General features: G+C 70.0%; 61 protein-coding genes and 3 tRNA genes (2 of these 64 cut by a window edge). 34 read left to right on the plus strand and 30 right to left on the minus strand.

From position 1 onward, the window contains the following. On the minus strand, positions 1-188 hold the 5' end (the start) of the coding sequence (locus J3P44_RS24790) for a cytochrome P450 (RefSeq protein ID WP_305121858.1). Its footprint begins 928 nt before the window's first position; the window shows 188 of its 1,116 coding nt (coding positions 1-188); the start codon lies at positions 186-188; its stop codon lies off the left edge, out of view. Between the two features lie 214 nt (positions 189-402). Beyond that, on the minus strand, positions 403-804 hold the full coding sequence (locus J3P44_RS00565; RefSeq protein WP_255888284.1) for a response regulator: 402 nt from the start codon (positions 802-804) through the stop codon (positions 403-405). 197 nt (positions 805-1,001) lie between these two features. Between J3P44_RS00565 and J3P44_RS00570 the strand changes: the two genes are divergently transcribed. Together J3P44_RS00570 and J3P44_RS00575 are read left to right on the plus strand one after the other, a co-directional pair. Then, positions 1,002-1,074 (plus strand) — tRNA-Glu (locus J3P44_RS00570). 83 nt (positions 1,075-1,157) lie between these two features. After that, positions 1,158-1,231 (plus strand) — tRNA-Asp (locus J3P44_RS00575). 309 nt (positions 1,232-1,540) lie between these two features. Here the strand turns inward: J3P44_RS00575 and J3P44_RS00580 are convergent. Next, a complete protein-coding gene (locus J3P44_RS00580; protein WP_255888285.1) occupies positions 1,541-2,056 on the minus strand; it encodes a hypothetical protein in 516 nt (171 codons plus the stop codon). Positions 2,057-2,880: 824 nt separating this feature from the next. After that, positions 2,881-3,195, minus strand: a complete 315-nt coding sequence (locus J3P44_RS00585; protein WP_255888286.1) for a hypothetical protein — start codon at positions 3,193-3,195, stop codon at positions 2,881-2,883. 385 nt (positions 3,196-3,580) lie between these two features. Between J3P44_RS00585 and J3P44_RS00590 the strand changes: the two genes are divergently transcribed. Beyond that, positions 3,581-3,934: a metallopeptidase family protein gene (locus tag J3P44_RS00590; protein ID WP_255888287.1), complete on the plus strand. Its 354-nt coding sequence runs from the start codon at positions 3,581-3,583 to the stop codon at positions 3,932-3,934. On the opposite strand, the gene J3P44_RS00595 is transcribed toward J3P44_RS00590, so the two are convergent. From J3P44_RS00595 to J3P44_RS00605, 3 genes are read right to left on the minus strand one after another with little or no spacing between them, the layout of a single operon-like run. Beyond that, positions 3,931-4,260, minus strand: coding sequence for a fluoride efflux transporter FluC (locus J3P44_RS00595; protein WP_255888288.1), 330 nt, complete (start codon positions 4,258-4,260; stop codon positions 3,931-3,933). The genes J3P44_RS00590 and J3P44_RS00595 overlap by 4 nt on opposite strands. 7 nt (positions 4,261-4,267) lie before the next feature. Then, positions 4,268-4,669: a fluoride efflux transporter FluC gene (locus J3P44_RS00600; protein WP_255888289.1), complete on the minus strand. Its 402-nt coding sequence runs from the start codon at positions 4,667-4,669 to the stop codon at positions 4,268-4,270. Continuing rightward, positions 4,666-5,598 carry an ATP-binding protein gene (locus J3P44_RS00605; RefSeq protein WP_255888290.1) on the minus strand — a complete coding sequence of 311 codons (933 nt, stop codon included), beginning with the start codon at positions 5,596-5,598 and terminating at the stop codon, positions 4,666-4,668. The genes J3P44_RS00600 and J3P44_RS00605 overlap by 4 nt, the downstream gene beginning before the upstream one ends. A gap of 217 nt (positions 5,599-5,815) precedes the next feature. On the opposite strand from J3P44_RS00605, the gene J3P44_RS00610 reads away from it, so the two are divergent. From J3P44_RS00610 to J3P44_RS00620, 3 genes are all read left to right on the plus strand, one after another. Beyond that, complete coding sequence (locus J3P44_RS00610) at positions 5,816-7,297, plus strand: NAD(P)/FAD-dependent oxidoreductase (RefSeq protein ID WP_255888291.1); 1,482 nt, start codon at positions 5,816-5,818, stop codon at positions 7,295-7,297. A 118-nt stretch (positions 7,298-7,415) separates the two neighbouring features. After that, a complete protein-coding gene (locus tag J3P44_RS00615; RefSeq protein WP_255888292.1) occupies positions 7,416-8,753 on the plus strand; it encodes a DUF4832 domain-containing protein in 1,338 nt (445 codons plus the stop codon). A gap of 64 nt (positions 8,754-8,817) precedes the next feature. Continuing rightward, positions 8,818-9,381, plus strand: coding sequence for a dihydrofolate reductase family protein (locus J3P44_RS00620; RefSeq protein ID WP_255888293.1), 564 nt, complete (start codon positions 8,818-8,820; stop codon positions 9,379-9,381). Positions 9,382-9,397: 16 nt separating this feature from the next. Here J3P44_RS00620 and J3P44_RS00625 read toward each other — a convergent pair whose 3' ends face one another. Continuing rightward, positions 9,398-9,655: a Cif family virulence factor gene (locus tag J3P44_RS00625; RefSeq protein ID WP_255888294.1), complete on the minus strand. Its 258-nt coding sequence runs from the start codon at positions 9,653-9,655 to the stop codon at positions 9,398-9,400. Positions 9,656-9,670: 15 nt separating this feature from the next. Here J3P44_RS00625 and J3P44_RS00630 point away from each other — a divergent pair, with 15 nt between their 5' ends. Next, the gene (locus tag J3P44_RS00630; RefSeq protein ID WP_255888295.1) at positions 9,671-9,973 is read left to right on the plus strand and encodes an ArsR family transcriptional regulator; all 303 of its coding nucleotides are present in this window, start codon (positions 9,671-9,673) and stop codon (positions 9,971-9,973) included. A 66-nt stretch (positions 9,974-10,039) separates the two neighbouring features. On the opposite strand, the gene J3P44_RS00635 is transcribed toward J3P44_RS00630, so the two are convergent. The 7 genes from J3P44_RS00635 to J3P44_RS00665 all read right to left on the minus strand — a co-directional run bounded on the left by J3P44_RS00635 (position 10,040) and on the right by J3P44_RS00665 (position 16,427). Beyond that, positions 10,040-11,266 carry a glycoside hydrolase family 16 protein gene (locus J3P44_RS00635; RefSeq protein WP_255888296.1) on the minus strand — a complete coding sequence of 409 codons (1,227 nt, stop codon included), beginning with the start codon at positions 11,264-11,266 and terminating at the stop codon, positions 10,040-10,042. A 150-nt stretch (positions 11,267-11,416) separates the two neighbouring features. Continuing rightward, the gene (locus J3P44_RS00640) at positions 11,417-12,022 is read right to left on the minus strand and encodes an energy-coupling factor transporter transmembrane component T family protein (protein WP_255888297.1); all 606 of its coding nucleotides are present in this window, start codon (positions 12,020-12,022) and stop codon (positions 11,417-11,419) included. Next, positions 12,019-12,702: an energy-coupling factor ABC transporter ATP-binding protein gene (locus J3P44_RS00645; RefSeq protein ID WP_308212203.1), complete on the minus strand. Its 684-nt coding sequence runs from the start codon at positions 12,700-12,702 to the stop codon at positions 12,019-12,021. Before J3P44_RS00645 ends, J3P44_RS00640 begins: the two co-directional genes overlap by 4 nt. Further along, positions 12,696-13,832, minus strand: coding sequence for a thiolase family protein (locus tag J3P44_RS00650; protein ID WP_255888298.1), 1,137 nt, complete (start codon positions 13,830-13,832; stop codon positions 12,696-12,698). Before J3P44_RS00650 ends, J3P44_RS00645 begins: the two co-directional genes overlap by 7 nt. Continuing rightward, positions 13,829-14,830, minus strand: coding sequence for an AMP-binding enzyme (locus J3P44_RS00655; protein ID WP_255888299.1), 1,002 nt, complete (start codon positions 14,828-14,830; stop codon positions 13,829-13,831). The genes J3P44_RS00650 and J3P44_RS00655 overlap by 4 nt, the downstream gene beginning before the upstream one ends. Then, positions 14,817-15,425 (minus strand): biotin transporter BioY, encoded by a 609-nt coding sequence (locus tag J3P44_RS00660; protein WP_255888300.1) that lies wholly within the window; start codon positions 15,423-15,425, stop codon positions 14,817-14,819. The genes J3P44_RS00655 and J3P44_RS00660 overlap by 14 nt, the downstream gene beginning before the upstream one ends. Before the next feature lie 150 nt (positions 15,426-15,575). After that, entirely contained in the window at positions 15,576-16,427 is an 852-nt protein-coding gene (locus tag J3P44_RS00665) for an alpha/beta hydrolase family protein (RefSeq protein WP_255888301.1), read from the minus strand. Between the two features lie 51 nt (positions 16,428-16,478). On the opposite strand from J3P44_RS00665, the gene J3P44_RS00670 reads away from it, so the two are divergent. Then, positions 16,479-17,042 (plus strand): TetR/AcrR family transcriptional regulator, encoded by a 564-nt coding sequence (locus J3P44_RS00670; protein ID WP_255888302.1) that lies wholly within the window; start codon positions 16,479-16,481, stop codon positions 17,040-17,042. A gap of 90 nt (positions 17,043-17,132) precedes the next feature. Here the strand turns inward: J3P44_RS00670 and J3P44_RS00675 are convergent. Then, positions 17,133-17,205 (minus strand) — tRNA-Lys (locus J3P44_RS00675). A 66-nt stretch (positions 17,206-17,271) separates the two neighbouring features. Here J3P44_RS00675 and J3P44_RS00680 point away from each other — a divergent pair. The 3 genes from J3P44_RS00680 to J3P44_RS00690 all read left to right on the plus strand — a co-directional run bounded on the left by J3P44_RS00680 (position 17,272) and on the right by J3P44_RS00690 (position 18,833). Beyond that, a complete protein-coding gene (locus J3P44_RS00680; protein WP_255888303.1) occupies positions 17,272-18,021 on the plus strand; it encodes a copper homeostasis protein CutC in 750 nt (249 codons plus the stop codon). Positions 18,022-18,275: 254 nt separating this feature from the next. Continuing rightward, positions 18,276-18,479, plus strand: coding sequence for a cold-shock protein (locus J3P44_RS00685; protein WP_056598399.1), 204 nt, complete (start codon positions 18,276-18,278; stop codon positions 18,477-18,479). 189 nt (positions 18,480-18,668) lie between these two features. Next, entirely contained in the window at positions 18,669-18,833 is a 165-nt protein-coding gene (locus J3P44_RS00690; protein WP_255888304.1) for a hypothetical protein, read from the plus strand. 47 nt (positions 18,834-18,880) lie between these two features. On the opposite strand, the gene J3P44_RS00695 is transcribed toward J3P44_RS00690, so the two are convergent. Continuing rightward, entirely contained in the window at positions 18,881-19,930 is a 1,050-nt protein-coding gene (locus J3P44_RS00695) for a hypothetical protein (RefSeq protein ID WP_255888305.1), read from the minus strand. 44 nt (positions 19,931-19,974) lie between these two features. Here J3P44_RS00695 and J3P44_RS00700 point away from each other — a divergent pair, with 44 nt between their 5' ends. The 6 genes from J3P44_RS00700 to J3P44_RS00725 all read left to right on the plus strand — a co-directional run bounded on the left by J3P44_RS00700 (position 19,975) and on the right by J3P44_RS00725 (position 26,111). Continuing rightward, a complete protein-coding gene (locus tag J3P44_RS00700; RefSeq protein WP_255888306.1) occupies positions 19,975-20,832 on the plus strand; it encodes an NUDIX hydrolase in 858 nt (285 codons plus the stop codon). A 201-nt stretch (positions 20,833-21,033) separates the two neighbouring features. Beyond that, positions 21,034-21,996 carry a PstS family phosphate ABC transporter substrate-binding protein gene (locus tag J3P44_RS00705; protein WP_255888307.1) on the plus strand — a complete coding sequence of 321 codons (963 nt, stop codon included), beginning with the start codon at positions 21,034-21,036 and terminating at the stop codon, positions 21,994-21,996. A 22-nt stretch (positions 21,997-22,018) separates the two neighbouring features. Further along, positions 22,019-22,960, plus strand: coding sequence for a phosphate ABC transporter permease subunit PstC (pstC, locus tag J3P44_RS00710; RefSeq protein WP_255888308.1), 942 nt, complete (start codon positions 22,019-22,021; stop codon positions 22,958-22,960). Then, positions 22,960-23,865 carry a phosphate ABC transporter permease PstA gene (gene pstA / locus J3P44_RS00715; RefSeq protein WP_255888309.1) on the plus strand — a complete coding sequence of 302 codons (906 nt, stop codon included), beginning with the start codon at positions 22,960-22,962 and terminating at the stop codon, positions 23,863-23,865. Before pstC ends, pstA begins: the two co-directional genes overlap by 1 nt. Positions 23,866-23,984: 119 nt before the next feature. After that, a complete protein-coding gene (gene pstB / locus J3P44_RS00720) occupies positions 23,985-24,755 on the plus strand; it encodes a phosphate ABC transporter ATP-binding protein PstB (protein WP_255889146.1) in 771 nt (256 codons plus the stop codon). 597 nt (positions 24,756-25,352) lie between these two features. Then, positions 25,353-26,111, plus strand: a complete 759-nt coding sequence (locus J3P44_RS00725) for a hypothetical protein (RefSeq protein ID WP_255888310.1) — start codon at positions 25,353-25,355, stop codon at positions 26,109-26,111. Positions 26,112-26,243: 132 nt separating this feature from the next. Here the strand turns inward: J3P44_RS00725 and J3P44_RS00730 are convergent, their stop codons facing one another. The 4 genes from J3P44_RS00730 to J3P44_RS00745 all read right to left on the minus strand — a co-directional run bounded on the left by J3P44_RS00730 (position 26,244) and on the right by J3P44_RS00745 (position 30,577). Continuing rightward, complete coding sequence (locus J3P44_RS00730; protein ID WP_255888311.1) at positions 26,244-27,239, minus strand: inorganic phosphate transporter; 996 nt, start codon at positions 27,237-27,239, stop codon at positions 26,244-26,246. A gap of 5 nt (positions 27,240-27,244) precedes the next feature. Next, complete coding sequence (locus J3P44_RS00735; RefSeq protein WP_255888312.1) at positions 27,245-27,862, minus strand: DUF47 domain-containing protein; 618 nt, start codon at positions 27,860-27,862, stop codon at positions 27,245-27,247. Between the two features lie 119 nt (positions 27,863-27,981). After that, complete coding sequence (locus J3P44_RS00740) at positions 27,982-30,159, minus strand: RNA degradosome polyphosphate kinase (protein WP_255888313.1); 2,178 nt, start codon at positions 30,157-30,159, stop codon at positions 27,982-27,984. A gap of 55 nt (positions 30,160-30,214) precedes the next feature. Beyond that, positions 30,215-30,577, minus strand: coding sequence for a DsrE family protein (locus tag J3P44_RS00745; protein ID WP_255888314.1), 363 nt, complete (start codon positions 30,575-30,577; stop codon positions 30,215-30,217). A 22-nt stretch (positions 30,578-30,599) separates the two neighbouring features. Between J3P44_RS00745 and J3P44_RS00750 the strand changes: the two genes are divergently transcribed. The 5 genes from J3P44_RS00750 (at position 30,600) to ygfZ (ending at position 34,532) form a co-directional block, all read left to right on the plus strand. Continuing rightward, positions 30,600-31,094, plus strand: coding sequence for a heme-binding beta-barrel domain-containing protein (locus tag J3P44_RS00750; protein ID WP_255888315.1), 495 nt, complete (start codon positions 30,600-30,602; stop codon positions 31,092-31,094). Positions 31,095-31,112: 18 nt separating this feature from the next. After that, complete coding sequence (locus tag J3P44_RS00755) at positions 31,113-31,565, plus strand: Fur family transcriptional regulator (RefSeq protein ID WP_255888316.1); 453 nt, start codon at positions 31,113-31,115, stop codon at positions 31,563-31,565. Between the two features lie 10 nt (positions 31,566-31,575). Further along, the gene (locus J3P44_RS00760) at positions 31,576-32,145 is read left to right on the plus strand and encodes a winged helix-turn-helix domain-containing protein (protein WP_255888317.1); all 570 of its coding nucleotides are present in this window, start codon (positions 31,576-31,578) and stop codon (positions 32,143-32,145) included. Further along, a complete protein-coding gene (locus tag J3P44_RS00765) occupies positions 32,142-33,410 on the plus strand; it encodes an MFS transporter (protein ID WP_255888318.1) in 1,269 nt (422 codons plus the stop codon). The genes J3P44_RS00760 and J3P44_RS00765 overlap by 4 nt, the downstream gene beginning before the upstream one ends. A gap of 186 nt (positions 33,411-33,596) precedes the next feature. Next, positions 33,597-34,532 (plus strand): CAF17-like 4Fe-4S cluster assembly/insertion protein YgfZ, encoded by a 936-nt coding sequence (gene ygfZ / locus J3P44_RS00770; RefSeq protein ID WP_255888319.1) that lies wholly within the window; start codon positions 33,597-33,599, stop codon positions 34,530-34,532. Positions 34,533-34,540: 8 nt separating this feature from the next. Here ygfZ and mshD read toward each other — a convergent pair whose 3' ends face one another. Both mshD and J3P44_RS00780 read right to left on the minus strand, forming a co-directional pair. After that, positions 34,541-35,350: a mycothiol synthase gene (gene mshD, locus J3P44_RS00775; protein WP_255888320.1), complete on the minus strand. Its 810-nt coding sequence runs from the start codon at positions 35,348-35,350 to the stop codon at positions 34,541-34,543. Positions 35,351-35,438: 88 nt separating this feature from the next. Further along, entirely contained in the window at positions 35,439-36,170 is a 732-nt protein-coding gene (locus J3P44_RS00780) for a response regulator transcription factor (RefSeq protein ID WP_255888321.1), read from the minus strand. A gap of 45 nt (positions 36,171-36,215) precedes the next feature. Here J3P44_RS00780 and J3P44_RS00785 point away from each other — a divergent pair, with 45 nt between their 5' ends. Together J3P44_RS00785 and J3P44_RS00790 are read left to right on the plus strand one after the other, a co-directional pair. Then, on the plus strand, positions 36,216-36,512 hold the full coding sequence (locus J3P44_RS00785) for a MoaD/ThiS family protein (protein WP_255888322.1): 297 nt from the start codon (positions 36,216-36,218) through the stop codon (positions 36,510-36,512). 215 nt (positions 36,513-36,727) lie between these two features. Next, entirely contained in the window at positions 36,728-38,836 is a 2,109-nt protein-coding gene (locus J3P44_RS00790) for a hypothetical protein (RefSeq protein ID WP_255888323.1), read from the plus strand. A gap of 71 nt (positions 38,837-38,907) precedes the next feature. Here J3P44_RS00790 and J3P44_RS00795 read toward each other — a convergent pair whose 3' ends face one another. After that, entirely contained in the window at positions 38,908-39,336 is a 429-nt protein-coding gene (locus tag J3P44_RS00795; protein WP_255888324.1) for an Hsp20/alpha crystallin family protein, read from the minus strand. Between the two features lie 136 nt (positions 39,337-39,472). Between J3P44_RS00795 and J3P44_RS00800 the strand changes: the two genes are divergently transcribed. From J3P44_RS00800 to J3P44_RS00830, 7 genes are all read left to right on the plus strand, one after another. Next, on the plus strand, positions 39,473-39,757 hold the full coding sequence (locus J3P44_RS00800) for a MerR family transcriptional regulator (RefSeq protein ID WP_255888325.1): 285 nt from the start codon (positions 39,473-39,475) through the stop codon (positions 39,755-39,757). Positions 39,758-39,848: 91 nt separating this feature from the next. Further along, positions 39,849-40,310 (plus strand): TlpA family protein disulfide reductase, encoded by a 462-nt coding sequence (locus tag J3P44_RS00805; RefSeq protein ID WP_255888326.1) that lies wholly within the window; start codon positions 39,849-39,851, stop codon positions 40,308-40,310. Between the two features lie 290 nt (positions 40,311-40,600). Continuing rightward, the gene (locus tag J3P44_RS00810; protein ID WP_255888327.1) at positions 40,601-41,089 is read left to right on the plus strand and encodes a DUF4395 domain-containing protein; all 489 of its coding nucleotides are present in this window, start codon (positions 40,601-40,603) and stop codon (positions 41,087-41,089) included. An 83-nt stretch (positions 41,090-41,172) separates the two neighbouring features. Beyond that, entirely contained in the window at positions 41,173-42,036 is an 864-nt protein-coding gene (locus tag J3P44_RS00815) for a sulfurtransferase (RefSeq protein WP_255888328.1), read from the plus strand. 1 nt (position 42,037) lies between these two features. Beyond that, positions 42,038-42,340, plus strand: a complete 303-nt coding sequence (locus J3P44_RS00820; RefSeq protein ID WP_255888329.1) for a DUF1416 domain-containing protein — start codon at positions 42,038-42,040, stop codon at positions 42,338-42,340. 147 nt (positions 42,341-42,487) lie between these two features. Then, positions 42,488-43,969, plus strand: a complete 1,482-nt coding sequence (locus J3P44_RS00825) for a sensor histidine kinase (protein WP_255888330.1) — start codon at positions 42,488-42,490, stop codon at positions 43,967-43,969. Between the two features lie 251 nt (positions 43,970-44,220). Continuing rightward, on the plus strand, positions 44,221-44,343 hold the full coding sequence (locus tag J3P44_RS00830; protein WP_255888331.1) for a hypothetical protein: 123 nt from the start codon (positions 44,221-44,223) through the stop codon (positions 44,341-44,343). 22 nt (positions 44,344-44,365) lie between these two features. Here J3P44_RS00830 and J3P44_RS00835 read toward each other — a convergent pair whose 3' ends face one another. From J3P44_RS00835 to cysD, 3 genes are all read right to left on the minus strand, one after another. Continuing rightward, on the minus strand, positions 44,366-45,724 hold the full coding sequence (locus J3P44_RS00835) for a helix-turn-helix domain-containing protein (RefSeq protein WP_255888332.1): 1,359 nt from the start codon (positions 45,722-45,724) through the stop codon (positions 44,366-44,368). Positions 45,725-45,844: 120 nt separating this feature from the next. Beyond that, the gene (gene cysN / locus J3P44_RS00840; protein WP_255888333.1) at positions 45,845-47,128 is read right to left on the minus strand and encodes a sulfate adenylyltransferase subunit CysN; all 1,284 of its coding nucleotides are present in this window, start codon (positions 47,126-47,128) and stop codon (positions 45,845-45,847) included. Further along, positions 47,128-48,042 (minus strand): sulfate adenylyltransferase subunit CysD, encoded by a 915-nt coding sequence (gene cysD / locus J3P44_RS00845; protein WP_255888334.1) that lies wholly within the window; start codon positions 48,040-48,042, stop codon positions 47,128-47,130. Before cysD ends, cysN begins: the two co-directional genes overlap by 1 nt. Before the next feature lie 102 nt (positions 48,043-48,144). Between cysD and J3P44_RS00850 the strand changes: the two genes are divergently transcribed. Together J3P44_RS00850 and J3P44_RS00855 are read left to right on the plus strand one after the other, a co-directional pair. Continuing rightward, on the plus strand, positions 48,145-49,323 hold the full coding sequence (locus J3P44_RS00850; RefSeq protein ID WP_255888335.1) for a glycoside hydrolase family 16 protein: 1,179 nt from the start codon (positions 48,145-48,147) through the stop codon (positions 49,321-49,323). Between the two features lie 112 nt (positions 49,324-49,435). After that, a complete protein-coding gene (locus J3P44_RS00855) occupies positions 49,436-50,575 on the plus strand; it encodes a glycoside hydrolase family 16 protein (RefSeq protein WP_255888336.1) in 1,140 nt (379 codons plus the stop codon). A gap of 4 nt (positions 50,576-50,579) precedes the next feature. On the opposite strand, the gene dtd is transcribed toward J3P44_RS00855, so the two are convergent. Next, complete coding sequence (gene dtd, locus J3P44_RS00860) at positions 50,580-51,011, minus strand: D-aminoacyl-tRNA deacylase (protein ID WP_255888337.1); 432 nt, start codon at positions 51,009-51,011, stop codon at positions 50,580-50,582. A 17-nt stretch (positions 51,012-51,028) separates the two neighbouring features. On the opposite strand from dtd, the gene J3P44_RS00865 reads away from it, so the two are divergent. Beyond that, positions 51,029-51,865, plus strand: a complete 837-nt coding sequence (locus J3P44_RS00865; RefSeq protein ID WP_255888338.1) for a beta-keto acid cleavage family enzyme — start codon at positions 51,029-51,031, stop codon at positions 51,863-51,865. 92 nt (positions 51,866-51,957) lie between these two features. Here J3P44_RS00865 and J3P44_RS00870 read toward each other — a convergent pair whose 3' ends face one another. Both J3P44_RS00870 and J3P44_RS00875 read right to left on the minus strand, forming a co-directional pair. Beyond that, complete coding sequence (locus J3P44_RS00870; protein WP_255888339.1) at positions 51,958-52,797, minus strand: hypothetical protein; 840 nt, start codon at positions 52,795-52,797, stop codon at positions 51,958-51,960. A gap of 146 nt (positions 52,798-52,943) precedes the next feature. Then, a protein-coding gene (locus J3P44_RS00875) for a sulfite exporter TauE/SafE family protein (RefSeq protein WP_255888340.1) crosses the window boundary here: on the minus strand, positions 52,944-53,591 show its 3' portion. It continues 357 nt past the right edge of the window; only the last 648 of its 1,005 coding nucleotides appear in the window; its start codon lies beyond the right edge, outside the window — the gene reads right to left on this strand; the stop codon is at positions 52,944-52,946.

Genomic DNA, 53,591 nt, shown 5'->3' on the forward strand with positions numbered 1-53,591 from the left:
CCTGTCAGGTCGTCGGTGCCGCTGACGTTGCCGGGGAAGTCAAATTTTGTCACGTCGGTCAGGACCTGACGCGCCTGATCGAGGCTCGTGGCCAGCCATGGTCCGCCGGGCGCGAGCGCGGCCGCACCGGATCGTGGTGCAGATAGGACAGCGCCGAGCTGGCCACCGGCCGACTCGACGCTGTCCATGGGCGCCACGGGACGTGACGACCTTTCTTGGCTTCTTCTTGCGATCAGTGACGCGGGGGGGCAGGACGCCACGTGTAGGGCATCCGGTTGACGACACTCGTGGACGGCTTGCGGGTGCGGAAACGCTTCATCATGGTGTTCTCCAGGGTTGAGGTGATGCGCGCCAGGTAGGCGGGCGGGTGACACCGCCCAGAGGACGGAACCGATAGTGCGTTCAGGGTCGGCTTCCGGACTCAAGGTCGAGCAGTGTCTGGCTAATCAGATCAGTCAATTGCTGAATGCGCAGCGGCTTCTGCATGACAGTGTCGATTCCGAGCTCTTGCAGAACTGCTCGGTGCTCGCCGGCCCAGGCACTGATCACGACGATCTTCATGCTCGGAGCGACATCTGGATGAGCCCTCAGCCACCGCACGACGTCGACGCCGTTCATGCGGGGCATGGTGAGGTCGAGGAGCATCACGTCGAAGGACTCGACCCCGAGGAGGTCCACCGCCTCCTGGCCGTCGCCGGCCGTGGAGGCGTGGTGTCCCGCGCGTTCCACGAGGCGGCAGAAGACGTCGCGGATGTCCTCGTTGTCGTCGACGACGAGGAAGCGCAACTGCACGGCACGGCTCACACGACAAGGTTAGTCAAACCCGCTGGCACATGTAGGCAAGTTCGGCCAACTTTCGACCAACCTTCTGACCGACCTTGGTCGCAGGTGCCCTCGGTCCCTCGTCCCGCCCCGCGTCGGCGGGCGTCCGGGTTGGGAACCAGCGCGCCGCTGGCCCTATGCTTGGCGACGCTTGAGCGGGCTCGTCCCACGCAAGCTTGGCCCCCATCGTCTAGCGGCCCAGGACCCCGCCCTTTCACGGCGGTAGCGCCGGTTCGAATCCGGTTGGGGGTGCGGCCCGGTCCTGGTTGGGCGCCGATTGGTGGTCACCGAAGAGCATGGGTTAGAGTTCCACCCGCTTCGCAAGGAGCACATCTGGCCCCGTAGCGCAGTTGGTTAGCGCGCCGCCCTGTCACGGCGGAGGCCGCGGGTTCGAGTCCCGTCGGGGTCGCAGAGGCATGTACGAGAAGCCGCAGGTCAAGAGCCTGCGGCTCTCTGCATTTCTAGCTCGGATGGCCGTTCTGGTCACCGAGTGGTCACACGTGGTCTGCACTCTCATGACGACGCCCCGCCCCGGGGAGCAGCGGTGGCGTTCCGGCTCGCCGGCGTGCTCGTGGCCCTCCGGGAGCGTGACCACGACGTCGAGTTGGTCCCAGCCATGGAACGTCTGTGTGATGCGGCGCATCATCGGAGCAGTGTGCGTCCAGGGGCGGACATCACGGAAGGCTCCCGGCTGGCCTGTGGAGAGAGACCGCCACGCTCAGCCTGGGAGTAGTTGGTCCAGCAGTTGCAGGATCGTGCCAAGGGTGACGATCGCGAGACCGAACACGGTCAAGGGAAGACCTTCGAGCTTCACTGCTCGCAGGCCCGTCGCCACCTCGGTTTGGACGTTGCTGATCCGCTCGTCGATCTGGTCCCTCAGGACGTTGAGCCGCTTGTGAGCCTGGTCGGCTCGTTCTTGAGCGTCGTTCGCCCGCGTGAGGCTCTCCTCGTGCAACTCGAGTAGATGCTCAACCTTCTCTTCGAGGGTGAGGTCAGCCGGCCACGTAGGGACGGCGGTCGCGCTGGCACTGAACCACTTCGGCTGCAGGGTCCCAGCGAGGCGCCCACTCCGATCGGGGGTTCGCCCCAGCACTACCTCGCCGAACTCGGATCGCAAGGTGGGGAGGAACCTCGCGTCTCCGGCTTGTTGCCTCCACGTGTGTACGAGGCCGCGGATGGCGAGCGCGAGGCCCACCAGCTCGATGGCTGTCCCGATCGCCGACAGCGTGTTCACCCCAGTGGAGTGTCGGCGCGGGCCCTCATCGTCCACCCCTCCGACGGGCGTAGCGCCCGATCGAAAGCAGACGCACCATGGCCGGGTGATCCAGCCGCAGCCGGACGAAGACGTCGAGGGATGAGCGTTCCCGTCAGGGCTGATCCAGGACGTCAGGCCGGACTAGACAGCAGGCACGACCGATCTCGGGAGGAGTAGCGTTCTGGCCATCGATACGGGCGATCCCCGGGGGGGCTGTCTGCGGTTGATTGGGGGCTCCGCGGGCAGTCAGGGGGTCGGCTGAGCGACGCGGCAGCGAGCCGATTTGTCGGGACGCGCCCCAGACCGGGGGTAGCCGGGGCGAGTCCCTCGCAGGGTCCTGTTTGTGGGTACAGGAGGTGGCTGCGTGACGGTCACATTAGGCGAGTGCCGTCTGGGGCACCGGGAGTTCCTGGCAAAGGTTCCGCAAGGTTGGGTATACCTCGTCGGGTGAACCGCACCGTCACGCCTCAGGGAGCGCGACCGCGGGTGGGACAACGCAAAAGGACCCGCCCGCCGCCCTGTGGACGACGGGCGGGCTCAGGGGGCTCGGCCGCCACGGGGGTGCGGACGAGCGCGGCGAGGCTACTAGACGATGACGACGTTGCCGAGGCGCCCGGCCGCCCTATGCCGCGTAGCTGGGCCAGAGCTCCCAGGCGCTCCCAGCTGGACGACGTATGCCGGCGCCAGCCCAGACGACGTCGACGCCTCCGTGAGCGTCCACGTGGTCGGCCCTGTGGCCGCTCACCCAGCATCGGTCAGGTGGTAGGCGATCGGCTCGTCGAGGTCGTCAACCCACGTCGTACTCACAGCGGCACCTCCTGGGCATCCTGCAGGCGTGCCTTCAGCGTCCAGAGGGCGCCTCGGCTCAGTCCTTCAGCGAGATCCTCGATCTCGTCGATTCGGTCGACCCACATGACCACGTCGCTGAGGCGGAGAGCCAGCTGCCAAGGCCCTTCGCCGCGCGCCACGACGGACACACGCCACTTCGTCTCGAGCTCGACGTCGGAGTCATCGCTCTCCCAGTGCCGGTGGCGGACGGAGGTGGCGTGCGCGACTTCGCCGTCCTCGTTCGGTGTGTGGGTGCCTCGCTTGTAGGCCTGGTCGCACGGGAACCGCACGCAGCGCTCGGGCGCCCGATCGTGGGGGGTCGGGTCGTGGCCTTGGTGCCGGTGGCCTTGGTCTCGACGGCGCGGAGCTTCCCGGCGCTGATGAGGCCGTAGATGTGGCCGCGGGAGCACGGGCTTTCAGTGTGCTTGGTCATCGGTATCCTCTCAGTGGGCTGACGGTCACAGATGTGGTCACGGACCGCGGGAACCTGGGCTACGGGCCACGGTTTGCGGACGTCCGCGGAGCGTGCCAAAGGCACGCGCGGGGCCGTAGAGGACGAACGGCTACGAGGTGCGCTGGAGTTCGAGTCCCGTCGAGGTCGGGTGAGCCACCAGGCTCACCCTGATCTGCATTTCGGCCACGCACCGGTTTCCGGAGGCTCCCTAGGCTGTCCCCATGCCCGTCGACCTGGACCCAGCAGCCTTCGACGCCATGGTCGAGCGGGCCCTCGACGGTCTGCCCGACGACCTGGCCCGCCTTGTCGACAATGTCGTGGTGCTCGTCGAGCCAGAGGCGCCGGCCGACGACCCCGACCTGTTGGGCCTCTACGACGGGCTGGCCCTCACCGAGCGCCCGGCCAACCACTCCGGCATGCTGCCGGACCGGATCCTGCTCTTCCGCGGGCCACTGCTCGACATGGCCGACAGCGAGGCGGACCTCGAGGAGGAGGTCCGGATCACTGTCGTCCACGAGGTGGCCCACCACTTCGGCCTCGACGACGCCCGGCTCCACGAGCTCGGCTGGGGCTAGAGGGCGCCGATCGTCCACCCGAGAGCGCAGGCGCCGACCGAGAGGACGGTCGTCGCCAGGACGTACGCCGCCGCGGTCGGAGCCGGCCGCTCGACGGACTGCACCGCGAACGACGAGAACGACGTGAAGGCGCCGCAGAAGCCCGTGCCGAGCAGCGCCCACCCGCCCACCCCGAGCGACAGCGCGGCGAAGACGCCGAACAGGCCAGAACCGAGGGTGTTGACCACCAGCATCCCGGTCGGGAAGCGCCCGTCGAGGGCCTGCGCCAAGGCGTAGCGAAGCGGAGCGCCGACCGCGGCACCCAGCGCGACGAGCAACACTGTCATGGGCTGATCACCCCAGTGCTCCGTCCGGCTCGGGACGCCGAGCGATCCGCTGTCCTAGCGCCGCGGCCAGCAACCCGACGGCGATCGTGGACACCAGGTAGAGCCCGGCGATCCCGGCGTGTCCGTCGTCCGCCAGGGCACGGGTCTGTCCGGCCCACGCCGACACGGTGGTGAAGCCCCCCAGGACCCCCGGACCGAGGACGAGCGTGACCCGCCGCGAGCTACGTACGAGCGCGAGAGCGGGCAGCGCGCCGAGCGCGAAGGCCCCGACCACGTTGATCGCCATCGTCGCCCACGGGAACAGCGTGTCGGGCGCACCACTGTCCACACCGAAGCGGAGAACAGCTCCGACGGCACCACCGGCTGCCACCGGGAGCAGGTCGGAGACCCGCACCGAGCGTGCGCTCACCCGACCTGGCTCGTGGACGACGAGTCGGGGCGAGACTGCCCGTTCCAGGGCTGCGCGGTCGCACCGCCGAGCTGGTGGATCAGCTCGCCGAGCAGCCAGTTGTGGAACGTGCGTTGGGGAGTGGTGCGGGCCATCGACAGCAGCCGCTCGGCCCGGCAGAACGCATCGGCGACGTCGAACATCTCGGTCATCGTCACGAAGATCGGTGCGGCCTCCGGCATCATCGAGAACCTCACGTCGACGCGGGGCAGTCCCCGGTTGGCCGCCTGTCGGATCTGCTCGTGATAGGTGTCGGGGAACTGGCGCTCGAAGTTGGCGAACATCGACGTGAGGTCGCCGGCCAACGGGTAGTCGGACTGGTGCGAGAGCGACAGGAGCCGCAGCTCGCGGCGCAGCTCGTGGTACTGCTGGCTCAGGGAGAGGTAGAGCGGAACCTCGAGTCCGAGGAGCTGGATCTCGACGGCGACGTCACTGGTGGGCTCGGGGTGCGGGCGGTCCTGCTGGTCGATGACCCACTCGGCCGAGCCCTCGTCGGTCATCTGCTGCGCGGGCTCGAACCACACGATCTTGCCGTCGGACTCGATCGTCGCGCCCCAGGCGACCGCGCACTGGGCGACCATCGCGAGACCGCGTCCGAACGTGAGCAGCAGGTCGAGGTCGTCCTCGGGGACCGTGGCCGGCGGGACGGGAGGCCTGGTCGAACCGTCGACCACCTCGATGCGGGGATGGCTGGCTGTGCCGCGCACCCGCACCTTGAACGGGGCGGTGGCGTGGAGGATCGCGTTGGCCACCAGCTCGGACACGCCCAGCTCGGCGCACTCGACGAGGTCGGTCCGCTCGAGCCGCTCGCAGACGTCGCCGACCCACCGTCGCGCGTCTGCCGCGGCGCGCGGCGACGATGCCAGCGTCAGTTCTGAGCTCAGCGGCAACTGGGACTCATTTCGGCGGGGGGTGGGCAGTCCAGTGGGGCCATCATTGCCCGAAGAGGGACGGTTCAAACCTTGAGCGTCACCATAGTTTCTCCTGAGGCACGATGGGGGCTGTGAGCAATGAGACGCGGTCGGCGTTTCGCGCTCACGGTCCCGAACGGAGGACAATGGAGACGTAGCGGAACTGACAATCGCACCTACGACCCTAGGAGCTTCCATGACCCCCACGCAGGCACCGCGCCACAAGGTGGTCGTGATCGGGTCCGGCTTCGGCGGGCTCTTCGGCACGAAGGCGCTGCGCCGGTCCGACGTGGACGTCACCGTCATCGCGAAGACGACCCACCACCTCTTCCAGCCCCTGCTCTACCAGGTCGCGACGGGCATCCTGTCCGAGGGCGAGATCGCCCCGCCGACCCGCGAGATCCTCAGCGGCCAGGACAACGCCCGCGTCATCCTCGGCGAGGTCACCGCCATCGACCTCGAGTCCAGGACCGTCACCTCGAAGGTCCTCGGCCGGGACACGGTCACGTCGTACGACTCCCTGCTGGTCGCGGCTGGTGCCAGCCAGTCCTACTTCGGCAACGACCACTTCGCCGAGTTCGCCCCCGGCATGAAGAGCATCGACGACGCGCTCGAGCTGCGCGGGCGGATCTTCGGCGCCTTCGAGATGGCCGAGCTCGGCGCCACCCGCGGTGACGACGTGGACCACCTGCTGACCTTCGTGGTCGTCGGCGCCGGCCCCACGGGTGTGGAGATGGCCGGACAGATCGCCGAGCTCGCCCACCGCACGCTGCGCAAGGACTTCCGCGCCATCAACACCCGCGACGCCCGGATCGTGCTGATCGACGCGGCTCCCCAGGTGCTGCCGCCGTTCGGTGCCAAGCTCGGCGCCAAGACCAAGGCGGAGCTGGAGAAGCTCGGCGTAGAGGTGATGCTCGGCGCGATGGTCACCGACGTCGACGAGCGCGGCCTCGAGGTGAAGTTCAAGGACGGCACCGTCGAGCGGATCAACTCGGTCGCCAAGATCTGGGCCGCAGGCGTGCAGGCCAACCCGCTCGGCAAGACCCTCTCGGAGCAGACCGGTGCCCCGCTCGACCGCGCCGGCCGGATCGCGGTCAACCCCGACCTCACGCTGCCGGGCCACCCCGAGGTCTTCGTGGTGGGCGACATGATCGCCCTCGACAACCTGCCGGGTGTCGCCCAGGTGGCCATCCAGGGTGCGAAGTACGCCGCCAAGGAGATCAACAACCGGCTCGAGGGCAAGCAGCCGCAGGAGCCGTTCAAGTACTTCGACAAGGGCTCGATGGCCATCATCAGCCGGTTCCGGGCCGTGGCGATGGTCGGCAAGCTCCGCCTCACCGGCATCGTGGCCTGGCTGATGTGGCTCGGGGTCCACCTGATCTACCTCACGGGTTTCAAGAACCGGGTCTCGGCGCTGATGCGCTGGGCGATCACCTTCATCAGCAACGACCGCTCCGAGCGCACCACGACCGAGCAGCAGATCTTCGCCCGGGCCGCGCTGGCCCGATTGCGCGGTGGCGCGGCCGACCTCGTCTCCGACCCCGGCATCTACGACGCCACGCGGGCGATGATGGAGGAGACCCGTCGCCAGGAGCTCGAGGCGGCCGCGGTCCGGGAGGCCGAGCTCACCGACTCGGGTGCCCGCGGTGTGCCGGCCGATCGCGTCGGCGGCGCCTGACCAAGCGGGAGCCCAGGAGGCAACACGGGACCACCCAAAGTCGGGAAACGCCTGCGCGCGCACCTCGTGGTCCGCACACTTGTCGTCGGGCTCGACCACGACAGGGAGGTGAGCGGCGATGCGACTCTCCTGGCGCAGCGTCACCTCGCTGGCTGCCGCCGTCGCGTGCCTGGCCTCCTTGCTGGGCGCGACGGCCTCGCCCCCCGCGTACGGCGCTGGGTCCGAGCGCACCTTCACCCTCGCGCCGCTGGCCGGCGGCACCGACCTGCCGAACCCGCTTCGCGGTCAGTACCGCTGGCTCGGGGCGGAGCCCACGCCTGCGACGGCGACCTCGAACGACGTCTACTACCGCGACCAGGTCTACTGGGGGCGGATCGAGAAGGCGGACAACGCCTGGGACTTCTCCCTGATCGAAGCCGGCCTGGCCGAAGCCGGTGCGCGGGGTGGGAAGTTCGGGTTCCGGGTCATGGCGTACTGCCCCGGCTGCTGGATGGAGAGCCGCGCCGACTTCCCTCCCGTCACGCCGTCCTTCGTCCCGCGACAGTCCGGTGGCTACCTCCCGGACTGGAACTCGCCCGCCTTCCTGAGCCAGTGGAAGGAGCTGATGGCCGAGCTCGGCCGCCGTTACGGCGACGACCCGCGGCTGGGCTACGTCGACGTGGGCGGCTACGGGAGCTACGGCGAGTGGCACGTCGACGCGGGAGCGAGGATCTCCGACGCCAACGGGCTCGCCGTCGTGCACGCGGTCGCGACAGCATTCCCGACCAAGCACGTCCTCATCAACACGATGACGCCGGTGCCGTTCACGTTGAAGGCGCTCAAGGCGCATGGCAACCTCGGCCTGCGCACCGACAGCCTCGGCTGCCCGGACATGTACTCGATGGTGCCCGCCGACGTACGGCTCCAGGAGGTGTGGCGCACGCGCCCCTTCTTCTCCGAGTGGTGCACGCGGGCCGACCCGGTCCTCGGCGCCCAACAGGTCCGCCGATTCCACGTCTCGACCCTCTCCTCGGGCAACATGCCGTGGGACCACAGCACGCTGACGGACCGCCAGCGCTCGGCCTACGTCAAGGCGCTCGCCACGGCCGGCTACCGCATCCGCCTCCGCTCGATGACCATGCCGGACGCGTTCGCAGGGGGAGGTCGCATCGCCGTGCGGACCGCCTGGGCCAACCAGGGCACCGCGCCGACGTACGACGCCTGGGACGTCCGCCTCACCTTCGTGCACGCCGCCACCGGCCGGTCGGTCACCAGGTCCCTCGGCCAGCAGCTGAAGGGGCTCGTCGCCACGTCGACGCGGAGCGTGATGGTGAGGACGTCCGGCCTGCCCGCCGGGCGGTACGACGTGTTCGTGAGCGTCGTCGACCCGTCCGGCTACTCCGTGCCGATGCACCTGGCCAACGCCGGACGATCCGCGTCCGGTGCCTACCGGGTGGGCGGGGTGAAGGTGCGCTGACCGGGGTTGTGCCCGGGCGGCTCCCCGATGCAAGGTCGTAGGACCAGCGTGGAGGAGGCGAGCCGTGCCAGAGCTCATGGTCGACGTGATCACGTCATTGGACGGCTTCTCGTCCGCGGAGGGTTGGCCCGGCCTGTGGGGGATGGGCGGGCCTGACTACTTCGCCTGGCTCGAGCAGGACGCCGGCGCGGAGGACACCGTGCTGATGGGCGCCACCACCTATCGCCTGTTCGCCGGGTTCGTGGAGTCCGGCGAGGAGGACATGAGCGGCCTGACGACGATGGACAAGGTCGTGTTCTCCTCCACCCTCGACGAACCGCTCGCCTGGGCCAACACCCGCCTCGTCCGTGGAGACGCCGTGGAGGCGGTCCGCGAGATGTTGCGGGACGGCCACACCTCCCTGCGCACCATCGGCAGCCTGACCCTGTGCCGCTCGCTGGTCGCCGCCCGGTTGGTGGACCGGCTGCGGGTCGTCGTGTTCCCGGTGATCAACGGGGCGACCGGGCGTGAGCACTTCTACACCGGGTGGCCGGACGTCGTTCTCGAGACCGTGGAGCACCGCACCTTCGACGGCCGGCTGCAGATGATGGAGTTCGTGCCGCGGGTGGTGGATGGTCCGCCCGGGTGAGACGGAAGGCCGTCCGTCAGCCGACCACGGTGTTCTGGTCGACGAGCACCTTCCACTCTCCGCGCTCGTAGGTCCACGTGATGATGATCGCGAGGGGCACCGCTCCGTCGCCGTCGGTGTAGACCGAGTCGAAGAGGACCAGGGCGGTGTCGCACCCGGCGACCGCGGTGTGCCGGACCTCCAGCGTCTGGGTCCAGTCGGTCCGCGCGAAGAAGCCGTCGACGAAGTCCGCCACCTCGCCCCTGCCCACCAGCGTGTATCCGCCGGGGAGCACCGCGGTGACGTCCGCGTGGCCGTCCTGCGCTACCCCGTACGCACGGTGGGGGACCCGGCCACCACCGTCCGTGGCCGCGCGCTGGGCAAGCTCATCGGCCACACCCGCGTCGAGCTCCTCCACGACCTCGTCGCGCCCCGGTGCACGGCGACGCTCAGCGAGCGGCACCGGCTGAGCGCGGCGACGATCTCCTACCACCTCCAGATCCTGCACGACTGCGGCCTGGTCACGCGGGTGCGCCGGGGCAACGTGGTCGACTACCAGCGCAGTCGCCGGGCCGAGGCGCTGCTCCTCGGCCCTGAGGTGACTCTGCTCTGACGGATCCTCTGACGGAGCTTCGGACGGAACATCTGACGCAGGAGGCGCGTCAGCGTCGCTGTGCCCTCACCCGAGCGACTGCCCGGGGTCGGGCGCCTCGGGAGCGGTCTCCCACACACGGATCCAGTCCACGTACATGTGCTGGGGGAGCCGGCGCGTCTTGATCTTCGGGATCTCGTAGTCCGCGGCGATCAGGCTCAGGATGGGGAACTGCCGGACGGCGGAGATGCCGCGACTCATCCGGGCGGTCTCCTTGCCGTCGATACGGAAGACCATCGTGCGCGGCGTCCACTCGACCGAGAAGACGTGGTAGTTCTTCGACCAGCCGTCGCGGCTGCTCGCGAGGAAGGACTCGGCGTTCGGGACCCACCCGCCCGACGTGACCCTGCGCCTGCCGTCGTAGCGGTGCATGAAGGTCGCCAGGCCGCCTTGGGGATGGTGGTTGCCGAAGTACTCGACGACGTCGATCTCGCTGCCGATGCCCGGGTACAGCCCTCCCACCGGTTGCAGCCAGAACGCTCCGTGCTGGCCGCGCAACCGGTGGAACTTCACACGCGCCGCCGCGACGCCGTACCGGAAGGAGTACGCACCCTCCGTGCCGATGTGGCCGTTGAGGCGGTAGGCGAACTTCCCGGAGACCGCGTCGCGACCGCGGATCCGGCACTTGGTCGTGGCGTTGGGGTCCTTGACGACGCTGAGGCGCACCGCACCCCCACCGACCCGGACCGCGCTGGGGTCGCCCTTGGAGCACGAGCGACGACTCGTGGCCACGTAGTCCCGGCCGCGGTGGCTCCACACGGAGTCGAGCCCGGAGCCGGAGAACTCGTCGGTCCAGGTCGCGTCGAGCCAGCGCGCGGTGCTGACGGGGCCGCTCGTGAGCGCCCGGAGACCGTCCGACGCCATCGCCCTCACCCGGAAGGTCAGGGGACGGCCGTCCACCGCCGCGGTCGCGGCGAACTGGGCTCGGCCCCGCCCGTCCTGCCTGACCGTGGCGACGGCCGCCCAGGTCTCCCCGTGCTGGACCTGGAGCTGGACCTTGCGACCCACCCGCACCGGCCGCAGCGTGGCGGTGATGGCGGCCCTGGCCGAGTCGGGGCTGGCGACCTCTCTGCCGTGCTGGACGATCTGGGGCAGCGCCTCCAGCTTGACCCGCTGGTCGGCGGTGACGAGCACCGAGACGCTCGCCGGCGGGGTGCCCGGCTCGGTGGCCGATCCTGGTCCCGGCCGCCCGAGCAGCGACGCGGGCACGAGCAACGCGAGCGTGCAGCACGCGATGACCCTTCGAGCAGACATGTGTGACCTTCGTTCGTGCCGAGCGCGACGACGCGCTCCGACCATGGTGGCTGTTGCCGTCGCGAATGAGACGCCGCCGGCGTCGTCCTGGTTGTCGGTCGCCGGCGGAGCGCACCCCGAAGGGTGGTCCCACGTCGGCGACCGTCCCGCTCAGTCGTCGAACCCACGGGCCGCGAGCGCATCGCCTAGGTCGTCGGCGCGGTGCAGGGCCCGCACCAGCAGCGGTACGACGAAGGCGCGGGGACTGAGCTCCAGACCCCTGGCCCGCTGGGCGTCACGCACCTCTCCGGCCAGGTCCGCCATCAGCGGCACGCATCGGATGGCGAGGTTGAGCGCCAGGCCCACCCGCAGCGGGTCGACGCCGATGAAACGGAGCGGTCGGCAGAGGGCGACGACCACGTCGATCAGGTCCGTCGTGCGGGTGGTCAGGGTGACCACGTTGGCCACGAGGACCAGGGCGAGGATGACTCCGACGAGGACGACCGTGCGGCCCCAGCCGATGAACACGACCTGGAAGACGGCAAGGGGGACGAGCACCCACGCCAGTGGCCGCACCATGTCGACGAGGACTCGCACCGGCACGCGGGCGAGGGGGTAGAGCGCCAGACCCGATGCGACGAACGCGGCAGTCTGCGCCGGCGTGTCGACGAGGACCGAGCCGGCGCCGGCGACGGCCAGCCCGGTCAGCTTCGCGGTCGCGGGCAGCCGGTGCAGCGGCGACGTACCGGCGCGGTAGAGCCCTAGTGCGCCGTTCACGCCATCAGCTCCCGGTAGATCTTCACCGACTCCTCCGGCGAGCCGTCGTGCACCAGCCGAGTCCGGTCGAACACCAGGACGCGGTCGAAGTCGGCCACCATCTCGAGGTGGTGGGTCACGAGGACGACCTGCTGGGGAAGGCCGGCCACGGTCTCGGCCACCATCCGGCTGTTTCGGAGGTCGAGCAGTGTGGTCGGCTCGTCCATGACGAGCAGCTCCGGCTCGGTGGCGAGGACGGAGGCCAGCGCCAGCAGTTGCTTCTGACCTCCCGAGAGCCGGTGCGCCGCATGGTCGGCATGCGCGTCCAGGCCATAGGCACGGAGCACCTCGTCGACGCGAGCAGCGGACTCGGCCTTGGGCAGACCGCGTCGGCGCAGGCCGAAGGCGACGTCCTCGGCCACGGTGGGCATCACGATCTGGGAGTCCGGATCGGTGAAGCAGAAGCCCACCTTCCTGCGCACCTCGCGGCCGTCGCGCGCGGTGTCCCACTCGCCCACACGGACCTTCCCACGAGAGGGGACGACCAGGCCGTTGAGCAGCCGTGCGAAGGTCGACTTGCCTGACCCGTTAGCGCCGATGACCCCGATGCGGTGCTCGTCGAGACGGACGTCGACGTCGGTCAGCGCCGGGTCTTCCCGGCCGGCGTAGACGTGGGAGACGCCGCTGATGTCGATCAGCACGACTCCACCACCATCGCCACACCCTGGCCGCCTCCCGCGGCGATCGCGGCCAGGCCGACCGCGCCCTCGCCACGCGCGAGCAGCTGGGAGAAGAGCCTCACCACGAGGACGGCGCCCGACGCTCCCCAGGGGTGCCCCAGGGCCAGCGCGCCGCCCTGCGTGCACACGCGGTCGGGGTCGAGTCCCAGCTCGTCGCAGCACGCGAGCACCTGCCCGGCGAAGGCTTCGTTCAGCTCGATGGCGTCGAGCTGTTCCAGGGACGTCCCCGCTCGCTCGAGCGCGAGTCGTACGGCGGGGACCAACCCCCGCCCCGGGCGAGACGCGGCGACGCCGGTGGTGGCACTCGCCAGGACGCGCAGACCGGGGACGTCCAACCGGCGGTGCACCTCGGCGCTGACGACGGCCACGGCGGCGGCTCCGTCGCTGACGCCGCACGCGTTGCCCGCGGTCACGGTCCCGTCGGGCCGGAAGGCCGCGGGCAGTCGCGAGAGTCGTGCCGGCGTGAGGCCGGCACGTGGTCGCTCGTCCCGCGAGACGTCTCCCACCGGGACGATCTCCTGGTCGAGCAGGCCCGCCTCCCTGGCGGACGAGGCCAGCCAGTGGGAGCGGGCGGCGTACGCGTCCTGGCGCTCGCGAGTCACCCCTGCCTCCTCGGCCAGCAGGTCGTTGGCCAGGCCCATGTCGAGGTCCTCGGGGGCCGGAGCGAAGGGCGCGCGCTCGTACCTCACCGGTTCACCGCCCGCCTCAGGGGGCCAGAACCTCCACGGCGCCGTGCTCGCGGACTCGGCGCCGCCGGCCAGGACGACCCCCGCCCGGTTGCGTACGAGCTGGGCGGCGAGGTCGATCGCGGCGAGCCCGCTCGCGCACTGGCGGTCGACGGTGAGTGCCGGGGTCGAGGGCGGGAGTCCGGCAGCAAGAGCGGACACGCGGGCGACGTTGCCCCCTGGGCCCATGCAGTTGCCGAGCAGCACCTCGTCCACGTCGGCCGCGGCCACGCCGGCGCGGAGCAGCAGCGAGGCGAGGACGGGCGCGGCCAGCTGGTCCACCGTGACGTCCTTCAGCGCGTGCCCGGCAGTGCCGATCGGGGTGCGCGCGGCGGCGACGATCACGGGTGCAGCGTCGGCTCTCATGGGTCCACACCCTCCTGCGCCACCACCCGCACGATGGCTGCCTTGTCCACCTTGCCGCTGCCCGTCAGCGGCAAGGAACGGAGGTGGAACCAACGCCTCGGCCGCTGCTGGGGAGCCAGGACGCGTCGGCTGACCTCCTGGAGACGGGCCACGTCGTCCGGGTCCGTGACTACGGCGGCGACGACCTGTCCCAGATCCGGGTGCGGGACGCCGACCACCGTCACGTCGCCCGACGCCTCCTGACGCAGGGCGTGCTCGATGTCGGCCTCCAGAACCGTGGCTCCCGCAGTCGTGACACCACCGGAGCGCCCGAAGACCGTGACGCGACCGCCTTCGTCAGGCTGTACGTCCCCCCGGTCCCCGACGGTCAGCCAACCCTCCGCGTCGCGACGGAGCACGTGCCGCGGCTCGGCGTACCCCTCGCACACGTAGGGCGAGCGGACCCACAGCTCGCCGTCGCGGGCTGCCACCTCGACACCCGGGAACGGTCGCAGCGACCCCGCGTGCTCTCCCCAGGCCACGAAGGAGAGCTCGGCGGCGCCGTAGTAGTGGCTCACCCGTGCACCCGTGCTCACGGCGGTGTCGCGCAGCGAGCTCGACAGACGGTCGCCGGCGACCACGAGATGGAGTCCGGAGAGGGCTGCCGGGTCGTCGGAGAGCTGACGGCGCAGCAGCCAGGGCGTCAGGTGCGCGTGCGTGGCGTGCGACGGCTCGGCCACCACCTCCGCCCCAGTCCAGGACGCGTGGGCCGCGGCGAAGAGGTTCATCGAGGCAGTCAGGGGGCCTGGCACCCACACCCTGCTGGCATCCGTCATCTCGAGCAGGGTGGAGACGTGGGGGTAGGACGCGGTCCACGAGCGGCTGGTCCGCAGGACGGTCCGCGCCTGTCCGCCCGTCCCGGACGTGCGGAACGCCAGCAGGTCGCCCGGCGCCGCGGCGTTGAGGACCGTCAGCGGGTCGGGCGCCGCCAGGACGTCGATGAACTCAGACGCTGGCATCGGCCGCGGAACGAGGTGACGTGCCACGACGCTCGGGAAGCAGACCGGGGTAGGCGGCGTGCACCCCTTGGGCCACGAGGGCGCAGACGACGGCCTTGACCACGTCCCCGGGCACGAACACCAGGTCCGCGGCGATCGCGTCCCTGACGCTGAGGTCGGCCCGGAGCACCAGACCGATGATGCCCAACGCGTGCAGGACGACCACTCCGCCGACCACGCTCGCCACGATGCCCCAGACGAGGCGGTAGGGAGCCCCGAAGGCGTACGTCAACGCGCCGACGGCGTAGGCGGCGACGGGGAACCCCACCAGGTAGCCGACGGACGGCCCCGCGAAGACACCCAGCCCACCCCGACCGCCCGCCAGGAGCGGCAGGCCGATCGCCACCAGGGCGAGGAACACGACCAACGCCAGGGCGCCACGCCGCGGACCGAGGATCGCGCCGGCGAGCATGACACCCAACGACTGGGCGGTGATCGGCACTGCTCCGCCGAACGCGTTGATCGCCGGGAAGACGCCCAGTGCCGCGACCACCCCCGCGAAGATCGCGACGAGGGGGATGTCGCGTCGGGTGTGGGCCTCGGGGTGTGTGGTCATGGTGGAACCTCGCGGATCGGTGAGCGGGGGCTCAGGAGCGGGAGAACTGAACGGCGTTCAGGTGAACGGTGTTCAGGCTAGCCGAGGCATCGGATGTGCGTCGACGGGGTCCCACTCGTCGGCCGGCCCACGTCGGGGCGCGGATCCCGGTCAGCCCGCAAGCCAGGGCTCCACGAGCTCGTCCCACAGGTCGGCGTTCTGCGCGCGGAAGAACCCGTGATGGCCCATCCGGCGGCCGTCGAGCTGCTCGGGGCTGAACCGCTGGCGGATCATTTCGGCGTTGGTGTACCAGTCGTGGAGGTGCTTGGTGCTCTCCGCGCTCATCAGCTCGTCGTCCGTGAACGACAGCGACATCATCGGCGCCTTCACCTCCGCGAAGAGTGACGGCGCCTCGGGGTGGTCGACCTGGAGGTACTCCGGGTGCAGGCACCAGCGCGCCCACTGCCGCATCGCGTTGCCGGGCAGGTCGCCGAGGATCCTGAGGCGTCCGCCCGGGTAGTAGCCAGCGAGGCGTATCGCGACCGGCGCGACGACGGACCAGAGCACCGGCGCGATCCACCGCACGCCGGGCTGGTTGCGCCGCCAGTGACCGTCGCCAGCCGCAACGGTGATGACGGACGCGAGCCGGGTGTGGTCGATGAACGGGACCAGCTGTCCGCCCAGGCTGTGCCCCACCAGGGTCACGGGCAGGTCGTCCGCGTCGTCGGCGACTGCGTCGAGGATCGCGCGTACGTCGCCGAACCAGCGATCCACATCGGCGGTCTCGACCTTCATCTCAGCCCTCGTCCGCATGCCGCGGTAGTCGAAGGTCACTGCGCGCCAGCCGCGTTCCGCGAGGTGCGTGGCGAAGGGGGTGTAGAAGGACGAGCGAGTCGCCATGGCCGGTACGACGAGCACGACTCCGCGCGGCTTGCCGTCCGGATCGAACGTGGTGACCGGTTGCTCGCGACCATCGTCCGCGATGACGGCTTGCCGGGGACTATGACGAGTGTAATAGTTCATGGCGGGGGAGCCTATGACGAGTGTCATAGGCGAGGCAATAGGATGACCCCTGTGGCAGGCGACACCCGGACCCGGATGATCCGCGGCGCCGCGCGGATGATCGGCACCCGCGGCGTCGGCGCGATGAGCCTGCGCGACCTCGCCAGGGAAGCAGGGGTGCCGATCGGATCGACGTACCACCACTTCCCGGGAGGTCGGCAGCAACTGATCGAGGAGGCGATCCGCGCCACCGGCGCCGCCGTCACACGACGGCTAGAGGTCGGCCGCGAGCGGGGCCCCGTCGCCGCGCTGGACGCCTTCGGCGACGAGTGGCGCACGCTGCTCGAGGACAGCGAGTTCGTCACCGGGTGCCCGGTCTTCGCGGTGGCGACCGTCGACGACGAGGCCCTACGCAACGTCGCGACCGAGATCCTGGAGTCGTGGCAGACGAGCCTGGCCGAGGTCCTCGCGGACGCCGGCCTCGACCCCGAGCGCGCACCCCGGCTCGCGCTGTTCATCGTCGCCGCGATCGAGGGCTCGATCGCGCTCTGCCAGTCCGCGAAGTCGATCGCCCCGCTGCGGGACACGATGGAGGAGCTTCATCACCTGGTCGACGGCGCCCTGGGAATCCAGTAGCCCCGGCGGTGAGTGGGCCGCCCAGTGCGGAGTGACACCACTCAACCGGCGCAGCTGTCACCCCTCAGGCGAAGCAGTACAAGGTTTCGGTAGGCCTCCAGGGGCTCGAACCCTGAACCAACGGATTAAAAGTCCGCTGCTCTACCAATTGAGCTAGAGGCCCGGGACGGGAAGTCGCGGCACGAGGCTCCCGCGTCCAGGCGGGAAGTATCCCGCATATCGTGGCCCCATGAACGGCACCCCGTCTGCGAGGACGCTCGTCGAGATCTGCCTCGAGGACGTCGGCGGCGCGCGAGCGGCCGCCGAGGGCGGTGCCGACGCGCTCGAGGTGTGTGCCGGGCTCGCCGAGGGCGGGACGACACCGACCCTGGGCTTCGTGCTCCATTGCGTGGAGGAGGCGCCGGATCTCGAGGTCCGGGTGCTGGTGCGGGCCCGCGGTGGTGACTTCGTCCACTCCCCGCAGGAGGTCGACGTGATGGCCGCCGACATCGAGGCGGTCCGGGCCACGGTGCCGCCGACGGCGCCGGTCGGCTTCGTCATCGGCACGCTCGCGGCGGACGGCAGCGTCGACGTCGACGCCGCACGACGACTCGTGGCGGCGTGCGGCGACGCGCCCGTCAGCTTCCACAAGGCCTTCGACTCCGTGCCGGACAAGCGATCCGCACTTGGCCTGCTGGCCGACCTCGGGGTCACCCGGGTGCTGACCTCCGGCGGCGACGGTCCGGCCGTCGACCACCTGCCGCTGCTGGCCGACCTGGTGCGGCGAGGTGGCGAGGACGTACGCATCGCGGTGGGCGGCGGCGTCCGCACTCACAACGTGGCCCGCATCGTGGCGGAGACCGGTGCGCGCGAGGTGCACCTCCGCGCGTTGGGGCGCGTGCCGTCCTCGGGGGCTGTCCGCGCGGTCGGCTACGACCACGGAGACAGGAGCGTGACCAGCGCAGCCGTGGTCGCGGAGGTCGTCGAGGCACTGCGGTGAGGCGACTCGGGTGGCCCGTTGGGGAAGAGTTCATCCCCGCTTGGGGCGCGGACGGTGACGTCAGGCGATTTGTTGGTAAGGTTCGTGGTGCAACAGGTGCAAGTTCCAGCAGGTCGACGCCCGCGGAGTTTGTGATCCAACGGCGTTTCTTCTTCGGGCCCTCCAGCTTGTGAGTCGGAGCGACGTGTCACCGCACTTGGTGCGGAGTCGTCGAAGTGACGGCTTCTCGTTCCGATAACAGGAGTACCGAGCACATGGCTCAAGGCACCGTGAAGTGGTTCAACGCCGAGAAGGGTTTCGGCTTCATTGCGCAGGAGGACGGCGGCGACGACGTCTTCGTGCACTACTCGGCCATCCAGTCCAACGGCTACAAGTCGCTGGATGAGAACCAGAAGGTCGAGTTCGACGTCACCCAGGGCCCGAAGGGCCCGCAGGCGGAGAACGTCCGTCCGCTCTGATCTGCTGACGCTGGACCTGTTCGTCCAGATCTGATCAAGGATCCGGCCCCACTCCCTCCGCGGGGGTGGGGCCAGATTCTGTTGCGGGGCAGACTAGTGACACGAATGGGTCATTTCCTCGGCCGTGGTCGTCGGGGACACTTGGACCAAGCACCTACAGTCGGATGATCCACGCGGGAGGAGGGTGACGTGCACGACCAGTTCGACGTGACCCTCGAGGACGGCGACCTCCTCGGTGAGGTCGAGCTCACCACGACCCTGATCATCGCCGCGAGCGAGTCCGAGGACCACCTGTCCCAGGAGGAGATCGACCGGCTGCTGGGGGTCGTCCCCAAGCCGCGCGAGGAGTCCTGACCCGCTCGTCCGATCGAGGGGGCCGATCCAGAGGTTGCCGCCTGCGCTCAGCAGGTCGCGAAGAGCACCGGGCCGCTCGTCAGGTCCGAGAGGACGTACTGCCCGTCCTCCGGCCGAAGGTCCAGGATGATCTCGCGTCCGTCCGAGCGCGCGCCCGCCACCGCGAACCGGTCGCCGAAGTCGCCGCCCTGGCCAGGAGCCGGTCCCGTTGCCAGCTGCGCGCGAGCCTCCGCGTCGTCATCCGCGTCGTCCGCGTCCTCGACCTGCATCACTGTCCGGACGTCGCCACCGGCCCGCAGCCCCATCGCGAACCCGGTGAGCGGATGGACCCCGCCGGCCGCTGTCACCAGCTGGTCGGCCTCGGCCTGGGCGTCGTCGTCGGACTGGGACATCGCGAGCCTCTCACAGGCGTACGCGCCGTCGTACACCGCTGCGGCCAGCGGATCGTCCAGCCCGTCCGCGAGGTCGCGGAGAGCGTCGGCAGCGTCGGCGTCCCCGGCGACCACCTCCAGCACCTGCTCGAGGTAGGACGCCTGGTCGGACGCGAGGACGACGTGGCGATCCGCGAGGAGGACGAAGTGCTGGAGCTCAGGGGTGAGCCCGGGTCCGACGCCGGAGAGCACGTCGGGCCCGCCCACCCAGACGCCGTCCGACTCGTCGGGCTCCGTCCAGCCCAGTGCGACCAGGCGGTCGGCGAGGTCGTCGAAGGACAGGTCCTCGTCGACGCCCAGCATCTCGACGGCACCGTCGCCCGCCTGCGCCAGCACCTCCCACGTGAGGGTGGCGGGAGAGAGGCCCAGCTCCTCGTGCATCACCTCGGCCGAGGTGCCGAGGGCAGACATCGCGGACAGGTCCCGGGTGAACGCGTCGGCCATGAAGGCGTCGACGTCCTCTGCCGACGAGCCGTTGTCGACGTCGGCGCCGAGCTCGCGGCGTACGCCCTCCCAGTCGGTCCACGACACCCGGCTCGTCCCGGCCGGCGCCATCGACAGGGCTCGGGACAGCTCCGTCTCAGGCGGGACGAGGCGCCACGCGACCAGTCCGCCGACGACCACGGCGACGAGTGCCACGAGGGCGACGACAGCACGACGCGACACGGACTGGCTCCTCGCGGATCGGTGAGGGGTGTGAGACTACTTCCATGGAGCCTCGCGACGTGCGCGCTGCCGGCGCCGTGGTGACACGCAAGGGTGGCGAGGTGCTGCTCGTGCACCGTCCCAAGTACGACGACTGGTCCTTCCCCAAGGGCAAGCTCGACCCCGGCGAGCACCCGGTCACCGCCGCGGTCCGCGAGGTGGCCGAGGAGACCGGCCTCGACGTACGGCTCGGTCCGGCGCTGGCGCCGCAGCGCTACCGGATGTCGACCGGCCGCTGGAAGTGGGTCGACTACTGGACCGCGAAGGTGGTCGGCAGCGACGACGTCACCGGCTACGTGCCCAACGACGAGATCGATGCGGTCGAGTGGGTGGAGTGGTCGGCCGCCACCCACCGCCTGACCTACGAGCACGACCGCGAGACCCTGGCGGAGGCGCGGCCGCTGCGACGCAAGACCCGGGCCCTCGTCGTGCTGCGCCACGCCAAGGCCCGATCGCGTGACGCGTGGCGCAAGGACGACCGGGAGCGCCCGCTGATCCGGCTCGGACAGGCGCAGTCGCAGCGCCTCGTGCCCCTGCTCGCGGCCTTCGACGTCACCTCGGTCCACACCTCCTCCAGCGTTCGCTGCGTGCAGACGGTGGCGCCGTACGTCGACACGACGGGCTGGCCGGCCAAGCTCTACGACGAGCTGAGCGAGGAGGACGCCACTGTCGAGGGCGTCGTCGATCTCGTCGACACGCTCCTCGAGGCCGGCGAGAGCACGGTCGTGTGCACCCACCGGCCAGTGCTGCCGACGGTGCTGGACGCGTTGCAGGTGCCCGAGGTGAAGCTGGAGCCGGGCGGGATGCTGGTGGTCCACCACCGCAAGGGCCGGGTCGTCGCTGCGGAGGTCCTGGAGCCGTGACCGGCCCCTTGTAGGACTGGTCCGGCCGGCGCGTCAAGCGTCGCCGCCCGAGTTCATGTGATCGTCGTCTCACGCCCCAGTGCTCGACGACAACCGGCCCGGTCGAGTTCACCACCCGTTCACCGACGGCGCCGTACTCGTTCTCCTGCCGTGCCTACCTTCCCTGATGTCAGCACACATCAGACTTTCAGGAGTTACGCAGTGAAGCGCACTTCGAACCGCTGGGCGATCGCGTCCTGCACGGCCGTCCTGGCCCTCACCCTCGCCGCTTGTGGGGGCGGCGACGCCGGTGCCGACGCCGGGGATGGTGGCTCCGGTGCCAGCGGCACGGTGGCCGTCGACGGGTCCTCCACCGTCGAGCCCATGTCCAAGGCGGCCTCCGAGCTGCTCTCCGAGGAGAACCCCGACGTGCGCGTCACGGTCGGTGCCGCGGGCACCGGTGGCGGCTTCGAGGTCTTCTGCCAGGGCCAGACCGACATCTCCGACGCCTCGCGTCCGATCGAGGAGGACGAGGTCGCCGCGTGCGAGGAGGGCGGTGTCGAGTACACCGAGCTCCAGGTCGCCACCGACGCGCTCACCGTGGCCGTCCACCCCGACCTCGCCGTCGACTGCCTCACCACCGAGCAGCTCGTCGAGCTCTTCGGCCCGCAGTCGAAGGTGACGAACTGGAGCGAGCTCGACCCGAGCTTCCCCGACCAGGAGATCTCCCTCTTCATCCCCGGCACTGACTCCGGCACCTACGACTACATGGCCGCCGACGTCGTCGCGGACGAGTCCGAGGAGCTGCGCAAGGACGTGGAGTCCTCCGAGGACGACAACGTGCTGGTCCAGGGCATCTCCGGCACGGAGGGTGCGGTCGGCTTCTTCGGCTACACCTACTACGAGGAGAACCAGGACTCCCTGAAGGCGCTGGCCATCGATGACGGCAACGGCTGTGTCGAGCCCTCCGCCGAGACCGCCCAGGCCGGGGAGTACACCCCCCTGTCGCGTCCGCTGTTCATCTACGTGAGCAACGCCTCCTACGCCGACAACCCGGCCACCCAGGAGTACGTGGACTTCTACGTCGAGAACCTCGAGACCATCGCCGAGGCCGCGAAGTTCATCCCGCTGAGCGAGGACCTGTACGCCGAGACCCAGTCGGCGCTCGAGGGCCTCTCCTCCTGACCGGGAGCACTACGCCACCCCCATGAGCCACAACAACAATGCCGGCGCAGGCCCGTCCCTCGGGGCGGGCCTGCCCGGTGCTCCCATCAGCCTGGGGCGCAAGCCCCGACCGGTCGAGTCCGCGATCAAGGCCGCCCTCTTCGTCTCGGCGATGCTCTCCGTCGCCATCACGATCGGGATCCTCGTCGCGCTGGTCGAGCCCGTCATCCACTTCTTCGCCGAGGTGCCCGTCGGCGACTTCTTCTCCTTCGACGAGGGCACGCGCTACGCGGTATTCCCCCTGATCACCGCCACGATGGTCACCACCGTCATCGCCCTGGTGGTCGCCGTGCCGCTCGGGCTCGGCGCCGCGATGTACTTGTCCGAGTACGCCTCGCGCCGTGCCCGCAAGTACCTGAAGCCCACCGTCGAGCTGCTGGCCGGCGTGCCCTCCGTCGTCTACGGGTTCTTCGCGGTCATGTTCGTCACCCCGACGCTGCTGCAGGACGTCCTGGGCCTCGGAGTCGGGTTCACGAACGCGCTCGCCGCCGGCCTCGTGCTGGGGGTCATGATCATCCCGACGATCGCCTCACTGGCAGAGGACGCGTTCTCGGCCGTTCCCCAGTCGTTGAGGCAGGGCTCCTTCGCGATGGGCGCCAACCGCATGCAGACGACCCTGCGGGTGGTGCTGCCGGCCGCCCTCTCCGGGGTCGCCGCGGCAATCGTCCTGGGCCTGTCCCGCGCCGTGGGCGAGACCATGATCGTGACGCTCGCGGCGGGGTCGCAGCGCAACCTCAGCCTCAACCCCCTCGAGGGCATGCAGACCATGACCGGGTTCATGGCCACGACAGCCGGTGGGGAGAACCCGGTCGGATCGACCTCGTACAACACGCTGTTCGCCGTGGGCCTGACCCTGTTCGCGATCACCTTCGTGATCAACATGATCAGCATCGCACTCGTCCGTCGTTACAGGCAGGCCTACTGATGAGCGTCGCCACCACCACCGCCCGCGACACCGTCCGCATCGCCACGGGCAAGAGTCGTGAGCGCAGCACGGGGTCGTTGGTGTTCCTCGGACTCCTGTGGTTCTCCTTGTTCTTCGGCGTCATGGTGCTCGTGGTGCTGATCGCGGACACCGCCATCGCCGGCGCGGGGCGCTTCGACCCGGCCCTGGTCACGCGCTACGACTCCACGCTGTTCCCCGAGCGCACCGGCTTCCGCGCCGGCATCCTGGGCAGCCTCTGGCTGATGCTTTTCACGGCGCTGATGGCCGTGCCGCTCGGCATCGCCGCAGCGGTCTACCTCGAGGAGTTCGCCGACTCCCGTCGGTGGTACAACCGCATCATCGAGGTCAACCTGCAGAACCTCGCCGCGGTGCCGTCCATCGTCTACGGCCTGCTCGCCGTTGCGGTGATGGCGCTGATCGGCATCGAACGAAAGGGCATCGTCCTCGGGGGCGCGATCGCGCTCGCCCTGCTCATCCTGCCGGTCATCATCATCACCACGCGTGAGGCCGTGCGAGCCGTGCCGGAGGAGATCCGCCAGGGGTCGTTGGCCCTGGGCGCGACAACCTGGCAGACCACGTGGCGTCAGGTGCTGCCGTCGGCGGTGCCGGGCATCGCCACCGGCACGATCCTCGGTCTCTCCCGAGCGATCGGCGAGGCCGCCCCGCTGCTCATGCTGGGCCTGGCCTCTTCGGTGCGCTTCGACCCCGAAGGCCTGATGAGCCCGATCACGGCGCTCCCGATCCAGATCTACGGGCTCAGCTCCAACTCGCAGGAGGCCTTCCAGGACGCGGCGTCGGCCGCGATCATCGTCCTGCTGGTCATGATCCTCGGCATGAACGCGTTGGCCATCTTCATCCGCAACAAGTTCCAGCGATCCTGGTGAAAGAGACATTCGACATGGCTTCAGCCACTTCCTCCGACACGTTCCCGCAGATGGGCTCGCTCAGCGAGGTCCACATCGACGCCGAGCGCCGGCTGCCGGAGTCCCCGGTCAATCCCGTCATGGAGGCCCGCGACCTCAATGTCTTCTACGGCGACTTCCACGCCGTCCACGACGTCAACCTCTCTTACGGACGCCACGAGATCACCGCGATGATCGGCCCGTCGGGGTGCGGCAAGTCGACCGTGCTGCGCTGCCTCAACCGGATGAACGACCTGGTCACCGGCGCTCGCGTGGAGGGCGAGGTGCTCTACCACGGCCAGGACATCTACCAGAAGGGCGTCGACCCGATCGCGGTGCGCACGCACATCGGCATGGTGTTCCAGAAGCCGAACCCGTTCCCGAAGTCGATCTACGACAACATCGCCTACGGCCCCCGGGTGACGGGCATGAAGGTCGACAACATGGACGACCTGGTCGAGGAGGCGCTGCGCGGCGCGGCGCTGTGGGACGAGGTGAAGGACAAGCTCAAGCAGTCGGCGTACGGACTCTCCGGCGGTCAGCAGCAGCGCCTGTGCATCGCCCGCACGATCGCCACCAAGCCCGACGTCATCTTGATGGACGAGCCGTGCTCGGCGCTCGACCCGATCGCGACGGCACGCGTCGAGGACCTCATGCTCGAGCTGCGCAACCAGTACACGATCATCGTCGTGACGCACAACATGCAGCAGGCGGCGCGGGTCTCCGACCGTACGGCGTTCTTCACCGCGCGCCCCGACGAGACCACGGGCAACCGCACCGGTCTGCTCGTCGAGTTCGACCTCACCTCGACGATCTTCTCCAACCCCCACGACAAGCGGACCGAGGACTACATCTCCGGTCGCTTCGGCTGACGGTTCCGCGCGGCCGGCGGCCGGTGATGGGTGGCTTCGGGATCGGGGGCCTTGGTGACCCGCTCCTTGGTTGGGTATCTAGGGACGTTCTGGTAGGTGGATCGGGGGTTTCGCCGACCAGAACGTCCCTAGATACCCAACGAGCCGGGGTGGATGACCAGGGCATCGTGCGCGGGGCAGGCCACGATTTGTCCACAGGCACCCGGGCGCCTGGGTGCGGGGCCTGCCTGGGGAGTCCCCCGAAGTTCCAGTGGCGCACCCGTGCACGCTGCCCGTGTGCGCGATGGCGAATGGACGTGTGGAGCTTGGCCCCTGCGGGGGATGGGGCCTCGAGAGGGACTCGAGCCGGGGCTGGTCTGGCCGTGCCGGAGGGGTGTCGACGGCGGTCCGACGCCGTGGCAGACCCGCTCAGGTGCGCACCGTCGGACCGGCGGCGGCCTGTGGGTGCCCTCGTACGTCGAGCCGACGCCGGACCAGCGCATCGTCGAGGCTGCCGCACAGCTCCCGGCTCACGGCGGCGTCACCGGATGGGCATCTCTGCGCTGGCAGGGTGCCACGTGGTTCGACGGAACTGACCGAGGACAGCGGCTGCGACCCGTGACGCTGGCCCTCGGCACGCGGCACTCGAAGCGACCCAATCGGACGGTCAGCGTCAGCCAAGAGCTGGTGCCGCCCAGCGAGGTGCGTCGTTGCCGGGGTATCAGGGTCACCAGTGCCTTGTGGAGCGTCGCTTTCGAAATGCGAAAGGCGCACAACGACGTGGATGCGGTCGTGGCGTTCGACATGGCGGCGTACGCCGACCTTGTGTCGGTAGCGGCGCTGGCCGCCTTCATCGATGAGGCGCTCTGGATCCGGCAAGGCGTCCAGCGGGTGCGCGACCTGATGCCGCTCCTGGACGAGAATGCGTGGTCACCGATCGAGTCGCTGATGCGGCTCGCCTGGCAGTCGGGCGGATTTCCCAGAGCGTTGACCAACCATCCCGTCCACGACGCTCACGGCCGGTTCGTCGGTACGCCAGACCTGTTCGACGTGGACGCCGGTGTCTACGGCCTCTACGACGGCGCGTTGCACCTTGCGGGCCAGGTCAGGAGTGGTGACGTGGTCAAGGAGGCGGCCTATCGCTCCTTGGGCCTCGAAGGCGTGACCATGATGGCGGGGGACCTGAGCGACACCGGCCCGTTCTTGCAACGTCTTCGGCAGGCATATGCCCGGGCCGGGAGGCGGCCGGCGGAGGCCAGGGGTTGGCTCGCGGAACCTCCGGCTTGGTGGGTGCCGACGTTCACCGTGACGCAACGGCGGGCGCTGTCGGCGTACGACCGCACAAGGTTGCTGATATCGCTCGGCCTCGTGAGGTGATGCGCTCGCCTCATTCGTCGGTATCTAGGGACGTTCCGGTCGGTACATCCGCGTGTTCAACGACCGGAAAGTCCCTAGATACCTCAAAGGGGCACGATCTTGTCGAGCGGCGGGACGGACCGGGTGAGGAGGTCAGGGGAGGAAGATGCTGGCGACCCAGTAGCAGATCGCGGCGGCGAGGGCTGCGGCCGGGAAGGTGAGCACCCAGGCCGTCAGGATCGACTTCGCCACGCCCCAGCGCACGGCGGAGAGGCGCTTGGTCGCGCCGACGCCCATCACCGCTGAGGTGATGGTGTGGGTGGTCGAGATCGGCGCCTCGAAGACGTACGACGTCGTGTAGAGGACCGAGGCTGCCACCGACTCGGCCGCGAAGCCGCGGGGCGGGTCGAGGTGGATGATGCGCCGCCCCAGGGTGCGCATGATGCGCCACCCACCCGACCAGGTGCCGAGCGAGATCGCGGCGGCGGCCGAGAAGATCACCCACAGCGGGAGGCCGTCGGACTCGGCGACGTAGCCACCGGTGAGGAGCGCCAGGAAGATCACGCCCATCGTCTTCTGGGCGTCCTGGAGGCCGTGGCCCAGCGCCATCGCCGCCGCGGAGACCGTCTGTGCGATCTTGAAGCCGCGGTTGGCGCGGCCGGGGTTGGCGTTTCGGAAGAGCCACATGATGGCGAGCATCAGGCCGAAGCCGAGGCTGAACGCCACCACGGGCGAGACGAACATCGGGATGACGACCTTCTCCAGCACGACGGCCCAGTTGGCGGTCGCGCCTGCAGCCACCGCCGCCCCGACGAGGCCGCCGATCAGGGCGTGCGAGGAGGAGGACGGCAGTCCGTAGTACCAGGTGATGAGGTTCCAGGTGATCGCACCGAGCAGGCCGGCCATCACGATCACCAGGCCGTGAGTGCCTGCTCCCGGGTCGATCGTGTCGGACACGGTGTGGGCGACCTTCTGGCCCAGGAACGCGCCCACGAAGTTCATGACAGCGGCCATGGCCAGGGCCACGCGCGGCTTGAGGGCGCCCGTCGAGACGGACGTCGCGATCGCGTTGGCCGCGTCGTGGAAGCCGTTGGTGTAGTCGAAGACGAGGGCAACGACGACCACGGCAATGATGATGCCGATCTCCATCGGGGTCAGGACTCCTTGACGGCGATCTGCTCCACGATGTTGGCGACCTTCTCGAAGGCGTCGATCGCCCCTTCCAGGGCTTCGACGATGTCCTTCAGCTTGAGCACCTCCATCGCCTTGTAGTCGCCGCCGAAGAGGTTGGCGAGGATGCGGCGGTAGGACTTGTCGCCGGTGTTCTCGAGACGGTTGATCTCGATCCAGTACTCGTCGAGGGACGCCATCGACTCCAGCGACGGCATCGCGGCCGCCGTCAGCTCGGCGCAGCGCTGGAGCACCTCGACCTGCTGGGTCGTCTCCGCGGGCAGCGAGGTCACCTCGTAGAGGAGCACGAGGTCGACGGCCTCGTCCATCATGTCCATCACGTCGTCGAGCGCCGACGCGAGGGAGTAGATGTCCTCGCGGTCGAACGGGGTCACGAACGTGCTGTTCACCCGCCGGATGATCGAGTGCGTGGTCTCGTCGGCGGCGTGCTCGGCCTCGCGCATGCGCTGGGCGATCTCGGCCTTGGAATTGCCTTCGGCCAGCATCTCGCTCAGGAGCTGGGCCCCGACGACGAGGTGGTTGGCGGCTTCGCTGAACAGGTCGTAGAACGAGCTGTCGACAGGGCGGAACTTCAAACGCACGGTGAACTCCGAACGGGGGGCGGATGAACCGGGATCATGCTAGGGGGTGATCCGCTCAGGGGCGCAACCGCGAGGCCGCTTCGAGGAGCCGGTGTGACGCCCGACGCAGGGACCGTACGTCAGCGGCGGCGACGGCGCTGACGCACGATCAGCTCGTCGTGCAGGTGGCGCGTACCGGAGTGGAGGTGCCACACACCGTCCGAGGAGAGGTCCCACCCGGTCGTGTCCTCGTCGAGGGCGAGGTCCAGGAGCTGGCGCACCTCGTCGACGACGTGCGGGTCCCGCAGGCGTACGAGCACCTCGACGCGGCGGTCCAGGTTGCGGTGCATCATGTCGGCCGAGCCGATCCACGCAGCGGGCTCGCCGCCGTTGTCGAACCAGAAGACTCGGCTGTGCTCGAGGAAGCGGCCCAGGATGGATCGGACCCGCACCGTCTCGGACAGGCCGGGTACGCCGGGGCGCAGCGCGCAGATACCGCGGATGACCAGCTCCACCCGGACGCCGGCCTGCGAGGCGAGGTAGAGGGCATCGATCACGGCCTCGTCGACCACCGAGTTCGCCTTGATCCGGATGCCGGCGCCCCGGCCGGCCTCGTGGTGGGCGATCTCCTGGTGGATCTGCGCGACCAGTCCGTCGCGCACGTTGTCGGGCGCGACGAGCAGGTGGTCGTAGGTCTTGTTGCGGCTGATGCCCGACAGGTTGTTGAACAGCAGGGCGACGTCCTCGCCGACCTCGGGGTCGGCGGTCAGCAGGCCGAAGTCCTCGTAGAGGCGGGCCGTCTTGGGGTTGTAGTTGCCGGTGCCGAGGTGGACGTAGCGCCGGATGCCCTCGGGCTCGTCGCGCACGACCATCGAGAGCTTGCAGTGGGTCTTGAGCCCGACCAGGCCGTAGACGACGTGGCAGCCGGCGTGCTCGAGCTTGCGCGCCCAGCGGATGTTGGCCTGCTCGTCGAAGCGCGCCTTGATCTCGACGATCACCAGCACCTGCTTGCCGGCCTGGGCGGCGTCGATGAGCGCCTCGATGATCGGGCTGTCGCCAGAGGTGCGGTAGAGGGTCTGCTTGATCGCGAGCACGTGCGGGTCGGCGGCGGCCTGCTCGAGGAAGCGCTGGACCGAGGTGGCGAACGAGTCGTAGGGGTGGTGCAGGAGCACGTCGTGCCGTGCCACCGAGTCGAAGACGTCGACCGGGGAGGCCGACTCGACCTCCGCCAGGCTCGGGTGCGTCGAGGGCAGGAACGCGGCGTACTTGAGGTCGTCGCGCGGCAGGTCGGCGATGGAGTGCAGCCCCGTCAGGTCGAGCGGGCCGGGGAGGGGGACCACCTCGTCGCGGCCCACGCCGAGCTCGGAGACCAGCAGGTCGAGGATCTTCGGGTCGATCGACTCCTCCACCTCGAGGCGCACCGGCGCGCCGAACCGGCGTCGGAGGAGCTCCTTCTCGAGCGCCTGCAGCAGGTTCTCGGCGTCGTCCTCCTCCACCTCGAGGTCCTCGTTGCGGGTGACCCGGAAGGTGTGGGCACCCAGCACCTCCATGCCGGGGAAGAGCTTCTTGAGGTGCTCGCCGATGACGTCCTCGATCGGGACGAACCGCTGGTTGCCCAGGCCGACGAAGCGGCCGAAGGTCGGCGGCACCTTGACCCGGGCGAAGTGCTCGGTGCCGGTCTTGGGGTGGCGCACGACGACGGCGAGGTTGAGCGAGAGCCCGGAGATGTAGGGGAACGGGTGTGCGGGGTCGACCGCCAGCGGGGTGAGCACCGGGAAGATGCGGTCCTTGAAGAGCTTCTTGCAGACCTTCTGCTCGTCGCGGTCCAGCTCGGCCCAGCGGACGATCTCGATGCCCTGGCTGCCGAGTGCGGGCAACAGGTCGGCCAGCGCCCGTGCGTGCCGCTGCATCAGCTCGCGGCAGCCGACCCACAGCTGCTCCAGCTGCTCGCGCGGCATCAGGCCGCTGGCGGCTCGTACGGCGACGCCGGCCGCGATGCGGCGCTTGAGGCCGGCGACCCGGACCATGAAGAACTCGTCGAGGTTGCTGGCGAAGATGGCCAGGAAGCGGGCCCGCTCGAGGAGCGGGAGCCGCGGGTCCTCGGCGAGCTCGAGGACACGCTGGTTGAAGCGGACCCAGGAGATCTCACGATCGATGAAGCGGTCGTCGAACTTCTCCACGGCCTCGATCTGTGCGGCGTCGGGCGCGTAGGGCGGCTCGACGTCGAACGTGTCGGTCGGGTGGCCGAACGGCTCGGTGACCGGCCCCTCCTCGACCGAGGGGGACACAGCGCTGGTCAGGGTGGCCGGGTCCGACATGGATCAAGTGTGGCACCGCGAGATGAACGGCGGATGACTGATCTCGGACGCCGGCTCAGTAGACGAGCGCCTGTACGTCCTCGCCGAGGACCTGCTCCGCGAACACCGCCGCGCCGGCGATGGTGACGCCGTCGCGCAGGTCTCCCTGGACGAGCCCACGGCGGGCCGCGCACTGCGAGCAGACCGTCACCGAGCCGGTCGTGAGGACCGCCGCCATCAGCTGGTCGAGCGGGGTGGCGAGGTCGAGGTCGAACTCCTCGGCACGGCCCGGCACGCCGAACCAGGCGGCCTCGCCGGTGAGCCAGAGCGACACCTCCGCGCCGGAAGCAGCAGCCGCCGCAGCCACCGTGAATCCCTGGTTGCAGCGCTCCGCGTCCTCGGCCCCGCAGGTGACCTTGACGACCAGTGATCGAGCCATGGCCCAACACTAGAGTGACCCCATGCCCTTCGAGCTGCCGGACAACCTGCACCCCAACTGCGGCCCTCTCGCCTGGCTCCTCGGCACGTGGCGCGGCAACGGCCATGGTGCCTACCCGACGATCGAGTCCTTCCAGTTCGGCCAGGAACTGATCTTCACCCACGACGGTCGCCCGTTCTTCCACTACATGTCACGCGCGTGGATCGTGGACGAGGAGGGCGAGTTCGTCCGCGACGCTGCGATGGAGACCGGGTTCCTGCGGTGCCCCGAGCCCGGCAAGGTCGAGCTCCTCCTCTCGCACAACATCGGCTTCTCGGAGGTCTGGTACGGCGCGGCCGAGGGCGGCAAGCTCGAGATGCACACCGCCGGCGTCTCCTTCACCGAGACGGCCAAGGAGGTCACCGCGGGGTCGCGGATGTACGGCAACGTGGAGGGCGACCTGCTCTACGCCTACGACATGGCGGCGATGGGGCAGGAGCTCCAGCCCCACACCTGGGCGCGCCTGCAACGCGCATGAGCACCCCATGAGCATCCCGTGAGCGACGACCTCGCAGCCAGGCTGCGGGAGCAGGGGCTGCGCCTGACGCCCCAGCGCCAGCTGATCCTGCGCGCGGTCGAGGAGCTGGGCCACGCGACGCCCGACGACGTGCTGGCCCACGTCCGGAGCCAGGTGAGCTCGGTCAACGCGTCCACCGTCTACCGCACCCTCGAGGTGCTCGAGGAGCTCGGGCTGGTGCGCCACACGCACCTCAGCGACCGCGCGCCTACCTACCACTCGACGACGGAGCACGAGCACGTGCACGTCGTGTGCCGCCGCTGCCACGCCGTACGTTCCTACGACCCCTCCCTCGTCGGGCCACTGGTGGCGGCGCTGAGCGAGGACGGCTTCACCGTCGACGTCGGCCACCTCGCGATCTTCGGGGAGTGCGCGGAGTGTGCTGCGTCGTCGGAACGCAACGCCATCGCAAGGACCCTTTCGAAAGAGTAGTTTCGACGTCGTGCCCGAGCCTCGCCACCTCCGCGACCCCCGCGCCCTGACCGCCGTCGCCCATCCCGTCCGTCTCGGGATCATGGAGCTGCTGACGCTCGAGGGCCCACTGACCGCCACCGAGCTGGCCGATCGCCTCGACGAGTCGCCCGCCAACTGCTCGTGGCACCTGCGCAAGCTCGCCGAGCACGACTTCATCGAGGAGGCCGAGGGTGGCGTGGGTCGTCAGCGACCCTGGCGGGTCAGCCGGATCGGCCTGAGCTGGGGGGACCAGGACGCAGGTCCGGAGGAGAGGCGGGCTGGTGACGCCTTGAGTCGGGTGATGCTGGAACGCTGGGTGGACCGTTTCCTCGACTCGATCGAGAGGCTGGCCGCGACGGACCCGGACTGGCGCGAGGCCGCGACGGTCACCCAGACGATGGGCTGGTTGACGCTGGACGAGCTCACCGAGGTGAACTCGGCCGTCACCGAGCTGATCCGGAGCTTCGAGGACCGCATCACCGACCGGGCCGCGCGTCCCGAGGGCTCGCGCCTGGTCGAGCTCGTCGCCTGGGGAGCGCCGGTCGAGGTCGCCCGATGAAGGCCGCCTTCGCCCAGCCCGGTTTCAGACGGCTCTTCGCCGGCCTGTCCACCTCGATGCTCGGCGACTCGATCATGCTGCTCGTCCTCAGCATCTGGGTGAAGACGCTGACCGGGTCGAGCGCGATGGCCGGCTTCACGTTCTTCTTCATGTGCCTGCCCGCGATCTTCGCCCCGCTGGCCGGCGCCTGGCTCGACCGCGTACGCCGCAAGCCGCTGCTGGTCTGGGGCAACATCGCCTCGGCCGTCGCGGTCCTGCCCCTGCTGCTGGTCCGCGACGCCGGCGACGTCTGGATCATCTGGACCGTCGCCATGTTCTACGGCGTCAGCTTCGTCGTCCTGCCGGCCGGCCTCAACGGGCTGCTCAAGGAGCTCATGCCCGAGGAGCTGCTGGTCGACGCCAACTCCAGCCTCCAGACGATCAAGGAGTCCTACCGGCTCTTCGGCCCGTTGCTGGGCGCGGCGCTCTTCGCCTGGACCGGCGGGTGGCTGGTGGCGCTGGTCGACGTCGCGTCGTTCCTCGTCGCGGCCGCGGTCATCGCCTCGATCCCGGTGGAGGAGGAGGTGCCGGAGCGGGAGTCCGGCTCGTTCTGGGTGCAGCTGACCGGAGGCGTGCGCCACCTCGTCGGCGACCGGATCCTCGGTCACATGCTGGTGGGCTTCGGCCTCACGATGCTGGTGCTCGGCTTCTGCGAGTCCGCGATCTTCGCCCTCACCGACCACTTCGGGAAGGAGGCGACCTTCGTCAGCGTGCTCGTGTCGGTGCAGGGGATCGGGGCGGTCGTCGGCGGTCTCTCCTCGCCCCGAGTCGTACGCCGCCTCGGCGAGGTGGGTGCCGGCGTGCTCGGGCTGGTGCTGCTCGGGACCAGCGCGATCGCGATGGCCCTCTCGCCGTCGGTGGCGTGGGTGCTGCTCAGCATCACGCTCTTCGGGGTGTCGCTGCCGATCCTCGTCGTCGCCTACATGACGCTCCTCCAACGACGTACGCCCCAGCGGCTGATGGCACGGGTGTCCGTGGCGGCGGAGGTCGTCATGTCGGTGCCCAGCGCGGCCTCCCTGGCGCTCGGTGCCCTGCTCGTCACGATCGTCGACTGGCGACTGATCTTCCTGGTCATCGGCGTCGTCACGCTGGCTGGCGCCGGCCACGTCGCGTTCTGGCTGCGTGACGTGCTGGGCTCACCGGGCTCCGTGGAGGCGGTGGCTGATCCCGCCCCTGGCCCGGAGCCCACCCCGCTCGACCCGGGCTCGACGGTGGCGCCGACCTGAGGGGCCCGACCTGAGGTCGGGCCCCTCGTCGTCCCCTGCCTGCTGCGCGCCGCGATGCGGACGCGCTGGCTTCGTTGCGTCGGTCGCCGTGACTCCGTCACGTCTCCCTCCTCCGCCTTGCCATCACATCCGCCTCGCGACGCTCGCGACGGCAGGTGCCGACGGGCCCCGACCTAGACTCGACCCATGCAGTCCCCCCTCCTCGCCCTGCCCGGGGCCGTCGCCGGTGACGGCATCGACGCCCCGGTCGCCGCGCACTACGGCTCGTTCAACACCGAGCAGCGCACGCTCGCCTCCGGCGAGGGCTTCGTCGACCTGTCGCACCGCGACGTCCTGCGGATCGCGGGCCCCGACCGGCTCAGCTGGCTGCACAACCTGACCACCCAGTACTTCGAGGGCCTCGCTCCCGGCACCTGGACGCAGGCACTGGTCCTCAGCCCGCAGGGCCATGTGGAGCACGCCTTCGCCGGCGTCGACGACGGAGAGGCCTTCACCGCCCACAACGAGCCGGGCGCCGGAGCCGCGCTCGTGGAGTGGCTGGAGCGGATGAAGTTCATGACCCGGGTCGAGGTCTCGCTCGTCGACGACCTCGCCGTCATGTGGCGCCCCGGGGAGGGTGCCGGCCGCTACGACCTGGTGCCCCGCGACCGGCTCGAGGCGTACGCCGACGCGGCCGGCCCGGCTGCCGGGCTCTGGGCCTTCGAGGCCCTGCGCATCGAGCGGGGCGAGCCGCGCTTCGGCCTGGACACCGACCACCGCACGATCCCCAACGAGGTCGGCTGGATCGGGTCGGCGGTGCACCTCGACAAGGGCTGCTACCGCGGGCAGGAGACGGTCGCGCGCGTCCACACGCTGGGCCGGCCGCCGCGCCGCCTCGTCCTGCTGCACCTCGACGGCTCGGAGAACCGCCTCCCGCCTGTCGGCTCCTCGGTGTCCCACGACGGCCGGGACATCGGTTTCGTCGGCTCGAGCGCACGCCACCACGAGCTCGGGCCCATCGCCCTGGCCCTGGTCAAGCGCAACGTCCCGGTCGAGGCGCCGCTGACGGTGGACGAGATGCCGGCCGCGCAGGACGTCATCGTGGATCCCGAGGTCGGGCTCCACGTCCGGCCCCTGCGCTAGGACCTCCGCTAGCCTCTGCGGCGGTACTGCACGTGCGTGTCGGCGTCGGCGTGCACGAAGCCGAGGCGTGAGTAGAGCGAAATGGCGGCAGCGTTGTCCGACTCGACGTAGAGCAGCACCTCCTCGACCCCGAGACCGGTCAGGTGGTGCAGCCCGGCCAGCGTCAGCATCTTGCCCAGGCCGCGCCCCTGCGCCTGCGGCGCGATGCCGATGACGTAGACCTCGCCGTGCTGGGCGTCGTGCCGCTTGGTCCAGTGGAAGCCGAGCATCCCCGACTCGTCCTCGGCGACCAGTAGTCCCGCCGGGTCGAACCACGGCTCGGCCATCCGGCGGGCCAGGTTGTCCTCGTCCATCGCTCCCTGCTCGGGGTGGTGGGCGAAGGCGGCTGCGTTGACCGCCACGATCGCGGCGGCGTCGCCGGCACGGTAGGACCGGATCCGCACACCGGGCGGGGGCTCCAGCGGCGGCAGCGGGAGGGTGCTGTCGCGACGCATCACCCACAGGTCGCGCACCCGCTCCCACCCGTGCGTCGCGGCGAGCCGGGCGGCGGCGGGGTGGTTGCCGTGCGACCAGGCCGTCACCCCCCCGTCGTACGACGTGCGCGCCAGCAGCGCCGACGCGATGCCCGTACGCCGGTGGTCGGGATGCACCGCCAGGCTGAGGTCACCGTCGTGCAGCAGGGCGAACCCGCCCCGGTCGAGGACGACGGTCGCCGCCCCGTCCGCCAGGGCGATCCGGGCGGCCTCGTCTAGGGGCGAGGCGCCGTCGGCGACCTCACAGGCGCCGGCGATGCGGGTGACCTCGGCGACCTCGTCCACGGGGCCGACCCTAGCCGCCGCTGTCGCCGTATGAGTGGGGAGGATCGTGCGCGCGATGTCACGAAGAACTTCCCCAGGCGCGATCGGGTCAGGTCGACGTGGAGTGGCTCTTCGTCTCGACTGCGGCCTCGACGTCCTTCTCGCGCGTCGGCACGACGAAGCGGTAGCCGACGTTGCGGACGGTGCCGATGTGGTGCTCGTGCTCGGTGCCGAGCTTGGCGCGCAGGCGGCGTACGTGCACGTCGACGGTGCGGGTGCCACCGAAGTAGTCGTAGCCCCACACCTCCTGGAGCAGCTGCTCGCGGCTGAACACGCGGCCCGGGTGCTGGGCGAGGTACTTGAGGAGCTCGAACTCCTTGTAGGTCAGGTCGAGCGGGCGTCCGCCGATGCGGGCGGTGTAGGTGGCGTCGTCGACGACGACCTCGCCGCGGTGGATGACGTGGGCGGCCGGGTCGTCCGGGGCAGCGGCGCTGGTGCGGCCGATGGCGAGCCGGATCCGGGCATCGAGCTCGGCAGGGCCGCAGGTGTGGAGCACGACGTCGTCCATGCCCCAGTCGTGGGCGACGACCGCGAGCCCGCCCTCGGTGACCACGAGCAGGACCGGAGCGTCGGCCCCGGTCGTGCGGATCAGGCGGCAGAGGTCACGCGCAGCGGCGAGGTCCTGGCGCCCGTCGACCAGGACCAGGTCGGCCTCGGGCGCGTCCAGCAGGGCGCTGCCCTGCGACGGGAGGATCTTCACGGTGTGGGACAGCAGCGCCAGTCCGGGGAGCACCTCGGCGGAGGGTTGCAGGGCGCTCGTGAGCAGCAGCAGTGCACTCATGGCCGGGCCTCCTCGTGTGCGGGGGGATGAGGAAGGATATCCCGCATGAGTGCCGGGGCTGGGAGTGATCGGAGTCGTGAGACGGTCCTCGTGCGCTACTGGGCCGGCGCGCGAGCGGCGGCGGGGACGGCAGAGGACACCTTCGATGTCGACGGCGACCTGTCCCTGAGCGCGTTGGTGACGCGGGTGCTCGAGCGGCACCCGGACGAGCGGATGGCCCGGACGGTCGCGGTCTGCTCGGTGCTGGTGGGTGACCGGCCGGTCCGCTCGCAGGATCCCGACGCGGTCGTCATCACGCCGGGCACCGTGGTCGAGCTGCTGCCTCCGTTCGCGGGCGGCTGACCAATTTGAAGACCAATGGTGCGCGCTGCCGGCTGATCCCCTAGGCTGCGCGCGCACGCAAACGGGGGTTTGCCACACGGGGGAATCCCATTTTGCTGCGTTCCGGAAGGTTCACAGTGAGAGGAAACGCAATGGGAAACACCCATACGCGTCGATCTCGTCGTGCGCTGGCAGCGGCCGCCATGCTTGGCATGGTCGGCGGCAGCCTGGCGACGATGAGTCCGGCGAACGCCGCAGTGATGGTCAGCGGCAGCACGATCGACTCTGCCGGCAACTACGTCGATGGATACGTCTCCGTCTACAAGATCTACGACGAGGACGGTGACGGCACCGTCGAGCCGTTCGAGTACGACTTCCTCCCCGGTGTCTCGACCCAGGGCGGCGCATTCGACATCCCGCTCGAGGACGGGACCTACAAGCTCGAGTTCGGGCCGAGCTCCAACCAGTACGCCTCGGAGTACTACCGCGACAAGGCGGACCTCACCACCGCCGACCTGGTCACGGTGGCCGGGGCCGGCCAGGTCCTCTCGCCGTGGACGATCGACCGCCTCCCCAGTGTCGCCGGGGTCGTTCAGACCACCGACGGCCGTCCGGTCCGCGACGCCGTCGTCAGGGCGTACGACGCGGTCAGCGGGAACTACGTCGACCAAGACGAGACCGAGACCAACGGTGTCTTCCGCATCGGCGCGACCGCACCGGTCAAGCTGGTCTTCAGCGGCTCGGACCCCGCCTCGGGCGAGTCGCTCGCAACCGAGTGGTTCAACGACAAGGGGTCGAAGGAGACGGCCGACGCCGTCACTCCCACCCCGGAGGGTGCCAACATCGGTGCCGTCACGCTCGCGCCCGGCGGCTCCATCTCCGGCAGCGTCACCAACGAGGCCGGCGCCGGTCTCTACCGCGCCGAGGTGTGCGTGGACAACAACCCCTACCACTGCGACTTCACCAACACCTCGGGGGCCTACACGATCGAGGGTGTCAGCACGGGCAGCCACACGGTCGACTTCGACGACCCGATCGGTGAGTACGTCGGCGAGTACTACAACAACGTGCCGCTCACGACGCCGGCTTCCGCCAACCCGGTGGCCGTTGCCCCGGGCCAGGCCGTCACCGGCATCGACGCCGCTCTGGCTGCGGCGCCCGCCGCCGCCCCCAACGGCGTCGACGTCAGCGGCACCGTGCGTGACGAGGTCGGTGGCATCGGCATCGGCTACGAGATCAACGTCTACGACACGCCCGCGGACGTCCGCGACCGGAAGGTCGTCGCGACGACCTTCAGCAACCGCTCGGGCCAGTACCAGTTCTCGCAGCTCGACCGGATCGGCGGCGAGACCGAGTTCAAGATCGTCGTCGAGGGTGATGGCCCGCGCGAGGAGGGCGACTTCGCCCGCCGCGAGATCTGGTCGGGCGACAAGCTCGGCTACGACACGGCGGTCGCCATCACCGCCGCACCTCGGGTCCTGGACTTCGTCCAGCCCGTCGCAGGAGGCGTCTCCGGAACCGTCACCAGCGAGGCCGGCGGCGTGCCCGACAACCCGTTCGCGGTCTTCCACGACAGCGACGACAACTTCCCGTCGTACGTCTACGACTTCGAGCTGAACGGCTCGTACGACGAGCGCAGCCTGTGGGCCGGTGAGTACACCGTCCAGCTCGGCGCGTACGACCACGTCTCGGAATGGTGGAAGGACGCCGTCGCGGGCGAGGCGACCACGATCACGGTCCGTCCCGGCCAGATGACCACCGGCATCTCCGCCGCCCTGGCCAAGGACGTCAAGGCCGTGGACCGCCCGGCGCTCGAGGGCGACGCCTGGGTCGGCAAGACCATCAGCCTGGACAAGGGCCGCTGGACGACCGAGGCGGGCTCGAGGTTCACCTACGAGTGGCTCGTCGGCAACACGGTCATCGCGACCGGCGCGTCGCTGAAGGTGACGAAGGCACACCTGGGCAAGAAGATCACCGGGCGGGTCACCAACGACGCGGGCTTCACGCAGGGCCAGGCGATCACCAAGTCGACCGCGAAGGTCGGCTACCAGCCGAAGCTCAAGGCCAAGGTCTCGGGCAAGAAGATCGCCCTCGTCCTCAAGGCCAAGCCGCTCAAGGCCAAGAAGGTCAAGGCCACGGTCGTGGTGTACGAGGTCGTCGGCACCAAGGCCAACGGCGAGACCAAGCTCAAGAAGCTCGGCAAGGCCAAGGTCAAGAAGGGCCTGGGCACCGTGAAGCTCAAGAAGGCGCTCAAGAAGGGCAAGCACAAGCTCGTGTTCCGCATCGCGGGCGCGGGCAAGGTCGGGTCCGGCGACCTGCTCAAGAAGGTCAAGATCAAGCGCTGACCGGCTGTCCCCTCACAATGTTCGGGCCCCGCGGAGCACTGCTCCGCGGGGCCCGTCCTCCCCGACCAGGCTCAGGCCTCGATGGCGGTGCGTGACTCGCTGTCGGTCTTGAGCTCGATCTTGCGAGGCTTGGCCTTCTCCGCGACCGGGACCACCAGCCGCAGGACGCCGTCTCGGTAGGACGCGTCGATGTGCTCGAGATCGAGGTTGTCGCCCAGCACCAGCTGGCGGCTGAAGGCGCCGCGCGGGCGCTCCGAGGCCAGCATCTGCCAGTCGCCGTTGTTCTGCGCGACGCGCTCGGCGCGGATCGTCAGGACGTTGCGCTCCACGTCGAGGTCGACCGAGTCGGCGCTGACGCCGGGGAGGTCGAACTCGAGGACGAAGCGGTCGCCCTCACGCCACGCGTCCATCGGCATGACGACGGGACGGTTGGTCGTGCCCATGAGCTGCTGGGTGAGCCGGTCGAACTCACGGAACGGGTCAGCGTTGCGGATCAGCATGGTGCTCTCCTCCTGGTTCTCGTCGATCGGGTGAGGCCCTGCGCAAGTGCCTCAGATGTATAACGAAGGGTATAGGTTTCTTATATTCCAAGAATCAGCCAGAATCAAGTCCTGACGACGAGGAGGCGGGCGGAAGATGGCACGACGCCAGGCCGGGGTGTTCGCGATCTCCGTTGCTGCGGAGATGACCTCGATGCAGATCCAGAACCTGCGCGTCTACGAACGGCGCGGACTCGTGACCCCGGACCGCACCGCAGGCGGCACCCGCCTCTACAGCGAGCAGGACGTCGAGCGGCTGCACCGGATCCGCGATCTCCTCGCGGCGGGGCTCAACCTCGCCGGCATCGCGAAGGTGCTGGCTCTCGAGGCCGAGAACGCCACCCTGCGCGAGCAGCTCGTACGCCTGCACGCGCGTCCCTGACCGCCGCCCGTGGCGGGCGCCCCGCGAGGGTCTCGGCGAGTCTCCGGCAGTGCCGGGAACACCCGGACGCCCGCCGAGCGTTGAGGGCGACATGACGTCTGGAGTCGTGGTGCTGATCTCGGCCTCCGTGCTCGCCCTCGCGCTCGGCGCCTGGCGCCTCGGGACCGACGGACGCTTCAGCGGCACCCACCTCGTACGCCGTTCCGCGGGGTCGGACGAGGACGACGTCGCCCCCGCGGCGGCACCGCCCGGTGCCGAGCTGGTGACCGCCGTCGGCCAGGTCCTGGGGGAGCGGGCCACGCTCCTGCAGTTCTCCAGCGCCTTCTGCGCGCCGTGCCGCGCCACCCGCCGGGTGCTCGGGGAGGTTGCTGGCCTCGTCGACGGGGTGGCCCACGTCGAGATCGACGCCGAGCACCACCTCGCGGCGACGCGCGCCTTCGGCATCCTGCGCACCCCGACGACGGTGGTGCTCGACGCGTCGGGTCTCGAGGTCGCACGTGCGACGGGGGCTCCCACGCGCCACCAGGTACTGACCGCGCTGGCGCAGGCGTGATCTCAGGATATGGATGGGCCGGCCACATGGTGAGACGAGTGGGCGCCCGGCGTCCAGCAGCGCCTACTGTCCTCGTCATGTCCTCGACCATGCTCACCAAGCGCCGCGCAGTGGATCACTGCCGCGTGCGCTCGGCGCTGTGTCGAATGTCGTAGGGGCCCCACCGCAGTCTTGAGCAGCTGAGTCCGCAACGTCGTCGGACCGTGCTCCCGGTGGGACCCACGCGCTGGGGAGATCCCAGCGCGCCCGGCCGCGCGCCGGGCCGACCCCTGCCGACTCCCAGGAGAGACATGTCCACCACCCATGCCGACCACGTCACGGCGGCGCCGCAAGCCTCTGCCGGTGTGGCCGGGCGCCCGCACGGGGCCATCGACCCCCGTGGACCCCAGGTCGCCGCAGGACTGAGCGCGGTCGTCCTGGCTGCCGTGCTGGTGCTCCCGTCACCGGCCGGCGTCGTGCTGCTCGCCGCCCAGGCCGTGCTGTTCGCGATCGGAGCCGCACGGGGCGTGCACGCCACGCCGCAGGCCTGGCTGTTCCGCACCGTCGTCCGCCCCCTCCTGTCGCCGCCCACCGAGTGGGAGGCTCCCGAGCCCCCGCGCTTCGCGCAGGCGGTGGGCCTGGCCTTCGCCGTGATCGGCCTGGTCGCGTTCCTGGCCGGCGCTCCCACGGTGGGCCAGGTGGCGGTCGGTGCGGCCTTCGCCGCGGCCCTGCTCAACGCCGTCTTCGCCTTCTGTCTGGGATGCGAGGTCTACCTGCTCGTCCGACGCCTGACCGCCTGACCGGGTCTCGTGACAGGCGCCAGGGCGCCTTCCTCGACCAACGAATCGAACCGACTGTTCACCACCACAAGGAGCACACCACCATGAGCCGTGAGAACTCGCTCGTCACCGCCCAGTGGGTCGAGGACAACCTCGACACCGACGGGATCGTCCTCATCGAGGTCGACGAGGACACCACCGCCTACGACAAGGGCCACATCAAGGGCGCCATCAAGCTCGACTGGACCACCGACCTCCAGGACCAGGTCCGCCGCGACTTCGTCAACAAGGCCCAGTTCGAGGCGCTGCTCTCCGAGCGCGGTGTCTCCAACGACGACACCGTCGTGCTCTACGGCGGCAACAACAACTGGTTCGCCGCCTACGCCTACTGGTACTTCAAGCTCTACGGCCACCAGGACGTCAAGCTGCTCGACGGCGGCCGCAAGAAGTGGGAGCTCGACTCCCGCGAGCTGACCGCGGAGCTGCCCACGCGCGCGAAGACGTCGTACACCGCCACCGAGCAGGACGCCTCCATCCGTGCCTTCCGCGACGAGGTCGTCGCCGCGATCGGCACCCAGAACCTGGTCGACGTGCGCAGCCCCGACGAGTACGCCGGCCGCCTCCTCGCCCCGGCCCACCTCCCGCAGGAGCAGGCCCAGCGCGCCGGTCACATCCCCACGGCCGCCAGCGTGCCGTGGAGCAAGGCTGCCAACGACGACGGCACCTTCAAGTCCGACGACGAGCTCAAGGACATCTACACCGAGGCCGGCGTCGACTGGACCAAGGACACCATCGCCTACTGCCGCATCGGCGAGCGTTCCTCGCACACGTGGTTCGTGCTCAAGGAGCTCCTCGGCCAGGACAACGTGAAGAACTACGACGGCTCGTGGACCGAGTACGGCTCGCTCGTCGGCGTGCCCGTCGCGCTCGGCGACGAGCGCGGCTCTGCCGATGAGGGGGGCAACTGACATGTGCGGAGCAACTGAGGGCGGCCTGTCGCTCGACGGCGTCAACGTGGCCAAGGAGGCCGTGATCCAGGGCCAGGTGCTGCGTGGCAGCGAGCCCGTGCCCAACGCCTACGTACGCCTGCTCGACCGGACCGGTGAGTTCACCGCCGAGGTCCCCACCTCGGCGACCGGCCACTTCCGGTTCTTCGCCGGCGACGGCGAGTGGACCCTCCGGACCCTGGCCCCCCAGGCCGACCCGGTCGACACGCGAGTCGTGGCCGCCACCGGATCGGTGGCCGAGGTTCAGGTGCTCGTCGCCGGCTGACAGCTGCGGACGAACCGCCCCGTGCTCGGCACGGGGCGGTTTGTTCCATTTTCGCCTCATTTCCCTGATGCGCCCACGCCCTGTTGCGCGCGGCCCTTACGGTGGATGTCCGCTTCGGGGGTTGCGTCGAAGGTCGGAAGGGAAGTCGTGACGTCTGGGATGGGAGCGACGGACACCGATGACCTGTGGCGCCTGACCATGGAGCATTCGCCGGTCGGCATGGCGCTGGTCTCTCCCGAGGGTGAGATCCTGGTGGCCAACGCGGCGCTGTGCGACATGCTCGGCTACGAGCCGGAGGCCCTGACGACCACCACCTTCCGGGACCTCACCCATCCCGACGACCGGGCCAGCGACATGAGGCTGCTGGCGCAGGCCATGTCGGGGGCGATCTCCTCCTACCGCATCGTCAAGCGCTACATCCGCGCGGACGGCAGCACGTTGAACGGTGACCTGTCCGTCGCCCTCCTCCGCGCGTCCGACGGGACGCCGATCCACTTCATCTCCCAGATCGTCGACCTCACCGAGCGCCACGCGTTCGTGGAGCGGCTCGACGCGGCGGAGGCGGCGGTCGAGTCCGAGCGGCGCAAGGCGGAGGCCGTGTACGGCTCCGTCGCGGTGGGCCTGCTGCTGCTCGACGCAGAGGGGGCCTACGTCGCCTACAACAGCCACCACCAGGTGTTCCTCGACCTCGCCTTCCCCGAGGGCCACCGCGGTTCGGCGGGCCAGCGCGGCTTCGTCTACGACGCGGACCAGACCCGGGAGCTGGAGTGCGAGGAGATGCCGTCGGTGCGCGCCTGCGCGGGCGAGGAGTTCGACGACCTGCTCATCTGGGTCGGTGAGGACCCCGTGGCCCGTCGGGCCGTGTCGGTCTCGGCGCGCTCGATCCGTGACCGCGCGGGGGAGCTGACCGGGGCGGCGCTGGCCTACCACGACGTGACCGAGCTGATGCGCGCGATCCGGGTCAAGGACGAGTTCGTGACCTCGGTGTCCCATGAGCTGCGTACGCCGCTGACCTCCGCCCTGGCCTACCTCGAGCTGCTGGACGAGACCGCCGAGGTCAGCGACGAGGTACGCCAACAGGTCAGAGCTGCGAGGCGCAACATCCTTCGCCTGTCCCATCTCGTGGCAGACCTGCTGTTCGCGACCCGGGCCGACTCCGGCTCGCCCCTGATCGACCCCTACCGGGTCGATCTGGTCACGGTGGTCTCCGAGGCCCTCGACGCCGCCCGCCTGCACGCGGCCGGGACCCCGCTGCGGATCGACGCCGACCTTCCCCCGTCCCTCGTGCTGATCGCTGACGGGCTGCGGCTGCGGCAGGTGGTCGACAACCTCGTCGCGAACGCCATCGCCTACAACCCGTGCGGCGGACGGGTCCATGTCTCGCTGGCCGAGTCGGGGCGCGAGATCGTGCTCACCGTCGCCGACGACGGCGAGGGCGTCGAACAGTCCGACGTGGGTGACATGTTCACCCGGTTCTTCCGCGGCGCCAACGCGCTGCGCCGCAGGGTCCCCGGCACCGGCCTGGGCCTGCACATCGTGCGGACGATCGTCGAGGCCCACGGCGGAGAGGTGTCCGTCGACAGCACCCTGGGTGAGGGCACCACGGTGCGCGTCGTCCTGCCCCGCTGAGGCGCTCGTGCGAGGACCCCCCGCACGGGGTGCGGGGGGTCCGGGCGCGTACCGGGTGGGGACCGGTGCGTGTCTTGTGGGTGGGTCACAAGACGGTGCTCCGCGGGCTGAAAGATGGTGATTTGCCAAGGAGTCTTGCCCAAGTTTGCCAAACGGGAGAAGACTCGGCACCTGTTTTGACAGTATTTCCTCAGGCAGTACGGCTCGGGACGCCCTGCACACCCCACCCAGCACCAACCCTTGGAGACATCATGAACAGCAAGGCCCCCCGCATCATCGTCGCGTGCGTCGCCCTCGTCAGCCTCGCAGGCATGGCTGCGCCCGCCGACGCGGCCACGTCGAAGCCGCAGCAGCGCACCGTGTGGTGCTGCTGATCGGCTCTGATCTCGTCCCGGATCAGCTGCGGGCGAGCGTGGACGTCGTCACGCGCGCCCGCAGCCCCGTGGAGACCGCCGCGCGCCGGTAGGCGTCCAGCGCGGCCTCGGACAACCCGACGCTCTCGAGCAGGTCGGCGAGGTCGAACCACATCTGTCCTGCGCTCTGGTCGGCGCCGATGGCCGAGAGCCGGTGCACGGCCTTCTGGTAGGAGGCGGCAGCCAGGTCCGTGGACCCTTCCGCCGCGAAGGTCCTGCCCTCGAGGGTCAGTGCCTCGGCCTCGGCGAGTGGCGCGTGCCCGTCTGCGGTGGCGTGCACCTGCGCGATCAGCTCGCGGCTCGTGGTGAAGTCGCCGCCCAGGAAGGCGACACGAGCCAGGCCGAGGCACGTCCATGCGCGGTCGACAGGACTCGCGCTGCTCCACTCCATCTCGCCGGCAGCCTGCTCCAGGTTGTGCCGGGCCTCCTCGAGCTGAGGGGGATCCAGCTCCAGCTGCAGTCGCCCGACCTCGGTGCGCAGGCGGGCGAGGTTGCGGGCGTCCTGGCCCTCGCCGAGCAAGGCGAGCGCCCGCTCCGCAAGCGGCACCGCGGCCGCGACGTCGCCGCGCCTGGCTTGCATGGCGCTGGCGTTCCAGTAGGCCGAGGCTCGCGCCCTCGACGATCCGAGGGACTCGGCGCGAGCGATGGCCTTGCGGCAGAGGCGTACGGCGTGCGCGGTGTCGCCGCGCTCGAAGTGTGCTGCGGCCACGGTGACCGCGAGCTGGACGGCCTCGTCGCACGCGTCGAGCCCGGCCTCCTCGACCTGGGTCATCACGCGCTGGCCGCACTCGATGGCGCGGCCCAGGTCCCCGGTCTCGCGGTAGATGCGACTCAGGGCGATTCCGGCCTTGATCCGCGTCAGCCCGTCCGTCGACCGGTCGTCGATCAGGGACTCGAGCTCCATGACCGCGTCGTCCTCCCGGTTCGTGGCTTCCAGTGCCCGGGCGTGCAGGAGGCGCGCGCGTTCGTGCAGGCCGTCCATACGCGACACCGACAAGCGCTCGAGAGCGTGGTTGAGGTGCGTCTCGGCGTCCTCGGGCTGTCCGGACTCCAGGGACAGCTCGGCATAGTCGAGGGCGAGGCGGACCTCGTCGACCTCGCGGTGATCGGCCTCTCCCAGCAGGGCCTCCAGCGAGACCTGGAGCCGCAGCGCGAGCGCTTGGAGAGCCGGAGCGGTGGGGCGCCGGTGGCCGCTCTCGATGCGGGAGAGGTAGGCCACGGACATGATGCCGTGCGCCACCTCGCCCTGCGTGAGGCCACGAGCCTGGCGTGCTGACCTCAGGCGCCGTCCCAGCGCCTCACGGTCGATCTGGGCAAGCAGCGCGGCATGACGCGAGTCCATCGGCCTATTGTGGGTCACGTTTGCCACCGTGGAGTCGATTTGAGGCAAAGTCTGCTCAAGAAATCGCGCTCGCCTCGCCCGTCCGGACCAGTCCGACGAGCGAGGCGAGCGCGAGTGGCCTCAGCTGCCGGTGTTGATCATCCCGGCGCCGACCGTGACGCCAGTGGCCTCGTCGATCAGGATGAAGGAGCCCGTGGTCCGGTTCTTGGAGTAGGGGTCGCACAGCAGCGGCACCGTGGTGCGCAGCTGGACGCGACCGATCTCGTTGAGCCCGAGCTCGCCCGCCTCCTGGTCACGGTGCAGCGAGTTGACGTCGAGGCGGTACTGGATGTCCTTGACCATCGCGCGACCCGTGCGGGTGGTGTGCTTGATGGCGAGCTTCTGGCGCGGCCGCAGCGGCTCGTTGGTCATCCAGCAGACCATCGCGTCGATGTCCTGGCTGGGCTTCGGGGCGTTCTTCGGACGAGCGATCATGTCTCCGCGGGAGACGTCGACGTCGTCGTCGAGGTGGACCGTCACCGACATCGGCGGGAAGGCCTCGGCGACCTCGGTGTCGAACAGCTCGACCCTCGAGATGGTCGACGTCATGCCGCTGGGGAGCACCACGACCTCGTCGCCCTTCTTCAGCACACCGCCGGCCACCTGCCCGGCGTAGCCGCGGAAGTCGTGGTACTGGTCCGACTTCGGACGGATGACGTACTGGACCGGGAAGCGGGTGTCCACCAGGTCGCGGTCGGAGGCCACGTGCACGTGCTCGAGGTGGTGCATGAGCGTCGGCCCGGAGTACCACGGCGTGTTCTCGGAGCGATTCACGACGTTGTCACCCTGGAGCGCCGAGATCGGGATGACCTCGAGGTCGGGGATGTTGAGCTTCGTCGCGAAGGTCGTGAACTCCTTGTGGATCTTCTCGTAGACCTCCTGCGACCAGTCGACGAGGTCCATCTTGTTGATCGCCAGCACCAGGTGGGGAACCCGCAGCAGCGACAGCAGGACGGCGTGCCGCCGCGACTGCTCGGTGAGACCCTGACGGGCATCGACCAGGACGAGGCCCAGGTCGGCGGTCGAGGCACCGGTCACCATGTTGCGGGTGTACTGGATGTGCCCCGGGGTGTCGGCGATGATGAACTTGCGGGTGGGCGTCGCGAAGTAGCGATAGGCCACGTCGATGGTGATGCCCTGCTCGCGCTCGGAGCGCAGACCGTCGGTCAGCAGCGCCAGGTCGGTGTAGTCGTAGCCCTTGGACTGGCTGGTCGACTCCACGGCCTCGAGCTGGTCCTCGAAGATGGACTTGGAGTCGAGCAGCAGGCGACCGATGAGGGTCGACTTGCCGTCGTCGACGGACCCGGCGGTCGCGAACCGGAGCAGGTCCATCTCGTCGGGGTTGTGGGACTCGGTGCTGGCCATCAGAAGTAGCCTTCCTTCTTGCGGTCTTCCATGGCGGCTTCGGAGAACCGGTCGTCCCCGCGAGTGGCGCCGCGCTCGGTGACGCGGGCGATGGCGATCTCGTCGATGATGGCCGCGGTGTCGGTGGCGACGGACTCGACGCAGCCGGTCTGGGTGCGGTCACCCACCGTGCGGAACCGCACCATCTTGGTCTCGGCCTTCTCGCTGGCCTTCGGCTGGATCTCCGGGCCGATCGAGAGCAGCATGCCGTCGCGCTCGACGACCTCGCGCTCGTGCGCGAAGTAGATCGAGGGGATCTCGATCTTCTCGCGGTGGATGTAGTGCCAGATGTCGAGCTCGGTCCAGTTGGACAGCGGGAAGATCCGCATGTGCTCGCCGGCGTGGATGCGGCCGTTGTAGAGGCTCCACAGCTCGGGGCGCTGCATCTTGGGGTCCCACTGACCGAAGTCGTCGCGGTGGGAGTAGACGCGCTCCTTGGCGCGGGCCTTCTCCTCGTCGCGGCGGCCACCGCCGAAGGCGGCGGTGAAGCCGTTCTCCTCGATGGCGTTGAGCAGGGCGCCGATCTGCTGGCGGTTGCGGCTCGTCTTGCCGTCGTCCACGACGTGGCCGGCAGCGATCGCGTCCTCGACGGACGCGACGATCATGCGCGCGCCGAGTCGGTCGACCCAGGAGTCGCGGGTGGTGAGCACCTCGTCGAAGTCAAGGCCGGTGTCGACCTGCAGCAACGGGAAGGGCAGCTTGGCCGGGAAGAACGCCTTCTCCGCGAGCCGGAGCATGACGATGGAGTCCTTGCCACCGGAGAACATCAGGACCGGCTTCTCGAACTCGGCGGCGACCTCACGGAAGATGTGGATCGACTCTGCCTCGAGCTGGTCCAGCTGACTCAGCTGGTAGTCGACGTGGGTGTTGGTCATGGCGCAGCAGGGGCCTCTCTAGGGACAGCAGCCATCATCGTAGCGACGGGCGTCGCCACGGAGAATTCGCGCTCACGGGTCGGGTCGTACAGACTCGGGCCAATGAGCCGCACCCCCCGACTCTCCGTCCGCTCACGACCGCGATCGGGTGTGTTGTCGGCGCCACTGTCCGCGCTCCTCACCGCGGTCCTCCTCACGGCCGGGTGCTCCTCCGCCGAGGAGTCCGGGCCTCCGTCGTACGACGCGAGCGACGCCCTCGAGGTGCAGGTGCTGCCGCAGCTGGCCGCCACGGGTGAGGACCTCGAGGCCGCGGACGACGCCGCCTGGGTCGTCGAGGCGACGCTCGAGGACGCCGAGGAAGGCACCACCGTCACCCTGCACGCCAAGACCGACGACGGCGCGTGGGAGGCGGTGTCCGAGGAGGAGACCGATGCGGACGGCGAGGTGGCCCTGGCCACCCGGGCCACCGGCGACCTGCACGTCGTGGTCGGTGAGGGCGAGGACGCGATCGGGGCGCAGGTGTCCACCGACGACGCTCCCGAGCCGAGCTTCACCGACGACTTCGACGAGGACTCCGTCGACGAGCCCGACGGCCCGTGGCACACGCGCGACCAGGGACACATCGGCGTACGCACGTGCTCCCGCGCGGATCCGAGCGCCGCCGAGGTCACCGACGGGCGGCTCGTGCTGAGCGTGCTCGACGACCCGGACATGGGCGACTGCCAGCTCCCGGGGCGACGCAAGGAGTTCCCGTTCCGGCTGAACGGCCACGTCGGCACGGAGGGTGTCTACGGCTTCACCTACGGCTTCGCCGCCGCGCGCATCCGTACGCAGTCGGCCCGCGGCCAGCACTCGGCCTTCTGGATGCAGGCGGTGGGCGGCCAGACCGCGGGCGGCGCCGAAAAGGGCGGCGCCGAGATCGACATCATGGAGTACTTCGGCGACGACCACCCCGAAGGCGGCCTCACCAGCTTCACCTACTCGCTGGACAAGGACGGCAGCAAGCAGACCCAGGGTGGCTGGGTGCCCGACCTGGAGCAGTACGGCGACGACTGGGCCGAGAAGTTCCACGTGTTCTCCGTGGAGTGGACGCCCGACGAGTACGTCTTCCGAATCGACGGCGAGGTCACCCACCGTCTCGAGGGCGAGACCTCGGGCCGCGAGGAGTTCCTGATCCTCAGCCTGCTCTCGTCCGACTACGAGCTCCCCCGCTTCAACGGCAAGCTGCCGGAGAAGATGGAGGTCGACTGGTCGCGCGTGTGGGAGACCGGCCCGAACTGATCCGTAGGGGTGGCCCAACATCAAGTCGGATCGGAGATCGTCCGAAGTCGCCCGGGTCGCGCTGGTCCGGAACCTACCGTGGTGGCACTTCCCCACCCGAGCAAGGATCCCCATGCCCCGTCGCTGTCTCACCGCACTGCTTGCTGCCGTCTCCACGGTGCTCCTCGTCCTCGCGGGCCCGGCCCATCTCTCGGGCATCGCTCGCGCGTCCGCCGCGCCACCCGCGCAGTCCGTGACGGTCCGGGTCCTGCCGCAGCTGGCGGCCACCGGCGTGTTGCCCGAGCCGGCCGCCTCCGCCCTCAGCACGGTGACCGCCACGTTCGCCCCCGTGGTTCCTGGCCGCGACGCCGTCCTCGAAGCCAAGAGCGGGAAGAAGTGGGCAGTCGTCGCGAGGTCCGCGCAGGACGCCGCGGGCCGCGTGGCGTTCAACGCGCCGTACCTCTACGGCGGCGCGCCGGCGACGTACCGCGTCGTGGCTCCCCGCACCAGCACGCACGCGCAGGCGACCTCGGCGGAGGGGCGGACCGACGCGTGGCGTGCGCCGATCTTCTCCGACGAGTTCTCGGGCTCCGCACTGGCCTCGCCGTGGGACCACCGCTACCAGGGCTACGACGTCCCGAGCCGGCGCTGCTCGCGCACCGACGCGTCCGCGACCAAGGTCAGCGGCGGCGTGCTCGCGCTCAGCGTCATCGACGACCTCGCTCGCGACGACCTCTGCACCTTCACCGCCGGCGGTGTGGAGCAGTCGACGTTCTACCGGCTCAACGGGCACGTCGGCACGCAGGGCCGGTTCGCCTACAAGTACGGCGTGGCCGCCGCTCGCATCCGGTTCCAGGACGCCCGCGGCCAGCACGGCGCGTTCTGGATGCAGCCCGCGGGCACGGGGTACGGCGCCGAGATCGACGTCGCGGAGTGGTTCGGCACCGGCTCGCAAGGACTCGTGAACGGCGTCTGGGACTACAGCTCCGGCACCCAGACCCGGGTCGCCGGGGGCGTGATGGCCGACCAGGCCGCGTACGGCTCCGACTGGGCCGGCACCTACCACGTCTTCTCGGTCGAGTGGACGCCCACGGAGTACGTCTTCCGGATCGACGGACGAGAGGTGCTCCGGACGACGGCGGGTGTCGCCCAGACGGAGGAGTACCTGATCCTCAGCCTCCTCGTCGCGAACTACGAGGCCAACAAGCTGCCCTCGCCCGAGTCGCTGCCGCAGACGATGAACGTCGATTGGGTGCGGGTCTGGCAGCGGTAGGGGCTCAGCCGGGCGAGTCGAGGATCAGGGTGATCGGGCCGTCGTTCACGCTCTCCACCCTCATGTCAGCACCGAACCGACCGCGCTGGACGGCGGCGCCCAGCCGCTCCAGCTCGGCGCAGACCGCGTCGTACACCGGCTCGCTCACCGGCCCCGGCGCGGCGGCCTGCCACGTGGGCCGACGGCCCTTGCGCGCGTCGCCGTACAGCGTGAACTGGCTGACCACCAGCACCGGCGCCGCGACGTCGCTCGCGCTCTGCTCGCCGCGCAGGAGCCGCAGCTCCCAGACCTTGCGTGCGGTCCACGCCACCTCTGCCGGGCCGTCGTCGTGGGTGACGCCCAGATAGACCAGCAGCCCGGCCTGGTCGATCTGTCCGACCACCTCGCCGTCGACCAGGACGCTGGCGGAGAGGACCCGCTGGATGACCGCACGCATGGTGCAAGGATGCCGCCATGCCTGCACCCGCCGCTGACGCACTCCTGATCACGGTCGCCCCCACCGGGGCCGAGACCGCCAAGGCCGACTGCCCGCAGCTGCCCACCACACCGGAGGAGATCGCGCGCACTGCCGCCGAGTGCGAGGCGGCCGGCGCGGCGATGATCCACCTCCACGTCCGTGACGACGACCACGCCCCGACCCTCGACCAGTCCCTCCTGCGCGAGTGGGTCGCCGCCGTGCGTTCCTCCTCGTCGCTGGTGGTGCAGCTCTCCACCGGGGGCTCGGTGCACGACCCGCTCGACGAGCGGTTGAGGGTGCTGGACGCGGAGCCGGACTCGTGCAGCCTCACGATGGGCACCACCAACTTCGGCGACGACGTCTTCCTCAACCCCTGGCCCTTCGTGAAGGACCTCTACCAGCTGGCCCTCGAGCGGGGCGTCGCGCCCGAGTTCGAGCTCTTCGACCTCGGCCAGGTCCACGCCCTCGGCCGGCTGCTGCGGGAGTACGGCGTCCCGGCCGGCGGCAAGGTGCACGTCGACTTCGTGATGGGCGTCCCGGGTGGCATGCCGGGGACCGCCCCGGCGCTGGTCGCCGGCGTTGCCGCGCTCCCGCCGGAGGTCACGTCGTGGTCGGCCACCGGCATCGGCCGATCGACGCTCTCGGTCGCCTTGGCTTCCCTGTCGATGGGTGGCCACCTCCGGGTGGGCATGGAGGACGTGCTGACCATCAGCCGCGGCGTACCTGTCGAGTCCAACGCCCAGCTGGTCTCACGTGCCGTCGACCTGGGTCGGATCGCGCAACGCACGCCGATGGCGCCTGCCCAGTGCCGGGAGCTGCTTGGCCTGGGCTGAGGGCCGATTTTCGTCCTGCTCGACGCCGACACGCCGTACGGCACCTGCGACACGCGGTCCAGGTGGCGGGTCTCCGCTCCGATGGGCCCCTGTCAGGCCGCCACTGGAAGTGCCATCGCGGCGCGCACGGTGTCCACCACCAGGTGCGGCGCGAACATCACCTGCTCCCAGGTGAAGCGCAGCACGGTCCAGCCGCCGACGACGAGGGCGTTGTAGCGCTCGCAGTCGGTGTCGTGCTCGCGCCTGCCCGCGTGGAAGGCCCAGGAGTTGGCCTCGATGGCGAGTGCGCGGAAGGGCTCGGCCAGGTCGGGGTGGTAGGTCACGCCGCCGAGGGTCGTGGCCCACTGCGGGACAACGTCGATCCCGGCCTCCACGAGGATGGCCCGGAGCACGGACTCGAAGGGGTTGGCGGCGAGGGGCGACGCGTGCTCCAGCACCCGCCGGACGCGGGCCGGAGTGTCTGGGCGCAGGGCAGCCAGCAGGTCCTCGTGGATCAGGTCCTCGTGGCGCAGTGCGGAGTCGGCCACCGCGAGTGCCTCGTCGAAGGGGAGCTCGCCTGCGCAGTCGAGGACCGTGCGCAGTCGCGAGGTCGCCCACCCGTCGCGATCGGCTCGCGGCAGGACGCCGCACACGAGCTCGCCGTCCACGGGTCGGTTGGGCTTCTGGACCGCGTACACCTGTGGGTAGCGCGCCGGCCACTTCGTCTCCCAGCCCCAGTGCGCAGCCGCGGACAGCAGCCGCAGGTGCCCTCCCACCAGTAGGGCCACCTCCCGTGCCTCGTCCGCCGTCGGGAGCGCATAGCGACCTCGGGAGACATGCACGACCCGCCGCGCCTCGACGGCCCGGCGCAAGCGCTTGCGGCTGGTCAGGGCGAGCACGTCGGCCGCCGAGGCGATCCCGCCCAGGCGGGTCAGAGCGGCGACAGCGTCCATGGCGCGGAAGTCTGGTCCGGCCGCCGCACTCGCGCGACCGGTCCTCCACAGGGGCCAATCTCGGGCGTCAACTGCCCAACACGCCGTACGGCGTCCGCGACAACGCCGCGGTGTGCCGGATGGGGCCCGTCTTGTGGCCCTACGACTCAGGGGCCGTCGACCTTCTTCATCCCGACCAGTCCCGGTCGGTAGGAGGGGTCCTCGAGCTGGGCGATGGTGGGGGAGCCGAACATCGGCAACCCCTGCGACTTGCGCAGGAAGCCCCAGACGACCGGCAGGACCAGCAGCACGGCGAGGCCGACGCCGGCGATGAGCATCGGGTGGGTCTCCTCCTTGCCGAGGGGAGCCCAGCCCGCCTTGTCGAGCAGCGCGACGCCGCTCATGGTCAGCACGATGACGATGCCGCGCCGGATGAACGACTGCGGCACCCGGGGGGCGATGGCCGAGCCGATGAGCGTGCCGGGGACCGAGCCGAGGACCAGCGGGACGAGGATGCCCCAGTCGAGGCCGTAGAGGGCGATGTTGGAGATCGCGGCCGCGAGCACGAGCGGCACGGCCTGCACGAGGTCGGTGCCGACCAGCTTCACGGCCGACAGCCCCGGGTAGAGCATCAGCAGCGCGATCATGATCACCGACCCCGAGCCCACGCTGGTGATGCCCACCAACAGGCCGCCGAGCGCGCCCACCAGGAGTGTCGGGATCGGCCTGACGGGCGGCGCGTCGTCGGCCTGGGGACCGCCGCCGCGTACGCGGAGCAGGTTGACGTAGAGGCGCAGGGCGTACGTCGCCGCAGC

It is taken from the genome of Nocardioides astragali (assembly GCF_024436375.1).
Taxonomy (GTDB): domain Bacteria; phylum Actinomycetota; class Actinomycetes; order Propionibacteriales; family Nocardioidaceae; genus Nocardioides; species Nocardioides astragali.

Excerpts from the sequence above, each read along its gene's own strand:
- J3P44_RS00590 (WP_255888287.1), top strand. The coding sequence starts at position 3,581 with ATGCCCGTCGACCTGGACCCAGCAGCCTTCGACGCCATGGTCGAGCGG.
- J3P44_RS00595 (WP_255888288.1), bottom strand. The coding sequence starts at position 4,260 with ATGACAGTGTTGCTCGTCGCGCTGGGTGCCGCGGTCGGCGCTCCGCTT.
- J3P44_RS00610 (WP_255888291.1), top strand. The coding sequence starts at position 5,816 with ATGACCCCCACGCAGGCACCGCGCCACAAGGTGGTCGTGATCGGGTCC.
- J3P44_RS00615 (WP_255888292.1), top strand. The coding sequence starts at position 7,416 with ATGCGACTCTCCTGGCGCAGCGTCACCTCGCTGGCTGCCGCCGTCGCG.
- J3P44_RS00635 (WP_255888296.1), bottom strand. The coding sequence starts at position 11,266 with ATGTCTGCTCGAAGGGTCATCGCGTGCTGCACGCTCGCGTTGCTCGTG.
- J3P44_RS00650 (WP_255888298.1), bottom strand. The coding sequence starts at position 13,832 with ATGAGAGCCGACGCTGCACCCGTGATCGTCGCCGCCGCGCGCACCCCG.
- J3P44_RS00655 (WP_255888299.1), bottom strand. The coding sequence starts at position 14,830 with ATGCCAGCGTCTGAGTTCATCGACGTCCTGGCGGCGCCCGACCCGCTG.
- J3P44_RS00660 (WP_255888300.1), bottom strand. The coding sequence starts at position 15,425 with ATGACCACACACCCCGAGGCCCACACCCGACGCGACATCCCCCTCGTC.
- J3P44_RS00665 (WP_255888301.1), bottom strand. The coding sequence starts at position 16,427 with ATGAACTATTACACTCGTCATAGTCCCCGGCAAGCCGTCATCGCGGAC.
- J3P44_RS00680 (WP_255888303.1), top strand. The coding sequence starts at position 17,272 with ATGAACGGCACCCCGTCTGCGAGGACGCTCGTCGAGATCTGCCTCGAG.
- J3P44_RS00685 (WP_056598399.1), top strand. The coding sequence starts at position 18,276 with ATGGCTCAAGGCACCGTGAAGTGGTTCAACGCCGAGAAGGGTTTCGGC.
- J3P44_RS00700 (WP_255888306.1), top strand. The coding sequence starts at position 19,975 with ATGGAGCCTCGCGACGTGCGCGCTGCCGGCGCCGTGGTGACACGCAAG.
- pstC (WP_255888308.1), top strand. The coding sequence starts at position 22,019 with ATGAGCCACAACAACAATGCCGGCGCAGGCCCGTCCCTCGGGGCGGGC.
- pstA (WP_255888309.1), top strand. The coding sequence starts at position 22,960 with ATGAGCGTCGCCACCACCACCGCCCGCGACACCGTCCGCATCGCCACG.
- pstB (WP_255889146.1), top strand. The coding sequence starts at position 23,985 with ATGGAGGCCCGCGACCTCAATGTCTTCTACGGCGACTTCCACGCCGTC.
- J3P44_RS00730 (WP_255888311.1), bottom strand. The coding sequence starts at position 27,239 with ATGGAGATCGGCATCATCATTGCCGTGGTCGTCGTTGCCCTCGTCTTC.
- J3P44_RS00740 (WP_255888313.1), bottom strand. The coding sequence starts at position 30,159 with ATGTCGGACCCGGCCACCCTGACCAGCGCTGTGTCCCCCTCGGTCGAG.
- J3P44_RS00745 (WP_255888314.1), bottom strand. The coding sequence starts at position 30,577 with ATGGCTCGATCACTGGTCGTCAAGGTCACCTGCGGGGCCGAGGACGCG.
- J3P44_RS00750 (WP_255888315.1), top strand. The coding sequence starts at position 30,600 with ATGCCCTTCGAGCTGCCGGACAACCTGCACCCCAACTGCGGCCCTCTC.
- J3P44_RS00765 (WP_255888318.1), top strand. The coding sequence starts at position 32,142 with ATGAAGGCCGCCTTCGCCCAGCCCGGTTTCAGACGGCTCTTCGCCGGC.
- ygfZ (WP_255888319.1), top strand. The coding sequence starts at position 33,597 with ATGCAGTCCCCCCTCCTCGCCCTGCCCGGGGCCGTCGCCGGTGACGGC.
- J3P44_RS00780 (WP_255888321.1), bottom strand. The coding sequence starts at position 36,170 with ATGAGTGCACTGCTGCTGCTCACGAGCGCCCTGCAACCCTCCGCCGAG.
- J3P44_RS00785 (WP_255888322.1), top strand. The coding sequence starts at position 36,216 with ATGAGTGCCGGGGCTGGGAGTGATCGGAGTCGTGAGACGGTCCTCGTG.
- J3P44_RS00790 (WP_255888323.1), top strand. The coding sequence starts at position 36,728 with ATGAGTCCGGCGAACGCCGCAGTGATGGTCAGCGGCAGCACGATCGAC.
- J3P44_RS00795 (WP_255888324.1), bottom strand. The coding sequence starts at position 39,336 with ATGCTGATCCGCAACGCTGACCCGTTCCGTGAGTTCGACCGGCTCACC.
- J3P44_RS00800 (WP_255888325.1), top strand. The coding sequence starts at position 39,473 with ATGGCACGACGCCAGGCCGGGGTGTTCGCGATCTCCGTTGCTGCGGAG.
- J3P44_RS00805 (WP_255888326.1), top strand. The coding sequence starts at position 39,849 with ATGACGTCTGGAGTCGTGGTGCTGATCTCGGCCTCCGTGCTCGCCCTC.
- J3P44_RS00810 (WP_255888327.1), top strand. The coding sequence starts at position 40,601 with ATGTCCACCACCCATGCCGACCACGTCACGGCGGCGCCGCAAGCCTCT.
- J3P44_RS00815 (WP_255888328.1), top strand. The coding sequence starts at position 41,173 with ATGAGCCGTGAGAACTCGCTCGTCACCGCCCAGTGGGTCGAGGACAAC.
- J3P44_RS00820 (WP_255888329.1), top strand. The coding sequence starts at position 42,038 with ATGTGCGGAGCAACTGAGGGCGGCCTGTCGCTCGACGGCGTCAACGTG.
- J3P44_RS00830 (WP_255888331.1), top strand. The coding sequence starts at position 44,221 with ATGAACAGCAAGGCCCCCCGCATCATCGTCGCGTGCGTCGCCCTCGTC.
- J3P44_RS00835 (WP_255888332.1), bottom strand. The coding sequence starts at position 45,724 with ATGGACTCGCGTCATGCCGCGCTGCTTGCCCAGATCGACCGTGAGGCG.
- cysN (WP_255888333.1), bottom strand. The coding sequence starts at position 47,128 with ATGGCCAGCACCGAGTCCCACAACCCCGACGAGATGGACCTGCTCCGG.
- cysD (WP_255888334.1), bottom strand. The coding sequence starts at position 48,042 with ATGACCAACACCCACGTCGACTACCAGCTGAGTCAGCTGGACCAGCTC.
- J3P44_RS00850 (WP_255888335.1), top strand. The coding sequence starts at position 48,145 with ATGAGCCGCACCCCCCGACTCTCCGTCCGCTCACGACCGCGATCGGGT.
- J3P44_RS00855 (WP_255888336.1), top strand. The coding sequence starts at position 49,436 with ATGCCCCGTCGCTGTCTCACCGCACTGCTTGCTGCCGTCTCCACGGTG.
- dtd (WP_255888337.1), bottom strand. The coding sequence starts at position 51,011 with ATGCGTGCGGTCATCCAGCGGGTCCTCTCCGCCAGCGTCCTGGTCGAC.
- J3P44_RS00865 (WP_255888338.1), top strand. The coding sequence starts at position 51,029 with ATGCCTGCACCCGCCGCTGACGCACTCCTGATCACGGTCGCCCCCACC.
- J3P44_RS00870 (WP_255888339.1), bottom strand. The coding sequence starts at position 52,797 with ATGGACGCTGTCGCCGCTCTGACCCGCCTGGGCGGGATCGCCTCGGCG.